The sequence below is a fragment of the Tenacibaculum sp. TC6 genome (genome assembly GCF_050606265.1).
Lineage (GTDB): Bacteria > Bacteroidota > Bacteroidia > Flavobacteriales > Flavobacteriaceae > Polaribacter.
In genome coordinates this window covers 1-53,844 of sequence record NZ_JBOCUK010000026.1, presented here as the reverse complement: position 1 = coordinate 53,844, position 53,844 = coordinate 1, and the positions used below count along the sequence as shown (strand labels likewise).

44 protein-coding genes and 2 tRNA genes are annotated in these 53,844 nt (G+C 31.7%); 34 read left to right on the top strand and 12 right to left on the bottom strand.

Features of this window, described 5'->3' with window-relative positions; all coding sequences use genetic code 11:
• Positions 1–229: 229 nt before the first annotated feature.
• From ACQY1Q_RS13200 to ACQY1Q_RS13185, 4 genes are read right to left on the bottom strand one after another with little or no spacing between them, the layout of a single operon-like run.
• Positions 230–1,684 carry a glutamate synthase subunit beta gene (locus tag ACQY1Q_RS13200; protein ID WP_431005791.1) on the bottom strand — a complete coding sequence of 485 codons (1,455 nt, stop codon included), beginning with the start codon at positions 1,682–1,684 and terminating at the stop codon, positions 230–232.
• A gap of 3 nt (positions 1,685–1,687) precedes the next feature.
• Entirely contained in the window at positions 1,688–6,187 is a 4,500-nt protein-coding gene (gltB, locus tag ACQY1Q_RS13195; RefSeq protein ID WP_431005790.1) for a glutamate synthase large subunit, read from the bottom strand.
• A 23-nt stretch (positions 6,188–6,210) separates the two neighbouring features.
• The gene (locus ACQY1Q_RS13190) at positions 6,211–7,446 is read right to left on the bottom strand and encodes an ammonium transporter (protein WP_431005789.1); all 1,236 of its coding nucleotides are present in this window, start codon (positions 7,444–7,446) and stop codon (positions 6,211–6,213) included.
• 7 nt (positions 7,447–7,453) lie between these two features.
• Positions 7,454–7,792: a P-II family nitrogen regulator gene (locus ACQY1Q_RS13185; RefSeq protein WP_431005788.1), complete on the bottom strand. Its 339-nt coding sequence runs from the start codon at positions 7,790–7,792 to the stop codon at positions 7,454–7,456.
• 392 nt (positions 7,793–8,184) lie between these two features.
• On the opposite strand from ACQY1Q_RS13185, the gene ACQY1Q_RS13180 reads away from it, so the two are divergent.
• Complete coding sequence (locus ACQY1Q_RS13180; protein ID WP_431005787.1) at positions 8,185–8,973, top strand: tRNA pseudouridine(38-40) synthase TruA; 789 nt, start codon at positions 8,185–8,187, stop codon at positions 8,971–8,973.
• On the opposite strand, the gene ACQY1Q_RS13175 is transcribed toward ACQY1Q_RS13180, so the two are convergent.
• Complete coding sequence (locus tag ACQY1Q_RS13175; protein ID WP_431005786.1) at positions 8,974–9,654, bottom strand: GNAT family N-acetyltransferase; 681 nt, start codon at positions 9,652–9,654, stop codon at positions 8,974–8,976.
• A 130-nt stretch (positions 9,655–9,784) separates the two neighbouring features.
• A complete protein-coding gene (locus ACQY1Q_RS13170; protein WP_431005785.1) occupies positions 9,785–10,927 on the bottom strand; it encodes an acyl-CoA dehydrogenase in 1,143 nt (380 codons plus the stop codon).
• A 100-nt stretch (positions 10,928–11,027) separates the two neighbouring features.
• Here ACQY1Q_RS13170 and ACQY1Q_RS13165 point away from each other — a divergent pair, with 100 nt between their 5' ends.
• The 30 genes from ACQY1Q_RS13165 to rfbB all read left to right on the top strand — a co-directional run bounded on the left by ACQY1Q_RS13165 (position 11,028) and on the right by rfbB (position 39,879).
• The gene (locus ACQY1Q_RS13165; protein ID WP_431005784.1) at positions 11,028–12,095 is read left to right on the top strand and encodes an anhydro-N-acetylmuramic acid kinase; all 1,068 of its coding nucleotides are present in this window, start codon (positions 11,028–11,030) and stop codon (positions 12,093–12,095) included.
• Between the two features lie 304 nt (positions 12,096–12,399).
• Positions 12,400–13,626 carry a Glu/Leu/Phe/Val dehydrogenase dimerization domain-containing protein gene (locus ACQY1Q_RS13160; protein ID WP_431005783.1) on the top strand — a complete coding sequence of 409 codons (1,227 nt, stop codon included), beginning with the start codon at positions 12,400–12,402 and terminating at the stop codon, positions 13,624–13,626.
• 10 nt (positions 13,627–13,636) lie between these two features.
• Positions 13,637–15,031 (top strand): sodium:proton antiporter NhaD, encoded by a 1,395-nt coding sequence (gene nhaD / locus ACQY1Q_RS13155; RefSeq protein WP_431005782.1) that lies wholly within the window; start codon positions 13,637–13,639, stop codon positions 15,029–15,031.
• 151 nt (positions 15,032–15,182) lie between these two features.
• A complete protein-coding gene (locus ACQY1Q_RS13150; RefSeq protein WP_431005781.1) occupies positions 15,183–15,866 on the top strand; it encodes a MotA/TolQ/ExbB proton channel family protein in 684 nt (227 codons plus the stop codon).
• Entirely contained in the window at positions 15,866–16,258 is a 393-nt protein-coding gene (locus tag ACQY1Q_RS13145) for an ExbD/TolR family protein (protein WP_431005780.1), read from the top strand. Before ACQY1Q_RS13150 ends, ACQY1Q_RS13145 begins: the two co-directional genes overlap by 1 nt.
• Before the next feature lie 3 nt (positions 16,259–16,261).
• Complete coding sequence (locus ACQY1Q_RS13140) at positions 16,262–17,077, top strand: energy transducer TonB family protein (RefSeq protein ID WP_431005779.1); 816 nt, start codon at positions 16,262–16,264, stop codon at positions 17,075–17,077.
• Positions 17,078–17,106: 29 nt separating this feature from the next.
• Positions 17,107–18,315 carry a bifunctional folylpolyglutamate synthase/dihydrofolate synthase gene (locus tag ACQY1Q_RS13135; protein ID WP_431005778.1) on the top strand — a complete coding sequence of 403 codons (1,209 nt, stop codon included), beginning with the start codon at positions 17,107–17,109 and terminating at the stop codon, positions 18,313–18,315.
• A gap of 70 nt (positions 18,316–18,385) precedes the next feature.
• Positions 18,386–18,460, top strand: a tRNA-Val gene (locus ACQY1Q_RS13130).
• A 28-nt stretch (positions 18,461–18,488) separates the two neighbouring features.
• Positions 18,489–18,563, top strand: a tRNA-Val gene (locus tag ACQY1Q_RS13125).
• A gap of 97 nt (positions 18,564–18,660) precedes the next feature.
• Positions 18,661–19,938 carry a nucleotide sugar dehydrogenase gene (locus tag ACQY1Q_RS13120; RefSeq protein ID WP_431005777.1) on the top strand — a complete coding sequence of 426 codons (1,278 nt, stop codon included), beginning with the start codon at positions 18,661–18,663 and terminating at the stop codon, positions 19,936–19,938.
• A 97-nt stretch (positions 19,939–20,035) separates the two neighbouring features.
• The gene (locus ACQY1Q_RS13115) at positions 20,036–20,968 is read left to right on the top strand and encodes a Gfo/Idh/MocA family oxidoreductase (RefSeq protein ID WP_431005776.1); all 933 of its coding nucleotides are present in this window, start codon (positions 20,036–20,038) and stop codon (positions 20,966–20,968) included.
• A gap of 130 nt (positions 20,969–21,098) precedes the next feature.
• Entirely contained in the window at positions 21,099–21,533 is a 435-nt protein-coding gene (locus ACQY1Q_RS13110; RefSeq protein WP_431005775.1) for an adenylyltransferase/cytidyltransferase family protein, read from the top strand.
• Positions 21,534–22,856: a UDP-glucose dehydrogenase family protein gene (locus ACQY1Q_RS13105; RefSeq protein ID WP_431005774.1), complete on the top strand. Its 1,323-nt coding sequence runs from the start codon at positions 21,534–21,536 to the stop codon at positions 22,854–22,856.
• Complete coding sequence (gene wecB, locus ACQY1Q_RS13100; RefSeq protein ID WP_431005773.1) at positions 22,853–23,974, top strand: non-hydrolyzing UDP-N-acetylglucosamine 2-epimerase; 1,122 nt, start codon at positions 22,853–22,855, stop codon at positions 23,972–23,974. Before ACQY1Q_RS13105 ends, wecB begins: the two co-directional genes overlap by 4 nt.
• A gap of 6 nt (positions 23,975–23,980) precedes the next feature.
• Positions 23,981–25,192, top strand: a complete 1,212-nt coding sequence (gene wecC, locus ACQY1Q_RS13095) for a UDP-N-acetyl-D-mannosamine dehydrogenase (protein ID WP_431005772.1) — start codon at positions 23,981–23,983, stop codon at positions 25,190–25,192.
• A 3-nt stretch (positions 25,193–25,195) separates the two neighbouring features.
• Positions 25,196–26,227 (top strand): UDP-N-acetylglucosamine 4,6-dehydratase (inverting), encoded by a 1,032-nt coding sequence (pseB, locus tag ACQY1Q_RS13090; protein ID WP_431005771.1) that lies wholly within the window; start codon positions 25,196–25,198, stop codon positions 26,225–26,227.
• Positions 26,227–27,372, top strand: a complete 1,146-nt coding sequence (pseC, locus tag ACQY1Q_RS13085; RefSeq protein ID WP_431005770.1) for a UDP-4-amino-4,6-dideoxy-N-acetyl-beta-L-altrosamine transaminase — start codon at positions 26,227–26,229, stop codon at positions 27,370–27,372. Before pseB ends, pseC begins: the two co-directional genes overlap by 1 nt.
• Positions 27,365–28,060 carry a pseudaminic acid cytidylyltransferase gene (pseF, locus tag ACQY1Q_RS13080; RefSeq protein WP_431005769.1) on the top strand — a complete coding sequence of 232 codons (696 nt, stop codon included), beginning with the start codon at positions 27,365–27,367 and terminating at the stop codon, positions 28,058–28,060. Before pseC ends, pseF begins: the two co-directional genes overlap by 8 nt.
• On the top strand, positions 28,050–29,084 hold the full coding sequence (locus ACQY1Q_RS13075; protein ID WP_431005768.1) for a GNAT family N-acetyltransferase: 1,035 nt from the start codon (positions 28,050–28,052) through the stop codon (positions 29,082–29,084). The genes pseF and ACQY1Q_RS13075 overlap by 11 nt, the downstream gene beginning before the upstream one ends.
• Positions 29,068–30,099 carry a pseudaminic acid synthase gene (gene pseI, locus ACQY1Q_RS13070; protein ID WP_431005767.1) on the top strand — a complete coding sequence of 344 codons (1,032 nt, stop codon included), beginning with the start codon at positions 29,068–29,070 and terminating at the stop codon, positions 30,097–30,099. Before ACQY1Q_RS13075 ends, pseI begins: the two co-directional genes overlap by 17 nt.
• Positions 30,096–31,475: a hypothetical protein gene (locus ACQY1Q_RS13065; RefSeq protein ID WP_431005766.1), complete on the top strand. Its 1,380-nt coding sequence runs from the start codon at positions 30,096–30,098 to the stop codon at positions 31,473–31,475. Before pseI ends, ACQY1Q_RS13065 begins: the two co-directional genes overlap by 4 nt.
• Positions 31,462–32,715, top strand: coding sequence for a lipopolysaccharide biosynthesis protein (locus ACQY1Q_RS13060; RefSeq protein WP_431005765.1), 1,254 nt, complete (start codon positions 31,462–31,464; stop codon positions 32,713–32,715). Before ACQY1Q_RS13065 ends, ACQY1Q_RS13060 begins: the two co-directional genes overlap by 14 nt.
• Positions 32,684–33,181, top strand: a complete 498-nt coding sequence (locus tag ACQY1Q_RS13055) for an acyltransferase (protein WP_431005764.1) — start codon at positions 32,684–32,686, stop codon at positions 33,179–33,181. The genes ACQY1Q_RS13060 and ACQY1Q_RS13055 overlap by 32 nt, the downstream gene beginning before the upstream one ends.
• Positions 33,178–34,281, top strand: a complete 1,104-nt coding sequence (locus tag ACQY1Q_RS13050) for an O-antigen ligase family protein (protein ID WP_431005763.1) — start codon at positions 33,178–33,180, stop codon at positions 34,279–34,281. Before ACQY1Q_RS13055 ends, ACQY1Q_RS13050 begins: the two co-directional genes overlap by 4 nt.
• Before the next feature lie 2 nt (positions 34,282–34,283).
• Positions 34,284–35,522, top strand: a complete 1,239-nt coding sequence (locus tag ACQY1Q_RS13045; RefSeq protein WP_431005762.1) for a glycosyltransferase family 4 protein — start codon at positions 34,284–34,286, stop codon at positions 35,520–35,522.
• Positions 35,523–35,525: 3 nt separating this feature from the next.
• Positions 35,526–36,134: a sugar transferase gene (locus ACQY1Q_RS13040; protein WP_431005761.1), complete on the top strand. Its 609-nt coding sequence runs from the start codon at positions 35,526–35,528 to the stop codon at positions 36,132–36,134.
• Positions 36,124–36,741, top strand: a complete 618-nt coding sequence (locus ACQY1Q_RS13035) for an acetyltransferase (protein WP_431005760.1) — start codon at positions 36,124–36,126, stop codon at positions 36,739–36,741. Before ACQY1Q_RS13040 ends, ACQY1Q_RS13035 begins: the two co-directional genes overlap by 11 nt.
• Positions 36,738–37,871 (top strand): aminotransferase class I/II-fold pyridoxal phosphate-dependent enzyme, encoded by a 1,134-nt coding sequence (locus ACQY1Q_RS13030; protein WP_431005792.1) that lies wholly within the window; start codon positions 36,738–36,740, stop codon positions 37,869–37,871. The genes ACQY1Q_RS13035 and ACQY1Q_RS13030 overlap by 4 nt, the downstream gene beginning before the upstream one ends.
• Positions 37,872–37,937: 66 nt before the next feature.
• Positions 37,938–38,816, top strand: a complete 879-nt coding sequence (rfbA, locus tag ACQY1Q_RS13025; protein WP_431005759.1) for a glucose-1-phosphate thymidylyltransferase RfbA — start codon at positions 37,938–37,940, stop codon at positions 38,814–38,816.
• Positions 38,817–38,832: 16 nt separating this feature from the next.
• Complete coding sequence (gene rfbB / locus ACQY1Q_RS13020; RefSeq protein WP_431005758.1) at positions 38,833–39,879, top strand: dTDP-glucose 4,6-dehydratase; 1,047 nt, start codon at positions 38,833–38,835, stop codon at positions 39,877–39,879.
• Between the two features lie 38 nt (positions 39,880–39,917).
• Here the strand turns inward: rfbB and ACQY1Q_RS13015 are convergent, their stop codons facing one another.
• From ACQY1Q_RS13015 to porU, 6 genes are all read right to left on the bottom strand, one after another.
• On the bottom strand, positions 39,918–41,747 hold the full coding sequence (locus ACQY1Q_RS13015; RefSeq protein ID WP_431005757.1) for a LysM peptidoglycan-binding domain-containing protein: 1,830 nt from the start codon (positions 41,745–41,747) through the stop codon (positions 39,918–39,920).
• A 44-nt stretch (positions 41,748–41,791) separates the two neighbouring features.
• Entirely contained in the window at positions 41,792–43,327 is a 1,536-nt protein-coding gene (gene guaA / locus ACQY1Q_RS13010) for a glutamine-hydrolyzing GMP synthase (RefSeq protein WP_431005756.1), read from the bottom strand.
• A gap of 140 nt (positions 43,328–43,467) precedes the next feature.
• Entirely contained in the window at positions 43,468–44,532 is a 1,065-nt protein-coding gene (locus tag ACQY1Q_RS13005; RefSeq protein ID WP_431005755.1) for a 3-oxoacyl-ACP synthase III family protein, read from the bottom strand.
• 112 nt (positions 44,533–44,644) lie between these two features.
• Entirely contained in the window at positions 44,645–45,127 is a 483-nt protein-coding gene (gene cdd, locus ACQY1Q_RS13000) for a cytidine deaminase (protein WP_431005754.1), read from the bottom strand.
• Between the two features lie 76 nt (positions 45,128–45,203).
• Positions 45,204–46,280, bottom strand: coding sequence for a type IX secretion system outer membrane channel protein PorV (porV, locus tag ACQY1Q_RS12995; RefSeq protein WP_431005753.1), 1,077 nt, complete (start codon positions 46,278–46,280; stop codon positions 45,204–45,206).
• A gap of 48 nt (positions 46,281–46,328) precedes the next feature.
• Positions 46,329–49,715, bottom strand: coding sequence for a type IX secretion system sortase PorU (gene porU / locus ACQY1Q_RS12990; protein ID WP_431005752.1), 3,387 nt, complete (start codon positions 49,713–49,715; stop codon positions 46,329–46,331).
• Positions 49,716–49,919: 204 nt separating this feature from the next.
• Between porU and gldJ the strand changes: the two genes are divergently transcribed.
• The 3 genes from gldJ to ACQY1Q_RS12975 all read left to right on the top strand — a co-directional run bounded on the left by gldJ (position 49,920) and on the right by ACQY1Q_RS12975 (position 53,738).
• The gene (gene gldJ / locus ACQY1Q_RS12985) at positions 49,920–51,629 is read left to right on the top strand and encodes a gliding motility lipoprotein GldJ (protein ID WP_431005751.1); all 1,710 of its coding nucleotides are present in this window, start codon (positions 49,920–49,922) and stop codon (positions 51,627–51,629) included.
• 70 nt (positions 51,630–51,699) lie between these two features.
• A complete protein-coding gene (locus tag ACQY1Q_RS12980) occupies positions 51,700–52,953 on the top strand; it encodes a UDP-N-acetylmuramoyl-tripeptide--D-alanyl-D-alanine ligase (RefSeq protein ID WP_431005750.1) in 1,254 nt (417 codons plus the stop codon).
• 47 nt (positions 52,954–53,000) lie between these two features.
• Positions 53,001–53,738, top strand: a complete 738-nt coding sequence (locus ACQY1Q_RS12975; RefSeq protein ID WP_431005749.1) for a tyrosine-protein phosphatase — start codon at positions 53,001–53,003, stop codon at positions 53,736–53,738.
• Positions 53,739–53,844 lie beyond the last annotated feature (106 nt).

Sequence of the window (53,844 nt, the reverse complement as noted above, 5' to 3'; positions counted from 1 at the left end):
CTTTCTTTATAAACCTCATTACTTGATGTAATGAGGTTTTTTGTTTTATATGATTACTCTACTATTACAACTAAAAAAGAACCTATTTAAAGCCTCTTTTTATCCTCATACACCTTCTATCCTTTATTGTAAAAATCCGTAGCTTATAAAGTCTGTTTGAATGATAGCACCATAAAAAACTCAACCTGAATAGATTGAGTTTGTGTTAAAACAAGTGATAGAATTATAATTAAGCACTTAGTAAATTACCATCTCCTTTACTTGGGAGAGTGTCTCTTTTAGTTAAGTAAGTGTGTACTGCTTTTGCTGCTTCTCTTCCTTCAGAAATGGCCCATACTATTAATGATTGTCCTCTTCTCATATCGCCGGCAGTAAATATATTTGGTATGTTTGTTTGATAGTTGTTTGCTTCATAATTACCTCTTGAGTTTATTGTAATTCCCAATTGTTCTGCTAAAGATTTTTCAGGGCCTGTAAAACCTAAAGATAAAAGTACTAATTCACAAGGCCACGTTTTTTCTGTGTTTGGTTTTTCAATTAATTTAGGTCTTTCTCCGGGAACATTTTGCCATACAACTTCTACGGTCTTAACAGCAGTAAGTTTTCCTTGAGCATCCTTAATAAATTCTTTGGTATTAATTAACCATTGCCTTTCACATCCCTCTTCGTGTGAAGATGTAGTTTTCAGTTGCAAAGGCCAAAAAGGCCATGGAGTATCTACACTTCTATTGTTGGGAGGTTTTGGAAGTATTTCAAAATTTGTTACTGATTTCGCTCCTTGTCGATTGGCAGTACCAATGCAATCAGAACCAGTATCACCGCCTCCAATAACAATAACATTTTTGTTCTTTGCAGTAATTGATTGTTTTGTGTTGTCATCAAACAGCATTTTAGTTTGCTCTTTTAAATAATCCATAGCTTGGTGAATTCCTTCAATTTCTGAAGTGTTTGCTGGTAAATTTCTAGGAATAGTAGCCCCGCCACATAAAACAATAGCATCAAAATTTTTAAGTTTTTCAACACTGTAATTTGCACTTACATTTGTATTGGTTTTAAATATGATGCCTTCTTCTTCCAGGACTTTAATTCTTCGATCTATAATTTTTTTTTCTAATTTAAAATTTGGAATCCCATAGCGTAAAAGTCCTCCAACTTTATCATCTCTTTCAAATACGGTAACTAAATGGCCGCTTCTATTGAGTTGTTGAGCAGCAGCTAAGCCAGCAGGGCCCGAACCAACTACAGCTACAGTTTTTCCTGTTCTTTTTATGGGAGGATTAGGTTGTATCCAACCTTCTTTGAATCCTTTTTCAATAATATATTTTTCTATGTTTTCAATGGAAACCGGATTGTCAATAATGCCTAAAACACATGCTTTTTCACAGGGTGCAGGACAAAGCCTACCGGTAAATTCTGGGAAGTTATTCGTGCTGTGTAGTATTTCTAATGCTTTTTTCCATTCACCTTTATGAACATAATCATTAAAATCTGGAATTAAATTACCTAAAGGGCAACCACTATGACAGAATGGAACTCCACAGTTCATACATCTTGAACCTTGTGTTTGCAAAGTGTTTTTATCTAATGAAATAGTAAATTCATTATAGTTTTGTAAGCGTTCATGTACAGATTGCTGCTTTTCATTGATTCTTTTATATATTTTAAATCCTACTGTTTGTCCCATTTTTTATGCTGTTAATTGTTGTTGTTGCTGTTCTAATTTTTGCAAAGCTTTTTTATATTCTTTAGGAAATACTTTAATAAAGTGTTTTGATTGTGTGTTCCAATTATTTAGAATTTTGTTTGCAATATTACTTTTTGTGTATTTGTGGTGATTGGTTATTAATTGGTGTATAGTTTCTAAATCTTCGATAGTTGGTTTTTCTAGATCAACAGTTTCTAAATTGCATAAGGCGTCTTGAAATAGAGCGGTATTGGTGTATATATAGGCAAAGCCACCACTCATACCAGCCGCAAAGTTTTTTCCTGTATTTCCTAAAATTACTACTTTACCTCCGGTCATATATTCACAACCATGGTCACCAACACCTTCTACTACCGCTGTAGCCCCGGAATTTCTTACGGCAAATCGTTCACCGGCTATTCCATTTATATAAGCTTCTCCGGAAATTGCACCGTATAAACTAACATTTCCGGTAATGATATTGTTTTCGGCTTCGAAGTCTGCTGTTTCCGGCTTTTTAATAATTATTTTTCCTCCGGAAAGGCTTTTTCCTAAATAGTCATTAGTTTCACCTTCAACAAGAAGTGTTAGTCCATGAGTAGCAAAAGCACCAAAACTTTGTCCGGCTGATCCAATAAATTTTAGGTTTAATGTGTCTTCAGGAAGTCCTTGTTTACCGTGCAGTTTTGATATTTCATTAGATAGAATGGCTCCTACTGTTCTGTTAGTATTTTTAATTTTATATTTAAAGCTCAATGGAGTTTTATTCTGAATAGCCATTTTAGCTTCTTTATAAATTTTAAAATCTAGTACGGTTTCAAGGGAGTGTTCTTGTTTTTCAGTGTTATAGAGTTGTGTGTTATTGGTAGTTGGTTTGTATAGTATTTTAGATAAATCAATTCCTTTAGCTTTATAGTGATTGATTGCTTTTTTAGGATTCAATTTATGGACTTGACCTACCATATCATTTAGAGTTCTGAAACCTAATTGCGACATTATTTCTCTAAGTTCTTCTGCAACAAAGTACATGAAATTGATAACATGTTCAGGAGTGCCTTTAAAGTTTTTTCTAAGTTCAGGATCTTGTGTGGCTATTCCTACCGGACAGGTGTTTAAATGGCATGCACGCATCATAATACAACCAGAAGCAACAAGGGGGGCAGTAGCAAATCCGAATTCTTCCGCACCTAACAATGCTGCAATGGCCACATCTCTTCCTGTTTTCAACTGACCGTCGCATTCTAAAACTATTCTATTTCTCAGGTTGTTTAATACTAATGTTTGTTGAGCTTCAGCTAGGCCTAATTCCCAAGGCAGTCCGGCATGTTTAAGCGAGGTTAAAGGTGAGGCTCCGGTTCCTCCGTCAAATCCTGATATAAGAATAACATCTGCTTTGGCTTTGGCAACTCCTGCCGCAATAGTTCCAACACCTACCTTTGAAACTAATTTTACATTAATTCGTGCCTCTCTGTTAGCATTTTTTAAATCAAAAATAAGTTGTGCTAAATCTTCAATAGAATAAATGTCGTGATGTGGTGGAGGTGAAATTAATCCCACAAAAGGAGTAGAATTTCTAACTTTAGCAATCCAAGGAAATACTTTTTCTCCGGGTAATTGGCCTCCTTCTCCGGGTTTGGCACCCTGAGCCATTTTAATTTGAATTTCTTTAGCATTCGTTAAATAATTACTGGAAACACCAAAGCGCCCAGAAGCTACTTGCTTAATAGCACTGTTTTTAGAATCACCATTTTCTAAAGTTTTAAACCTTTCAGTATCTTCACCACCTTCACCTGAGTTACTTTTACCTCCAATTCTATTCATTGCAATGGCAAGGTTTTCATGAGCTTCTTTGCTTATAGAGCCTAATGACATGGCTCCGGTTTTAAATCGCTTTACAATTTCTGTCCAGGGCTCAACTTCTTCAATAGGAATCGGGTTTAGATTATTAAATTCTAATAACCCCCTGATAGTCATTAAATCTTTACTTTGATGATTTATTTGTTCTGCATAAGTAATGTAGTTTTCTTTACTTTTAGTTCTTACGGCTTGTTGAAGCTTTGCAATAGTATTAGGATTAAACATGTGTTTCTCTCCATTTCTTCTCCAACGATATTCTCCTCCGATAGGGAGTTCTAAATTGGCATCAATTGCCATTGAAGGAAAGGCACTCTTATGACGTGTAACAATATCTTTTTCTAATACATATAAACCTATACCTTCTATTCTTGAAGGAGTATTAGGGAAATACTTTTTAGTAAAGGATTGTTTGAGTCCTAAAATTTCAAATATTTGAGAAGCTCTGTATGAATGTAATGTTGAGATACCAATTTTATTCATAATTTTTAGTAAACCGGTACCTATGGCAGTATTATAATTTTCAACAGCCTGTGCTTTACTTAAATGCTTAATCGTACCAGTAGCTACTTCATGTTCTATAATTTCATTAACCAAATACGGATTGATGGCACTAGCTCCGTAACCAAATAAAGTGGCAAAATGATGGGGTTCACGGGCTTCAGCAGTTTCAATTACGATTCCGAATTGTGAGCGTTTTCCTTTTTTATTTAAAGAATGGTGTAAATATGAACAGGCTAATAAGGCTGGGATAGGTGCTTTTTTTTGTGTAACTCCTCTATCGGATAAAATAATAATATTAACTCCGTCATCTACCGCTTTTTCAGCTTGTATAAGCATTTTATCTAAAGCTGCTTCTAAGCCATTGACTCCTTTTTTATATTTATACAGTAGCGGAATGAGTGTTGATTTAAAATCCGGGTGTTTTATGTTTTTAAGCTTATCTAAATCTTCATTAGATATTACCGGGTTTTGTATTCTAAGTTTTTTAGCTTGCTCCGGAATAATATCAAAAATATTTCTATCGCCACCAATAGCTAAACTAATATCTGTAATTATTTCTTCTCTAATGCCGTCTAAAGGAGGGTTGGTAACTTGTGCAAAAAGTTGTTTAAAATAATTATAAAGTAATTGTGGTTGGTTTGATAATACTGCTAAAGGAGTATCTGTTCCCATTGATCCAATGGCTTCCTTTGCTTTTGAAGCCATTGGAGTTATAACCGTTGAAATATCTTCATAGGTATAACCAAAAACTTTTAACCTAGTTTTGTAATCTGTAACTTCATAAGTTGGAGGATTGTCTGTGTAAGGAACTTTTGCTAAAGGAAGTGTATGTTCTTGTACCCATTTTGAGTAGGGATATTTAGAAACAATTTTATTTTTTATTTCTTGGTCTTCAATAATTCGTCCTTCATTCATATCAACCAAAAACATTTTTCCGGGCTCAAGTCTACCGTGTTTAACTACATTTTGCGGGGGGACTTCTATGACTCCTATTTCTGAAGCCATGATAACAAAACCATCTTTGGTTACCGTATATCTTGACGGGCGTAAACCATTTCTGTCTAAAACAGCTCCTATATAATTTCCATCAGTAAAAGGGATAGATGCCGGTCCATCCCAAGGTTCCATAATGCATGAGTTATATTCATAAAAAGCTTTTTTATCATCAGGCATTACTTTATCTTTTTCCCAAGCTTCCGGTACCATCATCATTAATGCTTCCGGAAGAGATCTTCCTGTCATGAGTAGCAGTTCCAATGCCATATCCATAGAAGCCGAATCTGATTTGTTTTCTAAAATAATAGGAAACAATTTTTCAATATCTGCTTCAAACAAGGAACTTTTCATAAGTTCTTGTCGAGCACGCATTCTGCTAATGTTTCCTTTTAATGTGTTGATTTCTCCATTATGACACATGTAACGAAATGGTTGTGCTAAATCCCAAGAAGGAAATGTATTGGTTGAAAATCGTTGATGTACCAATGCTAAGCGAGTTACAACATCTTTTTCTTGTAAATCTTTGTAGTATATTCCTATATCTTCCGGAATTAACAAGCCCTTATAAATGATGGTGGTGGTTGATAAAGAGGGAAGATTAAAAGCATCAGCTTCTGATAGTTTAGAATTGGCTATAGTGTGCTCTGTTATTTTTCGGGCAGCAAATAACTTAGCAGCAAATTCTAAATCTGTTAAATTAGAGTTGTTTTTATCAATAAAAACTTGTTTGATATAGGGTTCAGATGTTGCGGCAATCTCACCAATGCAATCACTATTTACCGGAACGTCTCTCCATCCTAAAACACGCAACTCTTGGTGATGAAGTTCTTGCTCAAAAGCAGTCACACAAAATTCACGTTGATAGTTGTTTTTAGGAAGAAAAACCATGCCAACAGCGTATTCTTTGTAAGAAGGGATTTCGAATGTACATACGCGTTTAAAGAAATCATGAGGTATGTCTATTAAAATTCCGGCACCATCACCGGTTTTTCCGTCTGAACTAACAGCACCTCGATGCTCAAGTTTTACTAAAATTTCAAGAGCATTGTGAATAATAGTGTTTGATTTTTTTCCGTGTAAATTACAGATAAACCCGGCTCCACAATTATCTCTTTCAAATTCTTTTAAATACAGTCCTTGATCTTTCATAATCAGGTGGTTTTATAATTTAGTTAATCGTTTAGTCTAAATTCAGGGTAAGCACTAATGCCATGTTCTGCTTTATCTAAACCTTCGAGTTCTTCTTTTTCTGACACTCTGATTCCTACGGTTCTTTTTAAGGTATATATGATTAAAAAGGAAGTAATAGAACAAAATAGTGCATAGATGACTACTCCTAAGAGTTGAGATAAAAATTGATTAAATCCGGCAAGTTTTCCGAAGATTCCTACGGCTAAAGTGCCCCAAATTCCACAAGCAAGATGAACAGGAATAGCCCCAACAGGATCATCAAGTTTACATTTATCTATAAGAGCTACAGCAAAAACTACCAACACACCGGCAAAAGCTCCTATTAATATTGCATCAGTAGGCATCATTAAATCTGCTCCGGCTGTAATACCTACCAATCCTCCTAAAATTCCGTTTAAAAACATGGTAAGGTCATAGTTTTTATATCGTAATGAAGAAGTTAAAAAGGCAAAGACTCCTCCTGAGGCAGCAGCAAGACATGTGGTTACTAAAGTAATGGATGTTTTTTCAGGGTCAGCAGACAATACAGAACCTCCGTTAAAACCAAACCATCCAAACCATAGAATTAAAACACCTGCCGTAGCTAGTGGTATATTATGTCCCGGAATAGCTAAAGATTGTCCGTTTTTAAATTTTCCTATTCTGGCGCCTAGTAGCCAAACAGCTATAAGAGCAGCCCAACCTCCAACGGAATGTACTAAAGTTGACCCGGCAAAGTCATAAAAAGGAGTTTTTAAAGTATCAAGAAAACCTTTTCCCCATTTCCATGAACCGGCAATAGGATATACCAATCCTACATAAATAATTGTAAAAATTATAAAAGGACCTAACTTCATGCGTTCAGCAACGGCTCCTGAAACAATAGTGGCCGCTGTGGCAGCAAACATTCCTTGAAATAGAAAATCAGTCCAAAAAGTATATCCGTTATTATACGAAAGATCCAGAAGTCCGTTATGTAAAGGAGTACTAAGGCCAAATCCTGCAAAACCTAAAATACCCACAGAGTTTTCGTTAAATCCGGGATACATGAGGTTGAATCCAATAAAGCAGTACAGAAGAAGCCCTATGGTTATAATAAATATATTCTTAAATAGAATATTCATTGTATTTTTTTGTCTTGTTAAACCAATTTCTAAAAATGTAAATCCCAAGTGCATTATAAAAACCAGTGCTGTACAAAGCATCATCCATATATTATTTACGGTAAGCATATCCATGGTATTATTAGTTTAGTGTATTGTTTCCTTTTTCTCCGGTTCTGATTCGGTAACTTTCTTCAATGGTTGAAACAAATATTTTACCGTCACCTACCTCACCTGTTGAGGCAGCAGTTAGAATAGCTTGTATAGTAGGCTCTTTAAAATCATCATTCACTACGATTGACAGGTATCTTCTTTGAATGTCACTGGTACTGTAAGAAACACCTCTGTAAACATGACCTTCTTTTTCATTTCCTAGTCCGGTTACATCCCAGTATGAGAAAAAATTAACTCCAACTTGATGTAGAGCTTCTTTTACCTGATGAAATTTTGATTTTCGAATAATGGCTTCTATTTTTTTCATAAACAAGAGGTTTGTTAACTGTTTTTGTTGGTTTGATGCAATACAAATCTCTTTTAAAACTATCTAAAAAACAAATGGTTAGTGCTTGGTAGCCCCTCGAAAACGTTTTCAAAAAAGGATAGCGAGTTAAAAAAAGGGGGGTAAAAATAATAATGTAGTAAATTGAGGTTTGATGAAATAAATGAAAATAGAAACTAGTTAAAAAAGCATAATAATTTTATCAAATTCATAAAAATGCATTTTATCTAAAAAAAATATCTATTTTACTTATTTTTGATGTTTATATTTTATTGTTTTTAAGTTTTTATTGTTGTTTTTTTATTTATTATTACTTTTTATTGATAATATGTTAATTTATTTTTACTGAAAAAATCATTGTAAATTTGCAGACTATGAATTATCAATACTCATACTTAGTTACCATTCAATATTTAGGTTTTCGTTTTCATGGTTGGCAAAAACAACCGAATTTAAAAACAGTGCATTGGGCTATAGACAAAACACTGAAGTTTGTATGTCAAGGAGTCAGGAGTAAATCTGTGGGAGTTGGTAGAACTGATGCCAAAGTTTCTGCTACAGATTATTCGTTTCAATTATTTATTGATGAGAAACTTGATGAGTCTGAATTTATTAATAGTTTTAATAGAAACTCACCTTCAGATATTAGAGCTTTAGCTGTTAAAAGATTGTTAGATGAATCGTTTAATATTATTCAACATTCCAAAGTAAAAGAATACCGATATTATTTTTCTTACGGAGAAAAAAACCATCCATATTCCGCAGCATTTTTAACAGGAATCATAGGAGAGCTTGATGTTGATTTAATGATGAAAGGAGCGGCTTTGTTTAAAGGGTTGCATAATTTTAAACGGTATTGTACAAAACCCTCAGAAGAAACCAAAGTGGTACGTGAGATATTAGAATGTAAAATTGAGGTGAATACTGAGCTTACTGCATCTTTTTTTCCTGAAAAAAGTTATGTGTTAATTGTTAGAGGCGAAGGCTTTTTAAGAAATCAAATCCGATTAATAATGGGAGCTTTATTTGAGTTAGGAAAAGGAGTATATGATTTAGAGTTTATTGAGCAATCATTGAACCCTACGAGTCAAATAGATTTTTTAAAAACAATAGCACCTTCATCAGGCTTGCATTTACACTCTGTAGTATTTAAAAAAGAGTAGTTATCTTTTTAAATAATGCCTCCAAACCATCTTTCTAATACTTTTAAAGCCTAGTTTTTTATACAATTCGATGGCGCCCAAATTATTTTCAGCAACATGTAAAATAGGGATCTTTCCTTTTTCAATAATTTGTTTAGCGGTATAAGCAACTAATTGTTTTGCAAGTCCTTTTCTGGTATGATTTGGGTGTGTTACTACCGCGCTTATTTCAATAAAATTATCGAGTTGTAATCGTTCTCCTGTGGCAGCAACAAGCTTATTGTTACTAAATATACCATAGTAATCTCCCATTTCAAACGTACGCTTTTTGTAATAACCGGGCATTACTAGCCATACTAATTCATATAATTCTTCGATATGGTGTGTCGTTAGTTTTTCAATTGTATGAGTGTAATTAGGTTCGTTTAAGGTATTCACAATCATTTGTTCACAAGGAACGGTTTTATTTAGGAAAACCCTGCTATCATGTACAGGTTCATTGCCAACTATAAAAAAGCTATCAGTAAGTTTTGCGTAATAGTTAATGGCTTCTTTGGTTTTATTCAAATTCATGAACGCTCCAAAAGGACAAATTTCAGGTTTATAAAACCTAACACCGTCATAGTCTATAACAAATTTTTTATGCGTTTCATTAAGTGCATTCCATACGGGATTGCTTAGTTTTTCTGTTGATTTTTTCATTTCGCCTAAAATATAGTGTGGCTGTTAAAACTAGAATAAAAATAACAAAGTCCACCTAATTTGGTGGACCTTGATTAATTATTTCTTTTAAATGCCTCGCGGGCATAGAAGTTGATTTTTTTCAAAAAGATTAATCTTTTAATAAGCTTCTTGAAATTACTATTTTTTGAATTTCAGAAGTACCTTCATAAATCTGAGTAATTTTTGCATCACGCATTAAACGCTCAACGTGGTATTCTTTAACAAAACCATTTCCTCCGTGAATTTGAACCGCTTCAACACTTTGCTCCATAGCTACTTTTGAAGCATATAATTTAGCCATTGCTCCGGATTGATCATAGTTAATACCGGCATCTTTATCACAGGCAGCTTTCATTACTAAATGACGAGCTGCTGTAATTTCAGTGTACATATCCGCTAATTTAAAAGCAATAGCCTGGTGGTTACAAATTTCAGTACCAAAAGCTTTACGCTCTTTAGAGTATTTTAAGGCTAGTTCATAAGCTCCTGAAGCAATTCCTAAAGCTTGAGCTGCAATTCCTATACGCCCTCCTGATAAGGTTTTCATGGCAAATTTAAATCCAAAACCATCTTCACCTATTCTGTTTTCTTTTGGAACTTTTACATCATTAAATTGTAAGGTATGTGTGTCAGATCCACGAATACCTAACTTATCTTCTTTTGGACCAATATGGAAACCTTCCGTTCCTTTTTCAACAATAAAAGCATTAATGCCTCTATGCCCTTTGCTTCTGTCTGTTTGTGCAATTACTAAATATACATCGGCACGACCTCCGTTGGTAATCCAGTTTTTAGTACCGTTTAATAAATAATAATCTCCTTTATCTTCTGCTGTAGTTGCCTGTGATGTAGCATCACTACCAGCTTCAGGTTCACTTAAACAAAAAGCTCCGATTTGTTCACCTGTAGCTAATTTTGTTAAGTATTTTTGTTTTTGCTCTTCAGTTCCGTAAGATTCAAGACCATAACATACTAAAGAGTTATTTACAGATACCATTACTGAAGCTGAAGCATCAATTTTAGAAAGCTCTTCCATAATTAATACATAAGAAATGGTATCCATACCACTTCCTCCGTACTTTGGATCTACCATAACTCCCATAAAACCAAGTTCTCCCATTTTTCGGACTAACTCGTTTGGAAACTGTTGTTTCTCATCTCTTTCAATAACTCCCGGTAATAATTCATTTTGTGCAAAATCACGAGCTGCATCACGAATCATTAAATGTTCTTCAGTAAGGTTAAAATCCATCTATCTATTTATTAATTTATTTGTTAAATTCGTAAAAAATGTTTCCAAAGATAATTTTTTAATGTGAAATATTCAATAGAGTTTTCTATTTTTACTGAATATGTTAGAAGATTGCTTTTATGTTATTGGAATGATGTCAGGAACATCATTAGATGGTATTGATTTAGTGTATACTAAATTTGAAAAAGATAACTTTACCAACTTCCAAATTATACATTCCGATACTATTTCTTATACAAATGAATGGAGAAATACGTTGCAAGAAGCTATTCATTATTCTCCTTCTAAACTAAAAGAATTAGATGTTTTATATGGGGATTTAATAGGAGGAGTTATCAATAATTTTATTGAAAAAAAAATAATTGATAAGGTTGATTTTATAGCTTCACACGGACATACAATTATTCATCAACCGGATAAAGGAATTACACTACAAATAGGAAACGGGCAAACTATTGCAAATAAAACAGGTATAAAAGTGGTTTGTGATTTCAGATTACAAGATGTTAGGTTGGGAGGGCAAGGAGCTCCTTTAGTTCCTATTGGTGATAAATTACTTTTTGCTGACTATGAATATTGTGTAAACTTAGGAGGTTTTGCTAATCTATCATTTGAAGAAAAAGGTAAACGTATTGCTTATGATATTTGCCCTGTAAATATTGTGCTTAATTTTTATGCAAGAAAGTTGGGTGTTGAATATGATAATAAAGGAAGGTTAGCATTAAAAGGTGAATTAAATGAAAAGCTCTTAGGTAAATTAAATGCGTTATCATTTTATAATAAGAAACCTCCTAAATCTTTAGGTTTAGAGTGGGTGCAAGAAAATATTTTTCCTTTGATAGATAAAGAAGAACAAAATGTTTCTGTAATTCTAAGAACATTCACTGAACATGCAGCTATTCATATAGGAAAACAACTAAAAAAGAACACAAAAGTTTTGTATACAGGAGGAGGTGTATTTAATACTTTCTTAATGGAACGCATAGAATTTTATACAAAACAAAGAGTAGTTTTAAGAGAAAAGCAACTTATAGAGTATAAAGAAGCATTGATTTTTGCTTTTTTAGGGGTGTTACGGATTGAAAATCAAGTGAATTGTTTGTCGTCTGTTACTGGTGCACGAGAAGACCATTCATCTGGAGTGATTTTTAGAAAAGAAGATAACTAAACCACATATTTTAAATTAATGTTAAAAAAGCATAAAAACTAAGGAAACTTTTTTTACTTATAAAGTTTCCGTTGTATTTTAGCCCAGGTTTTTTGAAAGATTAATAATAAAAAAGAGTTATTAATAAATGATTTTATACTACTCAAAATATATTTTTTTGGTAAGTTTGTGAAGTAAAGAAAATAAAAAAACAATTAAAATGAATCAGCTTTAACTCCCCTTGATTGGGGCTAAATTTAAACAACACTAGACAGGCTATTGAAAGAAAAGAAAAATAAAGTTGAACATTATTTACAAGCAAAACATGAAAGATTTACTAAAGAAATATGAAGAAAAACAACCGGAAATAGTTTTTAATTGGAAAGATTCTGAAACTGAAGCTGAAGGTTGGACAGTTATAAATTCACTAAGAGGAGGTGCTGCCGGTGGTGGAACAAGAATGCGTAAAGGATTGGATAAATACGAAGTAATGTCTTTGGCAAAAACCATGGAAGTTAAGTTTACGGTATCTGGCCCGGCAATTGGAGGAGCAAAATCAGGAATTAATTTTGATCCGCATGATCCTCGAAAAAAAGGAGTTTTAGAGCGTTGGTATAAAGCGGTGGCTCCGTTATTAAAGAACTATTACGGAACGGGAGGAGATTTGAATGTGGATGAAATTCATGAAGTTATTCCAATTACTGAAGATAGTGGAGTGTGGCATCCTCAAGAAGGAGTGTTTAATGGCCATTTTAAACCTACAGAAGCAGATAAAATCAATAGAATAGGTCAGTTACGTCACGGAGTAATCAAAGTATTGGAAGATGAAAAATTATCTCCAAGTATTACTAGAAAATATACGGTAGCAGATATGATTACCGGTTACGGAGTAGCTGAAGCGGTTCGTCATTATTATGATATTTATGGCGGAAGTGTTGAAGGAAAAAGAGCCATTGTACAAGGTTTTGGAAATGTAGGGTCTGCCGCAGCCTATTACTTAGCTCAAATGGGAGCAAAGGTTGTAGGAATTATTGATCGAGTTGGTGGAGTTATTAAGGAAGAAGGGTTTACTTTTGATGAGATAAGAGCTTTGTTCTTAAAAAAAGACGGCAATACTTTAGTAGCTGAAAATATGATTCCTTTTGAAGAGATTAATGAAAAAATATGGAATTTACCTTGTGAAATTTTTGCACCATGTGCTGCTTCAAGATTAGTTACTCAGGAGCAAATTAATCAAATGATTCAAACAGGATTAGAAGTAATTTCATGCGGAGCTAACGTGCCTTTTGCTGATAAAGAAATCTTCTTTGGTCCTATAATGGAAGATACGGATAAAAAAGTAAGTTTAATACCGGATTTTATCTCTAACTGTGGAATGGCAAGAGTATTTGCTTATTTTATGGAAAGAAGAGTTGAAATGACGGATGAAGCTATTTTTGAAGATACTTCTAATACAATTAAAAAAGCACTTCAAAGAACATTTGCAAAAAGTGCCTCAAAAACAAAAATAAGCGAGACCGCTTTTGAAATAGCATTAAAAGAATTGATATAAAAAATAATATATGGAATCTGTAATCATAATAGTATTTGTACTAGGTTATCTAGCTATTACGCTTGAACATAATTTGAAACTAGATAAATTAATTCCTGCTCTGGGGATGATGGCAATTTGTTGGGCCATAGTAGCTTTAGGAGTTGATAGTTTTTCAAATTGGTTCGACTCAGGAAAACATGCTTTAGTAGAAGGTTTTTCATCATTAATGCATGATGATAAAATGCACCTAATGGAAGAAACACTTTTGCACCATTTAGGAAAAACAGCAGAGATTTTAGTTTTTCTATTAGGAGCTATGACTATTGTAGAAATTATTGATTACTTTGATGGTTTCGCAACAATTAAAAGTTATGTAAGAACAAGAAGTAAGAAAAGAATATTATGGTTGTTTTCAATCTTAGCATTTGTACTATCTGCTATTATTGATAATTTAACAGCAACTATTGTGTTAATTTCGATTCTTCAAAAAATTGTAAAAAAGAGAGAAGATCGTATTTGGTTTGCAGGTTTAATCATTATTGCAGCTAACGCAGGAGGGGCTTGGTCTCCTATCGGAGATGTAACCACTACAATGTTATGGATTGGTAAAAAAGTTACTTCAGGAAAACTGTTTTTATATCTGTTTATTCCTTCTCTATTATGTATGGCAGTTCCATCTTTTATCGCTTCATTCTTGCCAGCGTTTAAAGGACAAATAGATGCTGAAGAAAATGTTGAGGAGGAAAAACCACATAAATATAGTGCTATCATGTTATACCTTGGTTTAGGAGCTATTGTATTTGTACCTATATTCAAAACAGTTACGCATTTACCTCCGTATGTAGGTATGATGTTATCATTAGCAGTAGTAGCAACTTTTGCTGAAATTTATTCAAGAAGAAAATTCTCTTTAACTGATTTTGATAGTGCAGAGTCAGATGCTCATGCGCACCATAGCCCTGTTCATCATTCATTATCTAGAATTGAAATGCCGAGTATTCTGTTTTTCTTAGGGATTTTAATGGCGGTTGCAGCTTTAGAGTCGTTAGGAGTTCTGTTTAATTTTGCAGGATCATTACAAGAAACAATGCCTATGTTAGGAACAGAATTACATCATCAGGGAGTATCTGATTTAGTGGTGATGTTGCTAGGAGTTGGTTCGGCGGTTATTGATAACGTGCCATTAGTAGCTGCTTCTTTAGGAATGTTCTCTGAACCTTTAGATAACGAGTTATGGCATTTTATAGCTTTTGCGGCAGGAACCGGAGGTTCAATGTTGATTATTGGGTCAGCAGCTGGAGTTGTAGCCATGGGAATGGAAAAAATAGATTTCTTTTGGTATTTAAAAAAGATATCTTGGTTAGCATTAATTGGTTTTGTTGTAGGTTCATTGGTATTTATGGTGACAAGATCTTTGTTCTAAAAAAATAACTAAATAATAAAAAGAAAAGTCTTCCTTAATTATGAATATGAGGAAGACTTTTTTATACTTGTAGTAGTAAACAATTTTACATAAAACAAACCGTTAATTAAGTAGCGGAAAAATAAATTATAAACTCTAATTTTTAGTATTCATGCTATTATTTCAAGAAAGTCAAGAATTGGTTGAAGGAGTATCAGAAGAGAAAACATTATCTATTTATAAATTGATAATGGATGGTGGTGTAGGAGGGCAAATAATTATTGCATTATTATTTGTATTATTAGCAGTAGCCTTATACATATATTTTGAACGCTTTTTTGCCATAAAAGCAGCATCAAAAGTTGATAAAAATTTTATGAACCAAATTAAAGATCATGTAATGAATGGAAAGTTAGAGAGTGCTAAAGCATTATGTGATAATACCAATACGCCAACTGCCAGATTGATAGGAAAAGGGATTTCCAGAATAGGAAAACCATTAGATGATATAAACAAGGCAATAGAAAATGCCGGAAAATTAGAAGTATATCAATTAGAAAAAAATGTAAGTGTATTAGCAACTATAGCAGGAGCAGCACCTATGATTGGATTTTTAGGAACTGTAATTGGAATGATTGTTGCTATTCATGAAATAGCTAATTCAGGAGGACAGATTGATATAAAAATGCTTTCTGACGGATTATATACAGCAATGACAACTACTGTAGCCGGTTTAATAGTGGGAATTATAGCCTATATTACCTATAACCATTTGGTGGTTAGAACAGACAAGGTAGTGTATCAGATGGAAGCAAAATCTGTAGAATTTTTAGATCTTTTAAATGAGCCTGTATAATGAATATCAGAGGAAGGAATAAAGTTGATCCAAGTTTTAACATGTCTTCGATGACAGATATTGTTTTTCTGTTACTGATATTTTTTATGTTAACATCAACATTAGTTACGGTAAGTGCCATTGATGTTTTATTGCCAAAAGCAGGTGGTAAAACAGAAAATAAAACATCTGTAGCTGTAACAATTACTAAAAATTCATCTTTTTATATTGATAAATCAAAGATAAACACTGAAGACCTGGAGAGAGAATTGCTTACAAAAGTGGGAGCAGACAAGAAAAAAGTAGTGGTAATTCGTGGAGATCAAGATGTGCCTTATAAAAATGTAATGAAGGTAATTGATATTGCCAATAAAAATAAACTGAAAATGATTTTGGCCGTTAAAGGCAAGTAATGTATGTTGTTATTAGATACCAAACATAAAAGAAAATCAGCAATTATAACAGTTATTATTATGCTGTTATTGTTGTTTGGTATATTCAATTTCGGAATGAAATATTTAGATCCTCCGATTGAATATGGTTTAGCTATTAACCTAGGAAATTCTGAAGTAGGTAGTGGCGAGCCGGTGGAAAAGACAAAACAGCAATCATCTCCTGAAAAAACAGAGGAAGTAGTAGAGGAAAAAGTTGAAGAAGTAACCAAAGAAACTGTTGAGGAAGAGGTGTTGACTGATGATACAGCGAAAGATGTTCCTGTAATAGAAAAAAGTAAAGAGAAAAAAGAAGCAGTAAAAGAAACTCCTAAAGAAGTAAAACCAAAAGAAAAACCTAAGCCATCTAAAGCAACAACTGATGCATTAAACAGTTTGCTAAACGGAACTTCAAAAGATGGAACTACTACCGGAGAAGGTGATGATGCTAAACAAGGAGTAAAAGGAAATCAAAACGGAGATCCTAATTCATCTAAATATTATGGTAATTCAGGAAGTGGTTCTGGAGGGAATTATAATTTAGCGGGAAGAAAAGCACTTTCTAAACCCATTGAAAAACCAAATTGTCAAGAAGAAGGGACGGTTGTAGTAAGTATAGAAGTAGATAAAAACGGAAAAGTATTGAAAGCTGTTCCGGGAGCGAGAGGAACTACAAATTCGGCTCCATGTTTATTCGATGCAGCTCAAAAAGCAGCTTTAAAAACAACATGGAATCCTGATGGTAATGCACCATCTAAGCAAAAAGGAACTATTGTGTATAAGTTTTCTTTATCTCAATAATAGTATTCATTAAAGTAATTTTTGTTATAATGACATACCAAGAAACGTTAGATTGGATGTTTGCTCAGTTACCTATGTATCAACGTGAGGGTAAAACGGCATTCAAAAAAGATTTAACAAATACGATTGCGCTTGCAAATCATTTAGGTAACCCTGAAAATAAGTTTAAATCGATTCATGTAGGAGGTACTAATGGCAAAGGCTCAACAAGTCATATGTTAGCTTCCATTTTGCAGGAAGCAGGTTATAAAGTAGGATTATATACTTCACCACATTTAAAAAACTTTACGGAGAGAATTCGTATTAATGGAGAAGAAATTTCAAGGGAAGCTGTTGTTGATTTTATAACTGAAAATAAATCCTTTTTAGAACAGCAAAAATTGTCTTTTTTTGAAATGACAGTAGGATTGGCTTTTAACGAGTTTGAAAAACAAAAAGTAGATATCGCAATTATAGAAGTTGGTCTGGGAGGAAGGTTAGATTCAACTAATATTATAACGCCTGAAGTAGCTGTTATTACTAATATAGGCTTAGATCATACTCAGTTTTTAGGGGAAACATTACCTGAAATAGCTTTTGAAAAAGCAGGAATTATTAAAAAAGATGTTCCTGTAGTAATTGGAGAAAAACAAGAAGAAACTACAGAGGTTTTTGAAAAAAAAGCCAGAGAGTATAATGCTAAACTTGTTTTTGCTTCAGATGATCAGAATATATATAAGACAGATTTGTTAGGAGATTATCAAATTAACAATACTAGAACAGCTGTAAATGCTATTAAGGAGTTAACTGGTTTTAAGGTTACTGAAGAACATATCAAAAAAGGTTTGTTAAATGTGGTTAAAAACACAAATTTGAAAGGAAGGTGGCAGGTGTTACAAGAGTTTCCGAAAATTATTTGTGATACAGCGCATAATAAAGAAGGATTACAATATGCCTTAAAACAATTAGAAAAAGAAAAATACAAGGTATTGCATATTGTTTTGGGAGTGGTTTCTGATAAAAATTTAGATGAAGTTTTACCTTTATTTCCTGTTAAGGCTACGTACTATTTTTGTAAACCGGACATCCCAAGAGGGCTAAATGAGGAAGAATTAGCTGAAAAAGCAAAAGAATATGAGCTTAACGGTGAAATTTTTAATTCTGTAAACTCTGCGTATAATAAATTGATAATGAATCTAAAAGAAGGAGATGTAGCGTATATTGGAGGAAGTACTTTTGTGGTAGCTGAAATTTTATAGAAAAAAGTTGAAAAAAAGTATTGTCAATTCTAAAAACTGTTATATATTTGCATCCGCAATTAACAAGTAAGGGCGCGTAGCTCAGTTGGTTCAGAGCACTTGGTTTACACCCAAGGGGTCAGGGGTTCGAATCCCTTCGCGCCCACAAAATCTTGAAAGTTAAATTGCAAAACGGGCGCGTAGCTCAGTTGGTTCAGAGCACTTGGTTTACACCCAAGGGGTCAGGGGTTCGAATCCCTTCGCGCCCACAGATGGAAAACCTCACTAGAAATAGTGAGGTTTTTTGTTTTTATTTAGTAAGTAACATTTTTGTAACTTCGTGAGCTAAAAATATTTTTTAAATTAATGAGTAAACCGATTATTGCTATTATAGGTTTAGGGTACGTAGGACTTCCTTTAGCTAGGCTTTTTGCAACAAAATATGCCGTTGTTGGATTTGATATAAAAGAGACAAGAATTAATGAATTAAAGAAAGGGATAGATGCTACTTTAGAAATTGAAAAGAAGGAGTTGGAAGAAGTGTTGAAAGTTGATTTTAATCAAAATAAAGGGCTTTTTGTTACGTCTGACACCAAGTTTTTGAAGGATTGTAATTATTATATAGTCACAGTACCAACTTCAGTAGATAAAAATAACCAACCTGTTTTAGAACCTCTTTTATCTGCAAGTGCAACAATAGCCGAAAATTTAAAAGAAGGAGATGTCGTTATTTATGAGTCTACGGTATATCCAGGAGCTACAGAAGAAGATTGTGTACCTGTTTTAGAGGAGAAGTCTGGATTAGTGTTTAATAAAGATTTTTTTGTAGGGTATTCACCGGAAAGAATTAGTCCGGGAGACAAAATTAGAACTGTAGAAAATATTTTAAAAGTAACGTCAGGTTCTACTCCTGAAACCGCACAGAAAGTAGATGAGTTGTATAATTCTGTTTTAAAAAAAGGAACTCATTTAGCTTCTTCAATTAAGATAGCAGAAGCAGCAAAAATCATAGAAAATTGTCAAAGAGATATCAATATTGCTTTTGTTAATGAATTGGCGAAGATTTTTAATTTGATGAATATTAATACAAGTGAAGTGTTAGAGGCAGCGGCTACAAAATGGAATTTTTTACCATTTAAACCAGGATTGGTTGGTGGGCATTGTATTGGTGTAGATCCTTTTTATTTGGCGCAAAAAGCTCAACAATTTGGTTATTATCCTGAGATTATTTTGTCAGGAAGACGGCTGAATGATAGTATGGGAGCTCATGTGGCTTCAGAGGTAATTAAATTAATGATTGATAGAGAAGTAAAAGTTAAAAAAGCAGCTGTTTTAATTTTAGGTTTTACTTTTAAAGAAAATTGTCCGGATGTAAGAAACACAAAGGTTATTGATGTTTACCATTCATTAAAAAGTTACGGTGTTGAGGTAAATGTTTATGATCCTTTGGCTAGAAAAGATGAGGTTTATGAAGAGTACGGTGTAAAATTAACAGAGAATATTGAGGGAGAAAAATATGATGCAATTGTGTTGGCAGTTTCACATGAAGAATTTAAAACTATAGATGTTTTAAATTTTCAGAAGAAAAAATCAGTAGTATATGATGTGAAAAACTTTTTAGTTTCTAAAGATAAGACATTGTAATGAAACTAGGGTGTTTAAAATAATCATTAAATTAAGGTAAGATATTCTTCTAGATATTAAGGTTATATATGATTATTATAAACGATAAAATCAAAACATGAAAAATTTTGCATTAATAGGGGTTGCAGGGTATGTTGCTCCAAGACATTTGAAAGCAATAAAAGAAACGGGTAATAATCTGATAGCGGCTCTTGATAAGTCTGATAGTGTTGGAGTTTTAGATAGTTATTTTCCAGATGCTGATTTTTTTGTTGAACTTGAACGTTTTGATCGTCATATTGAAAAATTAAAAAGAAAAGAAAATACATGCTTAGATTATTTAAGTATTTGTACTCCTAATTATTTACATGATTCACATATTCGTTTTGCGCTTAGAAGTGGTGCTAATGCAATATGTGAAAAACCATTAGTGTTAAACCCATGGAATTTGGATGTTTTAGAAGCTATAGAAAATGAGTCAAAAGGAAAAATTAACACAATACTTCAATTACGATTACACCCAGATATAATAGCGCTTAAAGAGAAGGTTGAAAGAGAGAAAAAGAATGAAAAATATGATGTTGATTTAACATATATTACGTCAAGAGGAAGTTGGTATCAAACGTCATGGAAGGGAGAAGAAAGTAAATCTGGAGGAATTGCAACCAATATAGGGATTCATTTTTTTGATATGTTACTTTGGATATTTGGTGAGGTGCAAGAATGCAGGGTTTATTTAAAAGAAAAAGATAAAATGTCGGGATATTTGGAATTGGAAAAAGCAAGGGTTAGATGGTATCTTTCTATTGATAAAAATACACTTCCTAAAAAAAATAGAGAATTAGGGCAAAATATCTATAGACACATGATGGTTGATGGAGAAGAGATAGAGTTTAGTGACGGTTTTACAGATTTGCATACTAAAAGTTATGAGTATATATTAAAAGGAAAAGGATTTGATTTATTGGATGCTAAACCATCTGTTAATTTAGTATATGATATAAGAAATAAGGAGAGGGTAAATTTTGGAGAAAAACATTTTTTATTATGAAAGAAGACCTATATTTGTGCTTCAAAAAGTAAAAAGAAAATGAAACTAGGTGTTTAAGGAGGTTATTTATTTAATAATTAAATCTTTAAATGTCAGAGGTTGTATGTTAGCCTTAAAAACAATATGACACATGAAAATAGGTATTACTTTCAGTGCTTTTGATTTACTTCACGCAGGACATATCAAAATGTTAGAAGAAGCAAAACGTCAATGTGATTATTTAATTTGTGGTCTTCAAACAGATCCGACTATAGATAGACCTGATAAAAATAGACCAGTACAATCGGTTGTAGAAAGATATATTCAACTAAAAGGATGTAAATATGTTGATGAGATTGTTCCCTATGCAACGGAACAAGATTTAGAAGATATTCTTCGTTCGTTTCATATTGATGTACGAATTATAGGGGATGAATATGCTAATAAACAATTCACAGGAAGAGATTTTTGTGAAAAAAAAGGAATAAAATTATATTTTAATAAAAGAGAGCACCGTTTTTCTAGTAGCGGATTACGAAAAGAGGTTCATGATAAAGAAAGTCTGAAATCAAAAGATAAACAATAAATGAATATTGCTGTTATAGGGACGGGTTATGTAGGATTAGTATCAGGAACTTGTTTTTCAGAAATGGGAAATAAAGTTACATGTGTTGATATTGATCAAGAGAAAATAGAACAATTACTTCAAGGAGTAGTTCCTATATATGAACCAGGCTTAGAATCTATGATTCTAAAAAATGTAGCAAAAGGAAATTTATTGTTTACTACAAATCTTGAAAATGCGATTAAAGATGCCAATATTGTTTTTATAGCGGTAGGAACTCCGATGAATGAGGATGGAGCAGCGGATTTACAATATGTAATGAATGTAGCAAAAGAAATCGGAGGAAAAATGAATCACAGATTAATTGTTGTGAATAAATCAACGGTTCCGGTAGGGACTGCTGATAAAGTAAAAAAGATTATTCAGGAAGAACTAAATGATAGAGGATTAGAAATAGTATTTGATGTAGTTTCCAATCCGGAGTTTTTAAAAGAAGGTGATGCAATCAATGATTTTATGAAGCCTGATCGAGTGGTGATTGGAGCAGATTCTGAGATAACTTTCGATAAAATGAAGGAATTGTATAGTCCTTTTTTTAGAACTCATGATCGATTTATAACTATGGATATTCGTTCTGCAGAAATGACGAAATATGCTGCTAATGCTATGTTAGCGACTAAAATATCATTTATGAATGAAATGGCTAATATTTGTGAAAGAGTTGGAGCAGATGTGAATAATGTAAGAATAGGGATAGGTTCTGATAAAAGAATTGGTTATAGCTTTATTTATCCTGGAATCGGTTATGGAGGGACTTGTTTTCCTAAGGATATAACGGCATTGAAAAAGACAAGTCTGGAGAATGGTTATGAACCTGCTTTAATTAGTGCAGTAGATATAGTTAATAAAAATCAGAAGAAACTTTTTGTAGAAAAGATAATTTCTAGGTTTGGAGAAGAGATGTCGGATATGGTTTTTGGAGTTTGGGGATTGTCTTTTAAGCCAGAAACAGATGATATGAGAGAAGCGCCATCAACCTATGTTATTAAAGAGTTAGTTAGGAGAGGTGCTAAAATAAAAGTATATGATCCTAAGGCTATGGAGCAAGCAAAGAATATCTATTTAAAAGGAGTTGAAGGAGTTGAATATAAGGAGTCGAAGTACGAGGTTATACCTAATATTAATGCCTTAATTTTGTTAACTGAATGGAAAGAATTTCGTTCACCTGATTTTGATGAAATTAAAAAACAATTAAAAAATCCCATTATTTTTGATGGCAGAAATCAATATATAAAGAATAATTTAGAACAAAAAGGAATAGAATATTATAGGATAGGGAAATGAAAAAGAAGAACTTAATAATTTTTGGCACAAGACCCGAGGCTATCAAAATGGCTCCTTTAGTTAAGGAGTTTTTGAAGAATTCTGAAGAATTTGATACTAAAGTTTGTGTAACGGCTCAACATCGTGAAATGTTAGATCAGGTTTTAGAATTTTTTGAAATTTCGCCAGATTATGATTTGGATTTGATGAAACCTAATCAGAATTTGTATATGTTAACAGCAGATATAATTACGGGTTTAAAACCTATTTTAGAAGAGTTTGAACCTGATTACGTATATGTACATGGTGATACCACCACCACAATGGCATCTAGTATTGCTGCGTTTTATTCAGGAGCTAAAGTATGTCATGTAGAAGCGGGTTTACGTACACATAATAAACGTTCTCCATTTCCTGAAGAAATCAATCGCCAGGTTGCTGGGCGTATTTGTGACTGTCATTTTGCTCCTACATCCCAATCAAAACAAAACTTGTTAGTGGAAAATGTAAAGGAGGAGGATATTCTGGTAACTGGAAATACAGTAATTGACGCATTGTTAGAGAGTTCAGAAAGAGTTGTATCTATTGAAAATAAAGAAATTGAATTGCTTAAAGAAATTGTAGGTGCTGATAAGAAACTAATTTTAGTGACAGGGCATCGTCGAGAAAATCATGGACAAGGATTTATCAACATCTGTGAAGCATTGAAGGAGATTGCTATGAAGCACGCTGACGTACAAATTATTTATCCAGTACATTTAAATCCAAATGTACAAAAACCGGTACATAAAATATTATCTGGAATTGAAAATATAAAGCTAATTAATCCGTTGGCATACCCTGCTTTTGTATGGTTGATGAATCAGTCCTATATGATTATTACTGATTCCGGAGGAGTACAAGAAGAAGCTCCTAGTTTAGGAAAACCTGTTTTAGTAATGCGAGATACTACAGAACGTCCTGAAGCGGTAGAGGCAGGTACGGTTATTTTAGTAGGAACAGATAAGAATAAAATTGTTAGCGAAGCAAATAGTTTATTAATAGATACAAGTCGTTATCAATTGATGAGTGAATTACATAATCCTTATGGGGATGGAAAAGCATGTCAAAGAATAGTAGAATTTATAAAATCAAAATAAGAAAAAATGTTACAACCCAAAGTAGTAACCATTGGTTTAGGATATATTGGATTACCAACTTCAGCTTTGATTGCTAACAATCAAATCCCAGTACATGGAGTTGATATTTCTCAACATGTAGTTGATACTATTAATGTTGGGGAAATACACATTGTTGAACCTGATTTAGATCAAGCAGTTGCAAAAGCAGTTGAAGAAGGGTATTTAAAAGCAGATACCAAAGCAGTAAGTGCAGATACCTATTTAATAGTAGTGCCGACTCCTTTTAAAGGAAAAAATGAACCAGATATTTCGTATGTACAAGCGGCTACAGAAGGGATTATTCCATTATTAAAAGAAGGGGATTTATATATTATAGAATCAACTTCTCCAGTAGGGACTACCGAAAAAATGATGGAATTGATTTTTACACAACGTCCAGAGTTAGAAGGTAAGATATACTTAGCATACTGTCCTGAGCGTGTATTACCAGGAAATGTGATGTATGAGTTAGTACATAACGATCGTGTGATAGGAGGAGTAAACACAACCTCTACTGAAAAAGCTTTAGAGTTTTACAAGCAATTTATAAAAGGAGAATTACATGCTACAAATGCACGTACGGCAGAGATGTGTAAATTAACTGAAAACTCATCTCGCGATGTGCAAATTGCTTTTGCTAATGAGTTGTCTTTGATTTGTGATAAGGCAAATATTAATGTTTGGGAGTTAATAAAGCTAGCAAATAAACACCCTCGAGTAAATATTTTACAACCAGGTTGCGGAGTAGGAGGGCACTGTATTGCAGTAGACCCTTATTTTATAGTTTCAGACTATCCAATGGAGTCCAAGATAATAGGAACTGCAAGAGAAGTGAATAACTACAAATCTTTTTGGTGTGCTGAAAAAATTCAAAATGCAAAATTACAATTTGAGTTACAAAATGGTAGAAAACCAAAAGTAGCTTTAATGGGATTGGCTTTTAAACCGAATATTGATGATTTAAGAGAGTCACCAGCTAAATATATTGTAAACAAGGTTTTACAAAATGATAGTAACGGAGAGTATTTTATAGTGGAGCCTAATATAGAAGAGCATAGAGTTTTTAAATTAACGAATTATAAAGAAGCTGTTGAAAAAGCTGATATTGTTGCTTTTTTGGTAGCTCATAAAGAGTTTAAAGATATGGAAATATCTAAAGAAAAAGTAGTTTTAGATTTTAGTGGAATAAAAGAATAAAAAATGTTAGATTTAAATAATAAATCTGTATTAATTACAGGAGGAACAGGGTCATTTGGAAAGATGTTTACTAGATTAATTTTAAAAAATCACCCTAAGGTGAAAAAATTAGTCATATTTTCGAGAGATGAGCAAAAACATTTTCAAATGGCGCAAGAATTCCCTGAAAACAAATATCCTCAGATAAGATATTTCATCGGAGATGTTAGGGATAAACTACGTTTAATAAGAGCTTTCGAGGGGATAGATATTGTAATTCATGCAGCAGCTATGAAACATGTCCATTTAGCAGAATACAACCCCATGGAATGTGTAAAGACCAACATTAACGGAGCGGAAAATGTTATCGATGCAGCTTTAGAATGTGGTGTGAAAAACGTTGTAGCACTTTCAACAGACAAAGCGGCTGCTCCAATTAATTTATATGGAGCTACTAAGTTAGCTTCAGATAAATTGTTTATAGCAGCAAACAATATAAAAGGAAAAAGAGATATTAAATTTTCTGTTGTAAGATATGGAAATGTTATGGGGTCTAATGGTTCAGTAATGCCTTTCTTCCTAAATAAGAAAAATAATGGAGATGCTTTTTTACCAATAACAGATCCAAACATGACTCGTTTTAATATATCATTGGAAGATGGATGTGAAATGGTTTTTTATGCAATAGAAAAAGCTTGGGGGGGAGAAGTTTTTGTTCCTAAAATACCTTCGTATAGGATTCCAGATGTAGCCACTGCAATTGCACCTGAATCAGAACAAAAAACAGTAGGAATTAGACCAGGAGAAAAATTACATGAGGAAATGATAACTGCTTCTGATTCTTATAATACAATCGATTTAGGAAAGTATTACGCAATTTTACCACAAAAATCTCCTTATTCTCAATATTCAAAAGAAGAGTATAAAAAAGCGTTTAATGGAGTGGATGTTCCAGAAGGTTTTGCTTACGATTCGGGGAGTAACACTGAATGGGAGACAGTTGAATCTTTGAGAGAGTTAGTAAAAAAACATGTAGATCCTAATTTTTCTATCTAATGAAATCAATACCTTACGGAAGACAAGATATCAACCAAGATGATGTTGAGGCAGTTATCAGTACTTTACAATCTGACTTTTTAACTCAAGGACCAAAAGTTAAAGAGTTTGAAGATAAGTTTGCTCAATATGTAGGAGCTAAATACGCTTTAGCTGTTAACAATGCTACCTCTGGATTACATTTGTCGGTTTTAGCTATGAACCTTAAAAAAGGAGATAGAGTTATTACAACTCCTATTACTTTTGCTGCTTCAGCAAACTGTGTTCGTTATGCTCAGGGAGAAGTTTGGTTTGCCGATATAGATCCTAATACTTATTTACTATCTTTAGAAAGTACTCGAAAACTTATTGAAAGCAAGCCAAAAGGTTTTTTTAAAGGAATAATTCCTGTAGATTTTGCAGGATTGCCTGTTAACTTAGAAGAATTTAGAAAGTTAGCTAACGAACATGATTTATGGATTATAGAAGATGCTTGTCATGCTCCTGGAGGATACTTTACAGATTCTAAAAAGAACAAGCAGTACTGTGGTAATGGTAATTACGCTGATATAGGTGTTTTTTCTTTTCACCCTGTTAAACATATAGCTTGTGGTGAAGGTGGAATGTTAACTACAAACTCTGAAGAAGTCTACAACAAATTAGCTCTTTTAAGAACTCATGGTATTACAAAAGAAAATATGAGTGAGAATCATGGAGGGTGGTTTTATGAAATGCAAGAGCTTGGTTTTAATTACAGATTAACTGACTTTCAATCAGCGTTAGGTATTACACAGTTAGCCAAAAATGACCTTGGAGTAATTCGTCGAAATGGAATTTCTAAAACCTACAAAAATGCTTTTCAAGGAAAAATTAAATTCCAAAGTTTGCCTGAAGGTAGTTATAACGCTCATCATTTATTTGTAATTGAAGTTGATGACAGAAAAGGGTTATATGATTTTTTAAAATCTCACAATATTTTTACGCAAATCCATTACATTCCAGTCCATACCTTACCCTACTATAAAAACATTGGATATTCAGAAGCTGAATTAACTAATGCAGAGAATTATTATTCTAAATGCATAAGTTTACCTATGTTTCCTAGTTTAACTAACGAAGAATTACAGTACGTAATTGATAAAGTCCTAGAATTTATTAATGACTAAAATAGCAATCATACCAGCAAGAGGAGGTAGTAAAAGAATTCCTAAAAAAAACATAAAATCTTTTTTAGGAAAACCTATTATCGCTTATTCTATTGAAGCCGCTATAAAAAGTAATTTATTCTATCAAGTTATTGTTTCTACTGATGATAAAGAAATCGCAGATATTGCTTTACAACATGGAGCCTTAGTTCCATTTACAAGAAGTGAGAAAAATTCTGATGATTTTGCTACTACTTTTGATGTTATTGAAGAGGTTTTAAGCTGGTATCAAAAACAAAACATTACGATTGAGCTTGCCTGTTGTTTATATGCTACTGCCCCATTTATTACTAGTGAATTACTACACAAAGCTCAAGAAAAGTTAATTTCTAATCAATTCGATACAGTTTTTCCTGTTATACGTTATAGTTTTCCTATTCAAAGAGCTATAAAAGTCATTAATGACAATGGTAAATTTGATTTATTTCAACCTGAACACCTCTCTTCTAGATCTCAAGATTTAGAACCAGCTTTTCATGATGCTGGGCAATTTTACTTTTTTAAACCTAATGCGGTTTTAGAAAAGAAAAAATTATGGACAAATAACTCTGGGATTATAGAAATAGATGAGCTTTTAGCTCAAGATATTGATAATGAGACCGACTGGAAATTAGCTGAACTAAAATATCAACTTGCTTTTGGAAACTAAAAAAAACATATATAAGGTTTTAAATAAACAATCTTTTTCTGAAGGCGAATATTCAATAGTACCTATTCGCTTTGAAGATAAACTGCCAATAATGCAGTGGAGAAATGAACAAATGTATCATTTACGCCAAGCAAAAGAGCTAACAGAAAATGATCAAGAGCTTTATTTTAACAATATTGTTTCTAAATTATTTGATAAAGAGCAACCTTCCCAAATTTTATTTTCTTATTTAAAAGAAAATATTTGTATTGGTTATGGAGGTTTAGTACATATTAACTGGGTTGATAAAAATGCAGAGATCTCTTTTATTATGGACACCTCTTTAGAAAAAGAATTTTTTGGTTTTCACTGGAAAACGTATTTGGGGCTTATAGAAAAGGTAGCTTTTAAGGACTTAAATTTACATAAAATTTTTACTTATGCTTTTGATTTAAGGCCTCATTTATATACAGCTCTTGAAGAAAGTAGCTACACCAAAGAGGCAGTATTAAAAGAACATTGTTACTATAAAAATGAATTTAAAGATGTTATAATTCATTCCAAAAAAAAGAATGAACTCACTGTAAGAGAAGTTAATTTAAACGACGTTAAACTTTTATTTGATTGGGCTAATGAAGAATTAACTCGTCAAAATTCTTTTAATTCAACTAAAATTAGTTTTGAAGAACATGAACAATGGTTAACTTCTAAACAAAAAAACACAAACTCTCTTTTTCTTATCGGAATGATTAATACTGAGCCTATAGGACTTGTTCGGTTTGAAATTGGAGAAGAAAATACTATAGTTAGTATTAGTATAGATAAAAACTTTAGAGGAAAAAAGCTTGCTCCTTCTTTACTTAAAGAAGCTGGTAAAAGTTATTTCAAAAAAAGTAAAAAACCTATTTTGGCATATATCAAGAAAGAAAATATTGCCTCAGTAAAATCTTTCGAAAAAGCTGGTTACAATTTTCATTCGGAAGAAAAAATAAATAATATAAATAGCTATATTTTTAAACTAGAATATTATGATAATGTTAGATAAATGTTTTATAATAGCTGAGTTATCAGCTAATCACGGAGGTAGTTTAGAGGTTGCTAAAGAAACAGTAAGAGCAGCTAAAAGAGCTGGAGCTAATGCTATTAAATTACAGACATATACGGCAGATACTATTACTTTAGATGTGAAATCTGATTATTTTAAAATAAATCAAGGGACTGTTTGGGATGGACAGTATTTATATGATTTATATAAAGGAGCGTCTTTACCTTGGGAATGGCATAAGCCATTATATGATTTAGCCAAAGAAGAAGGTTTAATATGTTTTTCTTCACCCTTTGATAAAACAGCAGTTGATCTATTAGAAGAATTAAACACACCAATTTATAAAATAGCTTCTTTTGAAATTACTGATATTCCATTAATAAAATATGTTGCATCCAAACAAAAGCCAATAATTATTTCTACTGGAATTGCAACAATTGAAGATATTGAGTTAGCTATAAAAACATGTCAGGAGGAAGGGAATTTTGATATAACAATATTAAAATGTACTTCTGCATATCCTGCATCTCCAAAAGAAGCTAACTTATTAACAATTCCTGATATTGCAGAACGTTTTAAAATTAAGTCTGGACTTTCAGACCATACTTTGGGAATTGAAGCGCCTATGATTGCTGTAGCTTTGGGAGCAAAAGTAATTGAAAAACATTTTATTTTAGATAAAGAAGTTGGTGGTGCAGATGCACATTTTTCATTAGATGAATTTGAATTTAAGCAAATGGTTGATGCTATTCGTTTAACAGAAAACTTGATGGGAAAGGTAGATTATGAAATGACAGACAAGAAGAAAAAAAGTAGAGAATTTTCTAGATCTTTATTTATAGCTAAAGATGTAAAAGAAGGAGATATTCTTACGGAGGAAAATATACGCTCTGTAAGACCTGGGTATGGTCTACACCCTAAGTATTATAATGAGATTTTAGGATCAAAGGTAAATAATGATAAAAGAAAAGGGGAACCTTTGAAATGGGGAGATTTAAAAAAAGAAAAAAAGTGAGAGATTTTGAAGAATATCAAGAGATAGATGAATTACTTGATAAATTACAACTTAAATATGGTGATACTGATGTAACATATATAATAAGAAATCATTTAATCTCTCTTATAAGAGCAAAACATAATGTTGGTAATTCTGAAATAAAGATATCAAATAAAATACTGTTCCGTTTTTTAAAATCTTTAGTGATAACTGGGAGACAGTTATTTAAAAAAAAGAGTATTTGGGTCTTCTCTAATGTTGAACGACGTAAAAAAATAGGTAGGTATTATTATGATAGAGTAGCATCAATAGTTTCTGAAAAAAACAAAGATGTTTTGTTTATAGAAAACCCTGTAATTTACAGCCATAAATTTCCTTCTAAAGATATTGTTCTTTCTGAAGCATTTTTTTTTCTAGGAGCATTTTTGTTCAGTAAATTTAAATTTGATAAGAACAAACTCTGTATTGATTCTAAGTTAACCAATTTATCTAGAAATTATGAAATTAAACCTAACGTTTTACCTGTTATAAAGCGTTTTGTAGGACAATACGAGTTTATGAGTTTTTTTTTAAAATACTTCTATAAACCTAAAAAAAATTTTTCTGTTTACCCTAATGGGTACTATGGGTATAATATGGCATTTAAGGAAAATAATATTCCAATCATTGAGCTCCAACATGGTATTATTTACCCTCTGCATCCTTCTTATAACACTATTTTGTTTGATAAATCTAAACCATTTAAACCCGATTATATTTTTACATATGGAAAAAAAGATAAAGAATGTTTAGAGGGATTAAACTATTTAAAAAAGGACAATATTTTTGTTGTGGGCTCTTATGGCTTGCAAAAACTTAAAGAGAATGATGGAGAGTCAGTAGGGCAATATCTTCAAGAAACAATCGCTAAAGACGAAAGAATTATTTCTGTTATAGCTACGACGAATGATATACAAGAGTTATATGATTTAGCATTAGATTTGGAAAAAAAATCTAGTAGCAATCATAAAATTTTAATATTACCAAGACACCCAATTAAATTACCAGACACCAAAATTGTAAAAGTTTTAGATACCAATAAAACTAACATATTTGAAGTTTATAATGTATCAAATTATTTGTTAACTAAGGCTTCTACTGCTGCTTTAGAAGCAATGTACATGGGATTGCCTGTTTTTATTTACGAGCTTGATAATGAACCTTCTTTATTTAGGACAAATTATCCATATTTAGAATCTTTAAATTATTTTAATAATACCGATGATTTAGTTACAAAAATTTATAATAAAAATTATTTATATCCTACAGCAGAAGATATTGAGAACATCTATTCTATAAATGTTTATAAAAACTTTTGTAAAGCATTAGAAAAAGTTGAAAATGATTTTATCTAAACTCTTAAAAAACAATCTTTTAAAAGATACCCTTGTATATGGTCTTACAAACGCTATGTACACGGGACTTCCATTAATCTTATTACCATTCTTAGTAGTAGTATTAGAGCCTAAAGATTATGGTATGGTCGATCTTTTTAGGACAATTTCGATGTTTTTAGTTCCTTTTTTGGGCCTAAGTACGGTACAATCTATTGGTAGATTTTATTTTGATTTAGATGAGGATACCTTTAAAAAGTTTGTGTCATCAATTCAGGTTTTCCAATTTTTTACCGCGCTGGTTGCTACGGTAATAGTTTTATTAATTGCACCATGGCTTGGTCATGATTATACAATTCTATTACTTCTTAGCATATCATATTTTTTATTTAATCAGTTTTGTGAAAGCTTATTGGTAATTTTTAGGGTTAAGCAAAAAGCTAAAAAGTACTTAGTAATTCGTGTCAGCAGTATTATTATTGAGCTACTTATATTATTTACCCTATTTAAAGTGTTGAACAAACTGGATTGGACTTTTAGAGTATATCCTACAGTAATGGCTGCTTTATTAATAGGTATATGTTGTTGTATTATGTTTTGGAGGATGGGTTACAGGTTATTTTTTTCTAAAAAACTACTTTTACAAGCTTTAGTTTATAGTTCACCACTAATCTTACACATGGTCTCAGGTTATATTTTGAACATTGGTGATCGGTTTTTTATAAAATATTTTTTAACAGAAGAAGATTTAGGAAACTATGCAGTAGCTTACCAAATAGGTATGGCTGTTAATTTTTTTTATACAAGTTTTAATTTAGCTTGGGCACCCACATATTTTAAATGGATGAAAGAGAATAAAATAAGTGAAATCAATAAGGTAAGAAAACTGATCTATATAAGTTTACCGGTATTTGGAGGTTTAGCTTTAATTGGTTGGCTGATTTTCAGTAGTACATTTATTAAAAACTCCCAGTATACTATATCAAATCAAATTATTATAATAGTATTAATTGCAAACGTTATTCTGTCTTTGTATAAATTTGAATCAAATTTATTTCTATACACAAAAGAAACAAAAAGATTAAGTTTATTTACTTTTATTTCTGCAGTAGTATCCATTGTTTTTAATTTGATTCTTATTCCAAAAATTGGAATAATGGGAGCAGCAATAACAACTTTAATTTCCTTTATAACCATTTATTTATTAGTATTATTTAACAAGAAAAAAAATGAAAAAATTCATCAAAAATTTACGTTCTAAAATACTTTTATATTATTGTGCTTACCGATATAATAAAAATGTTTTACCAACCTGTAAAATTAACGGATCTTGTAGATTTAACGGAAAGGAAAAATTTGGGAAGAATGTAAATTTTAATGGAATCCGAGTTTATGGTAAAGGAAATGTTACATTTGGTGATAATTTTCACTCTGCAGAAGGATTAAAAATACTAACTTCTTTTCATAATTATAAAGGTGAGCGTATTCCTTATGATCATACTATAATAACAAAAGATGTTATAATTGAAGAGAATGTCTGGATAGGACTTAATGTAATAATTTTAGGAGGTGTAACCATAGGGGAAGGAGCTATTATACAAGCTGGAGCAGTAGTGGTAAAAAGTATACCTAAATATAGTATATGTGGAGGGAATCCCGCTCTAACTTTTTCACATAGAGATAAAGAGCACTATATAGGGTTAAAAGAAAAAGGAATGTTTTTATGATAAAAATAAAAAGCTTAATACTATCATTACTAGTCTTTTCTTCTACTTTAGTTTCTGTAAACCAGTCTTTTATTTATGTTGTTTTGGCTTTTTTAGGCATGGTTTTATGGTTTATTTCAATGCGGAAAAATGGAGTTAAAAGAGAAGATATATTGTCTGTTCTTTTTTTATTAACTTCTTCAATAATTTATTATGTAGGTAAGGAATATGCAATTGATGATAACAGTAAGTCTATCAATAATATTATACCGTACACTTTTTTTATTATAGCAACAGTTAATTTTTCGAAGTCACTGAACAACTCTGTTATAAAATATATTCTCTATTTTATTCTACTAGAAATAGTAGTAGGAATTGTACAATATTTATTAGGAACACCTTATTTTATTAAACCAAATTCTGTGGGAGTTCAAGAATTTGGGGAATCTGAATATTTGTATTATAATAAGGTATATGGTTTAAGTGCGGTAACAAGTATATTTGCTCTTAAAATATTTACAGGTTTTTTATTGGTTTACCATTTGAAATATAATAAAGCAATGAATTATTTTTTTTATGGTTTGTTATTGTTAGGTTTAATAATAACATTCAATAGAACTGCGATAGTCTCAGTAATTGTATTTGGATTTATAGCTTTACTTATGAGATTAAAAACTGGTGGTAGTAAAATTAAATTTTTAACCATTTTAATGAGTGTTGTTTTATTGGTACTAGCCTATAATAATTATGCGTTTATAGAAAATCAATTTTTTAGAGGAAAAGGAGTTGACTTATCAGGAAGAGATTTGGTTTTTCCTTATTATATTCAGTTCATTGTAGAACATCCTTTTTTGGGGAATTATTTTACTAAGCATTGGGCAGAATTATCAATTGACAGGGTTTATCATGCCCATAATTCATATTTGCAAACGGTAGCTAATATGGGAATTTTATTTGGTTTTGCAACGATTGTATATTTTATTTTAAAAGTAAATAAAAATAATTATATATATATAGTTCCTATTTTAGTTTATTCTACGTTTCAATACGGAATTTTATGGGGAGTATCTTTTTTGGATATAGTTTTTTTTTACTTTTTGTTTAAAAAAAATAAAAAATAAAAATGAAAATATTATTAATACATCAATATTTTTTAGAAAAAGAAGATAGTGGAGGATCCCGATTTAATGAAATGACCAAAACTTGGGCGGTTCAAGGTCATGAAATTACTGTATTAGCGGGTATGGTGCATTATGCTACAGGAGAAAAACAAGAACGCTATAAAGGGAAATTTATATACAAAGACAATAATTTTTACGAGAATGTTGATGTAGTACGTTGCCATGTTTCTGAGAGTTATAATGTGAGCTTCTTGGGAAGGCTTTGGGCGTACTTCTCTTTTGTGTTTTCTAGTATCTATGCAGGGCTATTTATTACAAGAAAAAAATATGATGTAATTTTGGTTACTTCGCCTCCGTTATTTGTAGGAATCACAGCCTATGTATTATCACTAATTAAACGAATCCCGTTTGTTTTTGAAATTAGGGATTTATGGCCAGAATCGGCAATAGATACAGGGGTTTTAAAAAACAAACAAATTATAAGTTTTGCGTATTGGTTTGAAAAATTTATTTACAAAAAAGCGAAACTAATTAATGTATTAACACCTGCTTTTAGAGATAATTTGATTCATGAAAAAAATATACATAAGGAAAAAGTAATCTTTATTCCAAATGCAGCAGATTTTAGCCTAGCGGAAAAAATACAAGAAAATTTTAACGCAAAAGAGTTTAAAAGAGCACTTGGTTTAGAAGAAAAGTTTGTTATTACTTATGTAGGAGCACATGGTGTTGCTAATCATTTAATTCAATTAATTGATGCTGCTGAAAAGTTGAAAGACACTAATGTTATATTCCAGTTAATTGGGGCAGGAATGCGTAAAAAAACTCTTCAGGAAGAGGTAGTAAAAAAGGGATTGAAAAATGTTGTTTTTCGAGATCCAGTGCCAAAAGAAGAAGTGTTTAAATACATACTTGCGTCAGATATGGGAGCTTCAGTATTAAAAAAAGTTGATACTTTTAAAACGATTTATTCAAACAAAACTTTTGATTATATGTCTTGTAAGAAACCAATTTTATTAGCTATAGATGGTGTTTCTAGAGATCTTATAAAAGATGCAAAGTGTGGTGTATATGTAGAACCAGAAAATATTGATGAGATAGTAAATGGTATCAAGAAAATATTGGCTTTGCCAGAGAATCAATTAGATATAATGGGAGACGCTGGTTATCAATATGCAAAAAAATATTTTGATAGGGAATTTTTAGCAAAAGAATACATTAAACAAATTGAAAAAATCTAAAAAATGTACAAGTTTTTTTTTAAACGTATTATAGACTTTTTACTGGCGTTGATCGTTTTAATATTAGTATCTCCAGTGTTTTTAATTGTACTAATATTACTAACTATTTATAATTCAGGTAAACCTTTTTTCTTTCAGGAAAGACCAGGAAAAAATGAAAAAATTTTTAGGGTAATTAAATTTAAGACTATGAATGATAAGAAAGATAGTAATGGCAAATTATTACCTGATTCAATTCGTTTAACTAAAGTTGGCAAATTTGTAAGAAAAACTTCATTGGATGAGATCCCTCAATTATTAAATGTACTAAAAGGCGATATGAGTTTAATCGGACCAAGACCTCTTTTAGTCGAGTATTTAACGCGTTACAATAAAGAACAAAAGAGGAGACATGACGTAAGACCTGGTATAACAGGTTTGGCCCAGATTAATGGAAGAAATGCGATTAGTTGGGAAAAGAAATTTAAATATGATGTTCAGTATGTTGATAATTTAAGTTTCCTGCTTGATGCAAAAATCTTTTTAAAAACCTTTTTTAAGGTTTTTAAATCTGAAGGGATAAATGAAGTGGGGCAGGCAACGGCTACAAAATTTATGGGTAATGAGTCTTAGAGAAGTTTATTTATTTGGAGGAAGTGGGCATGGTAAAGTGGTTAAAGATATAGCACAAAATGCAAATATCGATGTAATTGCTTTTGTTGATGATAATCCAAAATCAACTTCCTTATTAGGAACTCAAATAATTAAAACTTCTAACTTAGAAGATATTTCGAATAAAGAATTTATTATTTCTATAGGTAGTAACAAAATTAGAAAGGCAGTAAGTGAAAGATTATCTAAAATTGGAGAAGCCTTAATTGATCCCTCAGCTCAAATTTCTAATTTTACAGTTATAGGTAAAGGAACGGTAATTATGCCTTATTCAGTAGTCAATTCTGCAAGCTCGATAGGAGAGCATGTAATTTTAAATACAGGTTCTGTAGTTGAACACGATTGTGTGATAGCTGACTTTGTTCATATTTCACCAAATGCTACAATTACTGGAGGAGTATCCGTAGGACAAGGAACACATATCGGAGCAGGAGCAATTGTAATTCCAGAAATAAAAATTGGTCAATGGGTAACTGTTGGAGCTGGAGCAGTAATTATTAAAGACATTCCTGATTATGCTACTGTTGTAGGTAATCCTGGAAAAATTATAAAAATAGAAAGAAAATAATGGATAAAATCTGGTTGTCATCTCCTCACATGGGAGGAGGAGAGCAAAAATATGTACAAGAAGCATTTGATACAAATTGGGTTGCACCTTTGGGTCCTAATGTAAATGGTTTTGAACAAGATTTAGAGGAGTATGTTGGAGAAAATTCAAAAGTAGCTTGTTTGGCTTCGGGTACTTCGGCCTTGCATTTAGCACTGATTTTAGCGGGAGTAAGGACTGGAGATGAGGTATTGTGCCAAAGTATGACGTTTTCTGCATCGGCTAATCCAATTACCTATCAAGGAGCAATGCCAGTTTTTGTGGATAGTGAAAAAGATACATGGAATATATGTCCAAAAGCGTTAGAAGAAGCTATCGAAGATCGACTTTCAAAAGGTAAAAATCCGAAGGCAATTATAGTGGTTCATCTTTACGGAATGCCAGCTAAAATGGATAAAATTGGAGCGCTTTCTAAAAAATACGATATAACCCTGATTGAAGATGCAGCTGAGGCGCTAGGTTCAACCTATAAAGGACAAAAATGTGGTACGTTCGGTGATTTCGGAATTTTATCATTTAACGGAAATAAAATAATTACGACTTCTGGTGGAGGTGCTCTAGTTTGTCGTAATGAACAGGATAAACAGAAAGCCATTTTTTTAGCAACCCAAGCACGTGATAATGCCCCTCATTACCAACACTCACATATAGGATACAACTATCGTATGAGTAACATTGTGGCAGGTATTGGTCGTGGTCAAATGGAGGTGTTAGATAAACACATTGGCTTTAGAAGAGCTAATAATCAGTTTTATCAAGAAGTATTCAAATATGTAGATGGAATAAGAGTTTTAACAGAACCAACATCAGAATACTTTTCAAACCATTGGTTAAGTGCGGTAATAATCGATCAAAATAAAACAGGTTTTTCGAGAGAAGATTTGCGTTTAACCTTAGAAAAAGAAAATATTGAGTCTCGCCCCTTATGGAAACCAATGCACTTACAGCCTGTTTTTGAAGATTGTAAATACTATGGAAGAAACATCTCAGAAAAATTATTTGAAGATGGGTTATGTTTGCCATCAGGCTCTAATTTAACTAATGAGGATAGATTACGAATTAAAGAAGTTATTCAAAACCTAATAAAATAATAAAGCTCGGTTTTCCCGAGCTTTATTATTTTTCTATAATTTAGCATCTATAACATAATAAGTGATATGAAAGGAATCATCTTAGCTGGCGGATCAGGTACACGTTTATACCCTATAACAAAAGGCGTTTCTAAACAACTATTACCTATATATGATAAACCGATGGTTTATTATCCCTTATCAGTTTTAATGCTTGCCGGAATAAAAGATATATTACTGATTTCTACTCCGGATGATTTGCCAAATTTCCAGAAATTATTAGGAACTGGTGGTGAATTAGGGATTCAATTGAGTTATGCTGAACAACCTTCTCCGGATGGATTGGCACAAGCCTTTATTATAGGAAAAGAATTTATTGGAAAGGATGATGTTTGTTTGATTTTAGGTGATAATATCTTTTATGGACATGGACTTCCTGAGATGCTTCAGAAAGCAATTCATAATGTGAAAAAAGAAAAGAAGGCTACAATTTTCGGATATAATGTGAATGATCCTCAAAGGTATGGTGTAGTTGATTTTGATAAAGAAGGAAATGCGAAATCTATTGAAGAAAAGCCTGAAAAACCCAAGTCTAATTACGCAGTAGTTGGACTATATTTCTATCCTAATAATGTGATATCTGTTGCAGAACAGGTTAAACCTTCAACTAGAGGTGAATTAGAAATTACCTCTGTAAATCAAGCGTACCTGAATTTAAATAGCTTGAAAGTGGAGTTAATGGGAAGAGGTTTTGCTTGGTTGGATACTGGAACTCATAGTTCTTTAATGGAAGCAAGTCAGTTTATAGAAACTATAGAAAAGAGACAGGGATTAAAAGTGGCTTGTTTAGAAGAAATAGCGTATTACATGGGGTATATTAATCAAGAGCAAGTTAGAAAACTAGCTGAACCTTTATTAAAAAGTGACTACGGGCAATATTTATTAAATTTGATGAAAAATAAATAGATTTCGAAAAGGTTTCATGAGAAATATTTTAATAACAGGAGGAGCAGGTTTTATTGGATCACATGTAGTTAGATTATTTGTAAAAAAATATTCGGATTATCATATCATAAATCTAGACGCATTAACCTATGCCGGAAACTTAGAAAATTTAAGGGATATTGAAAATCGATTAAATTATACATTTATTAAGGGAGATATTTGCAATTATGATTTAGTGAAAAATATTTTTCAAGAATATAAGATAGAGGCTGTTATCCATTTAGCGGCAGAATCGCATGTAGATAGATCCATAAAAGATCCTTTCTCATTTGCAAAGACCAATATCTTAGGAACACTGAGTTTGTTACAAGCAGCAAAAAACTATTGGAAAAGTAATCTTAACAATAAACTCTTTTACCATATTTCAACAGATGAGGTATACGGAACGTTAGGGAATTCTGGGTTCTTCACAGAAAACACGGCATACGATCCGCATTCCCCGTATTCGGCATCTAAAGCTTCTTCAGATCACTTTGTAAGAGCTTTTTATGATACATATAATTTACCAATAATAGTATCTAATTGTTCGAATAATTATGGATCTTATCAATTTCCGGAAAAATTAATTCCTTTATTTATCAATAATATATGTAATAATAAACCATTGCCTGTTTATGGAAATGGTGAGAATGTTAGAGATTGGTTATATGTTGAAGATCATGCTAAAGCAATAGATCTTATTTTTCATAAGGGAAAAATAGGAGATACATATGCTATTGGAGGGTGCAATGAGTGGAGAAATATAGATTTAGTAAAAGTACTAATTAAAACTGTTGATAAGTTACTAGGTCGCACTGAAGGAACGTCTGAAAAGTTAATTACCTTTATAAAAGATAGGGCAGGGCATGATTATCGCTATGCTATTGATGCTACAAAACTGAAAGATGAATTAGGATGGAAACCTTCTTTACAATTTGAAGAAGGGATAGAAAAAACGGTACAATGGTATTTGAAAAATAGAGATTGGGTTGATAATGTTACCAGTGGAGATTATCTTAACTATTATAAAGAAATGTATAAATAATAAAAAAATGCCTTGAGTTAACTCAAGGCATTTTTTTATTATTTAAGTCGACTTAAGCTTAAGTCTTTATTATATTTTATAAGAAATAAACCTTGGTTAGTTGTTGAACCAAATGTTTTTTTATGGTAATCAAATTTGTTTTCAACTCGTAAAGAAACACCTTGTTTAAAAGTTTTACCTAAATCATTTCCGGAAGCAAGTCTCATTAAAATATCATAAGTTATATCAAAACCTTTGATAGCATAATCAGAGGGTAGAGCATTATTTTTATTTCTAAATTTAGTATAAAATAATTTCACATCATCAGAGGCTTCATCTGTGTATGCCTCAGATACATAAGTAAAGTTAATATCCGCTAATTTATTATTATCAATTCTATCATACGCTTCATTTTTGTCAGTTGTAAAAACTTGAACAGACATATTATCCGGTAAGCCAATCATACTGTTTAAAGCATCAGCAACAGAAACTTTATCTTCAGAAGTAATAATAACCCAATTGTGCTGTTTAGCATTCATTTTATTTGTAAAACGCTCTCTTTTAATATATCCTTTTTCCGGTTTTAAAATATGAATATCAGAAATGGAGTCATGCTTTTTAAGTGAAGCAACAATTGTGTTTATTGTGTTATTAGAATTATTTTGACCATCTCCCACAATAAAAATATTTTCTCCTTTATAATTGTTTTTTAAAAATGAAGTTAAAAAATCAGCATACAATGATTTTTCAGGAGCTGCTTTAACAATTTTAGATGAAGATAAATCTTTTTGCTTATTAGAATAGTGCGGAAAAACAACAGGTGCGCTTGTATTTTTAACAACATTATCTACTTGCTCGGAATAAAAAGGACCTATAACAACGTCAACATCATCTAGCTCATCATTATCAACAATAGACGAAATGTTTTCACCTCTATTTCCGGTATCAAAAACCGAAGTGTTAATTCTTACTCCTTGTTTTTGAATTGAATCAATAGCCATTTCAGCACCTAAATAAAAATCAGTAACCATATTAGCTAATTTATTGTCTTTAAAAATTCTTTTAGCAGTAATGGTATCATATTCCTGAACCTTAAAAGGTAGTAGTAGCGCCAAGTTTATAGTTGTATTATCTTGAATACTATCTTGATAAAAACTTAAGTTTTCGTTTTTTTCTACTTCTTCAATCGGCTTGATTTTAAGTAACTGACCAATAGATAAGTTGTTATCAACTAAACTTGGAAACTCAGGGTTTAGTTTGATAAGGTCATCTTTTGTAATATTATAAAAACGAGTAATATTAAAAACAGTTTCTTTACTTTTTACAACATGAGTTAAGTATTGTTTTAAAACCTCCTCTTTATTAATAGTAATTGTTTCTTCTATTGCTTTTACTTTAAGTAGTTGACCAATAGAAAGATTATTGTTTTTTATACCCGGAAATTCAGGATTTAATTTGATAAGATCATCTTTTGTAATGTTATAAAGCTTCGTAATACGATAGACAGTTTCACCAGCCTTAACTTCATGAGTTTTATAGCTTTTTACCACAGTTGTTTGATAAACATTATCTGTAGTATCTTTTACATCATTTTTTTCTACTTCATTTTTATGATCTTGATCAATTACAGCATATTCTTCTTCTGTATTAGAAGAATTACTGTTTTTAACTTTAGGGTTGGGTATTACAATAACAGTATTTGGAGAAGGTTCTTTTCCTACATCAGGGTTCAATCTAAGTAAATCCTTAGTATCCATATCCAAACGTTTAGCAATATCGTTTATGGTTTCTCCTTCTTGAATTTTATAAGAAACGTAACGTTTTTGCTGACCACACGAAATGGTGAAAGTTAATATACCGGTTAAAATTAAAAACTGTAATTTCTTCATCTACTTTTTATCTATTTTTTCTGAGTGTAATTATTACTAAAACGTTATTCCCACTCAATTGTTGCAGGTGGTTTAGAGCTTATATCATAAACAACTCTGTTTACCCCTTTTACATTATTTATTATCTTATTTGATGTTTTTTGTAAAAACTCATAAGGTAAATTTACCCAGTCAGCAGTCATACCATCAGTACTTTCAACAGCACGTAAAGCTACTACTTTTTCATAGGTACGCTCATCTCCCATAACTCCAACAGAGTTAACAGGTAACAAAATAGCCCCGGCTTGCCATACTTTATCATATAAACCATTTTCTTTAAGGCCATCAATAAAAATAGCATCAACTTCTTGTAATATACGTACTTTTTCAGCAGTAATATCACCTAAAATACGAATTGCTAAACCTGGACCAGGAAAAGGATGTCTACCTAATAAATCTTTACTTATACCTAAAGAAGCACCAACTCTTCGGACTTCGTCTTTAAAAATCATTCGTAAAGGTTCTACAATTTTAAGTTTCATAAAATCAGGTAGCCCACCTACATTATGATGACTTTTAATAGTTGCTGAAGGGCCTCCGTTAACAGAAACTGATTCAATAACATCCGGATAAATAGTTCCTTGTGCTAACCATTTAACATCTTGAATTTGGTGCGCTTCATCATCAAAAACATCTATAAAAACTTTACCAATGGCTTTACGTTTTGCTTCCGGTTCTGTTAATCCGGCAAGTTCACCCAAAAAACGTGCCGAAGCATCAACTCCTTTAACGTTAAGCCCCATACCTTCGTATTGTTTTAATACGTTGGTAAACTCATTTTTACGTAATAAACCATTGTTTACAAAAATACAATGTAAGTTGCTTCCAACAGCTTTGTGTAAAAGTACAGCCGCTACTGTTGAATCAACTCCTCCGGAAAGACCTAAAACTACTTTATCATTCCCTAACTTTTCTTTTAACTCCGCTACGGTTTCATCAATAAATGAATCCGGTGTCCAAGTTTGAGGTACTCCGGCAATAGATACTAAAAAGTTTTTTAGTAGTTGCGTTCCGTCTGTAGAATGGTATACTTCAGGATGAAATTGAATTGCATACGTAGTTTCACCTTCAATTTTATAGGCAGCATTTTGTACATCATGTGTGCTGGCAAGTAAAACAGCATTGGTAGGTAATTCTTTAATCGTGTCTGAATGACTCATCCATACTTGACTTCCTTCAGAAATATTAGCAAAGAAATCTTCACCTTCTTTTATATATGAAAGATTAGCTCTACCATACTCACGAGTGTTAGAAGGAGCTACTAATCCTCCTGAAAAATGAGCTAAATATTGCGCTCCGTAACACACAGCCAATAGTGGTTTTTTACCTCTTATTTCTGATAAATCAGGGTGCGGAGCTTCTTCAGAACGAACTGATGATGGACTTCCGGATAGGATTACTGCTTTAAAATCGTTTAAATTTTGAGGTATTTTGTTATAAGGATGAATTTCACAATAAATGTTTAACTCCCTTACGCGGCGTGCAATTAACTGAGTGTATTGCGAACCGAAATCTAAAATAAGTACATTGTGTTGTTGCATCCGCAAAAATAATACTTAGATTTTAGATATGCGATATTTCATCTAGTATTTTTATTTGCCAATTATGATTTCAATGATTTGTTTTTTTATAGTCTTTTAAGTGTATGTTTTGATGTCTTAAATTTTGGTAAAACAGATTTTTAATATCTGTAAACGATAGCATTTATATTCATTCCGGCACCTACTGAAGCTAACATGATGATATCGCCCTTTTTTATTTCCTGATCTTTAATATGACCTTTTAAAACTAAATCTAATAAAGTTGGTACAGTTGCAACAGAACTATTTCCCAGTTTTTGAATACACATGGGCATTATGTTTTCCGGAACCGGTTTTTTATACAAACGATAAAAACGTTTTATAATAGCTTCATCCATTTTTTCATTAGCTTGATGGATAAATATTTTTTTTAAAGAATCTATTTCAATACCGCTTTTGTCTAAGGCTTCTTTCATAGCATTTGGAACGTTGGTTAAAGCGAATTCGTAAATTTTATGTCCGTGCATTTTAATGTAACGAACACTTTTGTCATTATTCCCGTTATGAGAACTTCCGAAAAATAAATGATAGGCTTCTTCTTTAGAAAAAGTTTGAGATGCGTGACTTAAAATTCCTGAATTATTACTTTCAGAATATTCTATTATACATGCCCCTGCGCCATCGCTATAAATCATACTGTCTCTATCATGATGATCTATAACTCTAGAGAGTGTTTCACCTCCTATGATTAATGCTTTTTTTGCAATCCCGGCTTTTATAAAAGCATGAGCTTGAATAACTCCTTGAATCCATCCAGGGCAACCAAACAAGAGATCGTAAGCTATACAGTTGGGATTTTGTATTTGTAATAAATATTTTACTCGAGTTGCTAAGCTAGGGAGTATGTCACTTTGAATGGTGTTGTATTTTACATCACCAAAATTGTGTGCGAAGATAATGTAGTCCAGAGTTTCCGGGTCTACGTTGGCGTCTTTAATAGCATTTTGAGCAGCTAAAAAACCAAGGTCAGATGCATTTAAATTGTTTTTAGCATACCGTCTTTCCTCTATTCCGGTAATGGATTTAAATTTTTCAATAATTACATTGTTTGTATTTTCAAAAGGAGAGCCATCAATATTTAAAAAACTATTTTCTTCAAATTGATGGTTTTCTTTTGTAATGCTTGGAATATAAGTTCCGGTACCTGTAATTATTGTGCTACTCATACTATTTCTTTTAAGAGGATAAGTACAAAGAAAGCATTTTAAATTACTTTAACACTTTTATACCTAGATGTTTTTATTTTTTTATGAAATTGATAAAAAAAACTATCTAAAATTACAGATAAGTGCTATCAAAGGAGAAGGGTAGAAGAGAAAGTAATGATTCTGTTTTTACAATACTACCTGTTTCTCCCATAAATATGATTTCGATAGGTTGTTTTTGATTAATTTCATATTCAGATAATGTTTGTCTACACGCTCCACAAGGACCAACAGGTTTTTCTACTTTAGAAATTGTAGAAGCAGCAGTTATAGCTATTTTTTTTACAATCATATTAGGAAATTCAGATCCTGCTTTCCAAATAGCGACTCTTTCAGCACACATGCCTGAAGGATAAGCCGCATTTTCTTGATTATTTCCTGTAATTATTTCTCCATTATCTAGTAAAATAGCAGCGCCTACATTAAAACGGGAATAAGGAGCATAGGCTTTTTTTCTTGCTTCTATTGCTTTATTCATTAGGTTAGCATCTTCAATTGATAATTGAGATGTATTATCAAATACAATTGCAGAAGTATTTATATTTATTTTTTTCATAATGTATTAAGTCGAAAAAAGCTGCCTTATAAGACAGCTTTAATATTTGGTACGAATTTACTAAAAAAAATGAATTTTAATAATCTTCATAAATTTGTCCTAAATCAAATGATAAAGAAAAACGTAAGGTGTTTTCTAAAGGATTATTCACACTTGAAGTATTCATCAAATATGATAAATCTAATGAGAAAGATCTAGCTTTAAAACCGGCTCCCATAGTAAAATATTGACGTTGTCCTTTATCTTGACTTTCATGGAAATATCCTGCTCTTACAGCAAATGCTTTATTGTATAAATATTCAGCACCTAAAGCCCAAGTAATTTCTTTTAATTCTTCACTAAAACCTCTATCACCTAAAGAAGTGAACATTCCTTCAAACCAACCTCTGGTTGAATTTGGATTAGAAGGAACTAATAATTTTGTGAATTCTAAATTAACACCTAATAAGTTATAGTCATCAAAAATAAAGTCAAAACCTCCACCTAATTTTAAATTTGTAGGGATGAAGTTTTCTGTATCGGGTGAATAACTAACTTTAGGTCCGATGTTAGCAATATTAACTCCTAAACGATAGCGTCCGTTAAAACTACCGTAGTTTTCTTCTTCAGAACGATAGTATGCAGAAACATCAACTGCAAAAGAGTTAACAGATTTAAGATCATCAGAGACATCTAAATTAGAATTGATATATTTCAATCCAACTCCCATGGAAAAAGTTTCACTTAATTTCATAGAGTAAATTCCGGTAATAGCTAATTCATTAGGGTTTTTATAGCCATTAGGCAATCCTGTATCAGTTGTTAAATCAATTCTACCTAAAGAAAAATATTTTATGTCAACTCCCCATGCTGCATTTTCTTTAAATCTTTGAACATAAGAAAGATTTCCGGCAAAAATATCATCTGTTAAGTTTCGTAACCATGGTGTATAGTTTAAACCGATACTTATTTCATTTTCATTAAACGCCGTTTTTGCCGCATTATGAAAAATTGAAAAAGCATCTGATGAAGTTGCCACACCAATATCTCCCATACCTCCGGCACGAGCATCAGGTGTTATTAATAAAAAAGGAGTTGCTGTAGTTATACCCTGTTGCGCTTGAACTTTAAAAATAGCGCTCAAAAATAGAAGAAGGATTGTTAATTTTTTCATGTACGATTTGATTGTTGATATTGCAAATATATAATTTTTAGTATTTATTTAAAGTATTACTAGTTTTTCATATTTCTCAGATACTGTATTAGTTATTGTTGATGTTACTTTTAGTTTATAAATATACACACCTTTTCCTATTTTATTACCAAAATCATCTAACCCGTTCCAAGTTATGTTTCTTGAAAGATTTCCGGAGGTTTGCGATAATTGGTTAATTGTTTTTATTAATTTTCCCGAAACTGTAAAAACTTGTATTTGAACTTCTAAAGGCTCATTTGGTTTGTTGTGATTGAACCAAAATTCCGTGTAATTAACAAATGGATTAGGGTAGTTTAACACATTGCTAAGTGTTAACCCGGAATCACTAACAACCACAAAGGTTAACGTAGTCTCCGATGAATTATTGTAAGTGTCCCAAGCTTTTATTTTTAAGGTATGAGTACCGGTGGAGAGATTTCGTAATTTATAAGAAACAGTTCCTTTAGTAAAATCATCTAACTCAGTTTGGTAATAATCGTTAAGTATAATAGGTTCAGAATCATTACCATCAAGAATGGCTACAATATCGTGATCTACAGCTGTAATGGAGGTATTTATACCGCTTGGATCTGCAAGTTTTAATACTAAGTTTGGAGAGGCATTAGTATTACCACCATCAATGAATGTTTCATCATTTATAAAAGCTTGTAATTCAGGTCCTTTAATATCTTCAGGAGCATTATGATTAATGCCTCCTACGGTAACGTCGAAATTAGCACCTCCTTTATCAATTAAGTTAGTATTAGCGTATAAACTAATTTTCCCTTTTCCGTAAGCTATTTTTATGTCTTTAGGAACAATAAATTCAAATTTGAAAACTCCGTTTTTTACAGAAGCTTTTCCTCTAAATAATTTACTCTCTTGAGAATCAAATGTATTGATAATTCCGAATCCGTCATTATCAAGTGTTTGTTTGTCTATTGATTTATCAAAAACGGTTGTAAATAAAGTACCGTTAAAATCTGTGAGCAGGGTATTGGTATTGTTTGTAACAATACCTTCAAAAGAAACTTTAGATAAAGCTTTTAATGTATCTATAGACTGAGAAATATCTTTTCCGTTTATTTTAGTGATTTTAACATCCGGTTTAGGAATGGCAAGTTTCATAGCCGGATCACCGAAGTAATAAATAAAAAACTTTTGACTGCTAGATGTGTTGTTTTTAGTTTTAATCAAGTTTTGGGCTATAGAATTGTCTGCGTTGTCAAAATCTAAAACATATTTAGTCAGTTCTTTATTAAAACGCTCTCCTAATGAAATATATACTTCTCGAGTAGTTGTAATCATACTTACAGCCCCGCCATTTTTATTTAAAAAAAGTTTTTCTCCAGCGGTGTCTCTTAAAGGATTGTCAAATCTTGAAAACTCACAGGTAACTGTTATAAATAAAGGTAAGGTGTTTGAATTATTCAACGCTTCAATTTGAGGGATTTCTAATAAACGCTCATCAGCCAATCCATCTTCTCCACCATGACCAAAATAATCAAAAACCAGTGTTCCGTTTTCTATCGCATTACTTACAGCATTTTTTACCTGAGGATATCTTTCACCACCTGAAGTACTTTCTTGCTTAAAAGCATCAGCATAAAGTTTATTAATATTAAAGAAAGGTTTATGCTTTTTTATAGAATCAGCAACTTCTTCTAATCCGGCTTGCAAAGTTTTATCGGCATCTTGGTCAATATCGTCAGCTAATAACGTTATTGTATTACGCCAATCACCAAAAGATTGAGGACTATAGTACGCTAAAATTTTATCAATAACATATTTTGCCTCTTGAGTTGTGGTAACGGGGATTCTTCCCGAAGCAATATCAATAGTATCAGATAATAACATTTCGCCGTCATCCGGATCTATCATTACAAAATAATCATCTGTAACATAGGAAGAAACTAAATCAAAACTTTGAAAAGCATGATAAGTAGGAATTATATTATTGTTGTTGGTAATTCTGTTTTTATAGTCATAAGATGAATCACCAAAAAAACATACATAGGTCAGTTTTTTGTTCAGAGAAGAGTTGTCATAAAGATATTTTATAAAATCTCTAATACCTGTAATATCCGGTGATCCTGAAGAAAATTCATTATAAATCTTGTCTAAAGAAACAACCTTTGTGGTTATACCAGAGTTAGTTTTATGGTAATTAGCAAGTCTATTAGCTTCACTTACTAAAGTGTTGTTCGTAATAATCAGATATTGAATATCGGTTAAGCTATGTAAGTTTTGGTTTTCTAATTTTGAGTTTTGCTCAATAGTTGGTGTATAAGCATCACTGGTATTAATAATGCTATATTCTTCTAAAATAGCTCCGTTAGTTTTAAAAATAAAAGAATTACCAGAGCCAATATTTTCTATTTTTTGAGGAGAAATATGGTTGGTAACATCCCAAAGTTGATGAATGCTAGTTCCATTCTGAATTTCATACTCAACTACTCCGTTTGTATTAAAAGCTTCAAAATTTCTAAACAAAAATTGTTTACCGGTAGCTTTTAATTCTTTTTTACCCGAAATTTCAATATAATCCAAATATGCTTTAGCTGAAGGAAGCCCGTTATTATTAAAGCTTATATTAATGTTTATGGTTCCGGATGTATTACTTTTTATAGTTCCTTGATTAGTTCTTTGAATAGCTAATGAACTACTCCCTGAGCTTGATGCAGGAGGGAAACTTAAAGAAGTAATAGTATTTCCTCCGGAAGTTACCGACATTGTAGAAGGAAGAGAAGAAATAGTTACAGCGCTTACCTTAATAGTAATATCGCTATTTGGAAGTTGATTTTGGAATGGGATTTCGAAATTTTGAGTAGTTTCAAAACTAAAGTCTTCGCCAAACCATTGCCTTCCAACAGCAAATAGGTTTTTCTCTTCTTTTTCGTGAAAAATATAATCATCAAAAGAAGTGAAAGTTTTAATACTGTTTTGAGTGGGTTGTATTTTAGTGGCAATTCTTTTTCCCGGAGAATTTCCTATGGTTAAGAAATAATATGATTTATCACTATAAATATTTTGTTGATGAGATACTTCAGAAGAAGTTAAATTTATATTCCAATCATGTGGACCCTTTCCATAAAATAAAATATAATCGTCAGAATTAAAGGAACCATCGTTTTCTCCATGCACATAAATAGCGTTTTCTTGTAGGTCATTAAATCTGGAAACATTGTTTTTTTGAGGAAGCATATTACCGCCATTTCCAAAAATTTTTATATTTTTAGGATTAACAGAGTTAACATTAATGCCTAACTGACTTAAAAAGTTAGCGTCAATTTTAAAAACCCCGGTAGCATTGACTGAAAATTTATACCAATCACCTTCTGATAAAACAGATTTTGATTGTCCGTAACTCAAAATATAAATGAGTAAACAAAAAAGAGTTAAATATACTTTCATATTTGCTACAAAATAACGAATTTTAAAGTTAGTTATTTTAATCTTTTTCTTAGATTCGTAATAATAAAGTTCAAAAAGTATCGTTTTGAACCATAGCAAAGACAATGTTTCAATTTGGCTTATGTTTGAAAATAAAAGTGAAATTAGTTGTTAGAAGTGATAAATATTGTAAATTGCAGCACCCTTAAAAATAGTTAAAAATACATGAAAAGTACGTTAAAATTATTTAGTTTATTAGCCATCACAGGATTGTTAGTAACTTCTTGTAGTAGTAAAAGAAGTGGTTCAGGACAATCATCCCTCACTGGATGGAACTTTAATGACCCAAGTTATGGAGGTTATTTAAAGGGGAAGTATAAAGAAGGTAATAATATTCCCCCAGGAATGGTACATATTGAAGGAGGTACCTTTACCATGGGATTGGTTCAGGATGATGTGATGTTTGATTGGAATACTACCCCAAGACAAATGCACGTACGCTCTTTTTATATGGATGAAACAGAGGTGACCAATTCTGAATATGGTTTATTTATGCAGTATACCAAAGATATTTTTCCTCCGGAAGATCCTCAATTTAAAAATATCTATGCATCTGTATTACCAGATACGTTAGTTTGGAGAAAAGGTTTAGGTAATACAAACCTGTTATCAGAAAGTTATTTACGCCACCCGTCATATGCAGAATATCCTGTAGTAGGAGTTAGTTGGATTCAAGCTAACGAGTACTGTAAATGGCGTACGAATGCAGTAAACTTAAAGATATTAATGGATAAAGGAATCATTAAAAATATTTTTAAGGAAGATTCATTAGCTTTTAAAGGTAAAGATAATTTTGATACAGATGCCTATTTGACAAATCCTTATGCCCTTTTTGACGGTGATTCTACTATTTATAAAAAAGGATTAGCTGTGCCTAAAAAGAAAGGAGAGCCTAAACCGGAAAAAGGAGCTTTCACAGGAAGACACGTAACTTCTACAGATGGTATTTTATCTCAAAAATTCAGATTACCTACAGAAGTAGAATGGGAGTATGCTGCAAAAGCTATTTTTGAAAACAGAGAGTATAATAATATTAGAGGTAGAAAAAAATACGCTTGGAATGGTAAGTATACCAGAGATAGAGATAAGAGAAGAAGAGGAGATCAATTAGCAAACTTTAAGCAAGGGAAAGGTAACTATAGTGGTATCGCAGGATGGAGTAGTGATGGATCAGATATCCCTAATGCTGTTAAGAGTTATCCACCAAATGCTTTTGGTTTATTTGATATGTCAGGTAACGTTGCAGAATGGGTGTCTGATGTTTATAGACCAATAATTGATTCTGAAGCGAATGATTTTAACTATTACAGAGGTAACATATTTACTAAGAAATTAATCAATGAAGATGGTAAAGTAGTTATAGTAGGTGATGAAATAGGTGAAGTTGAATATGATACTTTAGAAAACGGAAGAATTATTCCTAAAGATATTCCTGGTAGCGTTAAGTACATACCAATTACTAAGGAAGATACTTACATGAGAAGAAACTATAATTTAGCTGATAACTCAAGTTTAGGAGATGGAGATCAAGCTTCGTCTAAGTTCTATGATTTAGACAAAGATCAATTAACAGGTCAACCAAGAATGTATAACTCTCCAATGAAGCCTGAAGCTGAAAAAGATACATTAGGTAATGTAGTTAACAATTATAAATACGATGATAAGAGAAGAACAACTTTAATTAGTGATAAATCTCGTGTATTTAAAGGTGGGTCATGGGCAGATAGAGAATATTGGTTAGATCCGGCACAGAGAAGATATTTTCCGGAATATATGGCAACAAACTATATAGGATTTAGATGTGCTACTGATAAAATGGGGCCAATGATGATGAACAAAAGAAAAACAGCTACCCCAAGATATACTAATAAGTAATTTAAGTAAGACATATATTTTAACATAAATAAGCCTCATTGATTTCAATGAGGTTTGTTATTTTTAACCTATGAATATAGCAGAACTTTATAAACTGTATAGAGAAAGTTATCTAGTAGATACAGATACAAGATCAATAAGAAAAGGAGCTATTTTCTTTGCTTTAAAAGGTGAAAATTTTAACGGAAATAAGTTTGCCTTAGAAGCATTAGAAAAGGGTGCCAGTTATGTTGTGATTGATGAAAAAGAGTATAAGCAAAATGATTCTATGATTTTAGTTGATAATGTTTTAACAACTCTTCAAAATCTTGCAAATTACCATAGAAATCAATTAAATATACCTATAGTAGCATTAACGGGAAGTAACGGAAAAACTACGACAAAAGAATTAATAAGCTGTGTTTTAAAACAAAAGTATACTGTTGTAGCTACTAAAGGGAATCTTAATAATCATATAGGAGTACCATTAACGTTATTATCGATGACTCCTGAAACGGAGATTGGTGTTGTAGAAATGGGAGCTAATCATCATAAAGAAATAGCTTGTTTAGCTGAAATAGCCAACCCGGATTATGGATATATTACTAATTTTGGTAAAGCACATCTTGAAGGTTTTGGGTCTGCCGAAGGAGTAATTCAAGCTAAATCTGAACTATATGATTTTATAAGAGAACATAATAAAATAGCATTTGTGAATCCTGATGACAATATTCAAATAGATAAAACTTCAAATATGAGCAGGATTTTATTTAATAAATCAATAAACTACGTTACAGCTAGTCCATATGTAAGTTTAGAGTTTAATGGTCTTATAATAAATAGTAATCTTATAGGTACTTATAATTATGCTAATATATGTGCTGCAATTACCATTGGTTGCTTTTTTAAAGTGTCTAAAGAAAAAATAAAACAAGCTATTGAAGAATATATTCCTTCTAACAATCGATCGCAAATAATTAATAAAAAAGGCATAAAAATTGTTCTGGATGCATATAATGCTAATCCGACTAGTATGAAATATGCGTTAGAGAGCTTCAATGAGTTAGAGGCTGATAATAAAATAGTGATTCTTGGAGATATGTTTGAACTGGGAGATAAAAGTATGGAAGAACACCAGGAAATAGGTGATTTGACTGAAAAATTGAATTTTGATAGAGTGTTTTTTGTTGGAGAAAACTTTTCAAAAATAACATCTAAAAAGCAGAAATTTAGGAAATTTGAAGATTTTAAGTCTTATTTAATGACTAACACTATTGAAAATGGGACTATTCTTATTAAAGGTTCAAGAGGTATGGCACTTGAAAGAATAGTAGAGTTATTTTAGAGTAGTGTAATGATATAAAATTAAATAGAATAATTAAGTACAAGTTTATGTTTTTCCTTAAGAAGAAAGAAATTCCGTTGAATGAAATTTTTGATGATAATTTTATAGATATTCATTCGCATTTATTGCCGGGAATAGATGATGGTGCTAAAAACATCAATAACTCATTAGAATTAATTGAGATAATGAATGGTTATGGAATTAAAAATTTTATTACAACGCCTCATGTGTTAGGTGATGTTTACCCAAATTCTTCAGAATTAATTCTTGAAAAAGCTGATGAAGTAAGAAAGGAATTAAAGGTGAAAGGAAAAGAAGATATAGGATTTCGGGCTGCGGCTGAGTATATGATGGATGAAAAGTTTGTAGAGCGTTTAAAAAACAACGATATTTTAACACTTAAAGAAACCTATGTACTGGTTGAAATGTCATATTTTAATGCTCCTTTTAATTTATTTGATATATTATTTGAAATTCAGCTGAAAGGGTTCAAACCAATATTAGCTCATCCTGAACGATATAATTTTTACCATAATGATTTTCAGATGTTTTATAAATTAAAAAAGGCAGGCTGTTTATTCCAGTTAAATTTGTTATCGTTGACTGAACAATATGGTAAAGGAGTACAAAAAATAACACAAAAATTACTAGCTGAAAATTTATATGATTTTGTAGGAACGGATACACATCACGCAAATCACTTGCGATTATTGAAAAAAATAGGAGAGAAAAAGACAGTTAAACAAATAGAACATTTGATAAAAAATAATTGGATATTAAAATAAAAGGGAGCAAATTGCTCCCTTTTTTATTATTTTGTCCCGTCCTGAAATAAGTTGACACAAATTAGACTTATTTTATGAATACGAGTCCACACAAGAAAAAGCGCAC

Excerpts from the sequence above, each read along its gene's own strand:
- ACQY1Q_RS13050 (WP_431005763.1), top strand. The coding sequence starts at position 33,178 with ATGATAAAAATAAAAAGCTTAATACTATCATTACTAGTCTTTTCTTCT.
- ACQY1Q_RS13200 (WP_431005791.1), bottom strand. The coding sequence starts at position 1,684 with ATGGGACAAACAGTAGGATTTAAAATATATAAAAGAATCAATGAAAAG.
- nhaD (WP_431005782.1), top strand. The coding sequence starts at position 13,637 with ATGGAATCTGTAATCATAATAGTATTTGTACTAGGTTATCTAGCTATT.
- rfbB (WP_431005758.1), top strand. The coding sequence starts at position 38,833 with ATGAGAAATATTTTAATAACAGGAGGAGCAGGTTTTATTGGATCACAT.
- ACQY1Q_RS13190 (WP_431005789.1), bottom strand. The coding sequence starts at position 7,446 with ATGGATATGCTTACCGTAAATAATATATGGATGATGCTTTGTACAGCA.
- ACQY1Q_RS13175 (WP_431005786.1), bottom strand. The coding sequence starts at position 9,654 with ATGAAAAAATCAACAGAAAAACTAAGCAATCCCGTATGGAATGCACTT.
- ACQY1Q_RS13055 (WP_431005764.1), top strand. The coding sequence starts at position 32,684 with ATGAAAAAATTCATCAAAAATTTACGTTCTAAAATACTTTTATATTAT.
- ACQY1Q_RS13145 (WP_431005780.1), top strand. The coding sequence starts at position 15,866 with ATGAATATCAGAGGAAGGAATAAAGTTGATCCAAGTTTTAACATGTCT.
- wecC (WP_431005772.1), top strand. The coding sequence starts at position 23,981 with ATGTTACAACCCAAAGTAGTAACCATTGGTTTAGGATATATTGGATTA.
- ACQY1Q_RS13005 (WP_431005755.1), bottom strand. The coding sequence starts at position 44,532 with ATGAGTAGCACAATAATTACAGGTACCGGAACTTATATTCCAAGCATT.
- ACQY1Q_RS13135 (WP_431005778.1), top strand. The coding sequence starts at position 17,107 with ATGACATACCAAGAAACGTTAGATTGGATGTTTGCTCAGTTACCTATG.
- wecB (WP_431005773.1), top strand. The coding sequence starts at position 22,853 with ATGAAAAAGAAGAACTTAATAATTTTTGGCACAAGACCCGAGGCTATC.
- ACQY1Q_RS13165 (WP_431005784.1), top strand. The coding sequence starts at position 11,028 with ATGTTAGAAGATTGCTTTTATGTTATTGGAATGATGTCAGGAACATCA.
- guaA (WP_431005756.1), bottom strand. The coding sequence starts at position 43,327 with ATGCAACAACACAATGTACTTATTTTAGATTTCGGTTCGCAATACACT.
- rfbA (WP_431005759.1), top strand. The coding sequence starts at position 37,938 with ATGAAAGGAATCATCTTAGCTGGCGGATCAGGTACACGTTTATACCCT.
- pseC (WP_431005770.1), top strand. The coding sequence starts at position 26,227 with ATGAAATCAATACCTTACGGAAGACAAGATATCAACCAAGATGATGTT.
- gldJ (WP_431005751.1), top strand. The coding sequence starts at position 49,920 with ATGAAAAGTACGTTAAAATTATTTAGTTTATTAGCCATCACAGGATTG.
- ACQY1Q_RS13105 (WP_431005774.1), top strand. The coding sequence starts at position 21,534 with ATGAATATTGCTGTTATAGGGACGGGTTATGTAGGATTAGTATCAGGA.
- ACQY1Q_RS13140 (WP_431005779.1), top strand. The coding sequence starts at position 16,262 with ATGTTGTTATTAGATACCAAACATAAAAGAAAATCAGCAATTATAACA.
- ACQY1Q_RS13115 (WP_431005776.1), top strand. The coding sequence starts at position 20,036 with ATGAAAAATTTTGCATTAATAGGGGTTGCAGGGTATGTTGCTCCAAGA.
- ACQY1Q_RS13110 (WP_431005775.1), top strand. The coding sequence starts at position 21,099 with ATGAAAATAGGTATTACTTTCAGTGCTTTTGATTTACTTCACGCAGGA.
- ACQY1Q_RS12980 (WP_431005750.1), top strand. The coding sequence starts at position 51,700 with ATGAATATAGCAGAACTTTATAAACTGTATAGAGAAAGTTATCTAGTA.
- porV (WP_431005753.1), bottom strand. The coding sequence starts at position 46,280 with ATGAAAAAATTAACAATCCTTCTTCTATTTTTGAGCGCTATTTTTAAA.
- ACQY1Q_RS13185 (WP_431005788.1), bottom strand. The coding sequence starts at position 7,792 with ATGAAAAAAATAGAAGCCATTATTCGAAAATCAAAATTTCATCAGGTA.
- ACQY1Q_RS13160 (WP_431005783.1), top strand. The coding sequence starts at position 12,400 with ATGAAAGATTTACTAAAGAAATATGAAGAAAAACAACCGGAAATAGTT.
- ACQY1Q_RS13150 (WP_431005781.1), top strand. The coding sequence starts at position 15,183 with ATGCTATTATTTCAAGAAAGTCAAGAATTGGTTGAAGGAGTATCAGAA.
- ACQY1Q_RS13045 (WP_431005762.1), top strand. The coding sequence starts at position 34,284 with ATGAAAATATTATTAATACATCAATATTTTTTAGAAAAAGAAGATAGT.
- ACQY1Q_RS13035 (WP_431005760.1), top strand. The coding sequence starts at position 36,124 with ATGAGTCTTAGAGAAGTTTATTTATTTGGAGGAAGTGGGCATGGTAAA.
- pseI (WP_431005767.1), top strand. The coding sequence starts at position 29,068 with ATGATAATGTTAGATAAATGTTTTATAATAGCTGAGTTATCAGCTAAT.
- pseB (WP_431005771.1), top strand. The coding sequence starts at position 25,196 with ATGTTAGATTTAAATAATAAATCTGTATTAATTACAGGAGGAACAGGG.
- ACQY1Q_RS13040 (WP_431005761.1), top strand. The coding sequence starts at position 35,526 with ATGTACAAGTTTTTTTTTAAACGTATTATAGACTTTTTACTGGCGTTG.
- ACQY1Q_RS13170 (WP_431005785.1), bottom strand. The coding sequence starts at position 10,927 with ATGGATTTTAACCTTACTGAAGAACATTTAATGATTCGTGATGCAGCT.
- pseF (WP_431005769.1), top strand. The coding sequence starts at position 27,365 with ATGACTAAAATAGCAATCATACCAGCAAGAGGAGGTAGTAAAAGAATT.
- cdd (WP_431005754.1), bottom strand. The coding sequence starts at position 45,127 with ATGAAAAAAATAAATATAAATACTTCTGCAATTGTATTTGATAATACA.
- porU (WP_431005752.1), bottom strand. The coding sequence starts at position 49,715 with ATGAAAGTATATTTAACTCTTTTTTGTTTACTCATTTATATTTTGAGT.
- ACQY1Q_RS13120 (WP_431005777.1), top strand. The coding sequence starts at position 18,661 with ATGAGTAAACCGATTATTGCTATTATAGGTTTAGGGTACGTAGGACTT.
- ACQY1Q_RS13015 (WP_431005757.1), bottom strand. The coding sequence starts at position 41,747 with ATGAAGAAATTACAGTTTTTAATTTTAACCGGTATATTAACTTTCACC.
- gltB (WP_431005790.1), bottom strand. The coding sequence starts at position 6,187 with ATGAAAGATCAAGGACTGTATTTAAAAGAATTTGAAAGAGATAATTGT.
- ACQY1Q_RS12975 (WP_431005749.1), top strand. The coding sequence starts at position 53,001 with ATGTTTTTCCTTAAGAAGAAAGAAATTCCGTTGAATGAAATTTTTGAT.
- ACQY1Q_RS13060 (WP_431005765.1), top strand. The coding sequence starts at position 31,462 with ATGATTTTATCTAAACTCTTAAAAAACAATCTTTTAAAAGATACCCTT.
- ACQY1Q_RS13180 (WP_431005787.1), top strand. The coding sequence starts at position 8,185 with ATGAATTATCAATACTCATACTTAGTTACCATTCAATATTTAGGTTTT.